Consider the following 55,944-nt stretch of genomic DNA (forward strand, 5'->3'; position numbering starts at 1 on the left):
ACGTTGTCGTCCATGGCGGCGTGATCGACCCGGCTATGCCCGGAGATCAAGGCGGCTACGCCGCTGAAGCTACACCACGCGGTGGGACACGATCCTCCCAAATATCACGACGGACCAGCGCTTGGGGCAGTCATGCCGGAGACAGCGCAGGCGGAGCGGGCCGCTGGTGTGTCTACGCGACCGTTAGCTGTCTCACCGAGCTTGGCTCGGAGGTTTGGACCACCAGGCCTGTGCATCGGATGCGGCTGAGATCCAGACAACGTCGCTATGCCCTTAAGATAAATCGCATAATAAATCTATTTTATGATACGTTAGACCATTCAGGCACCTGCGGCTTGACGATAGGAGATGGATGGTCGTCGTACTGGATACTGAGTGCTTTACCGCGACGCCTTGGAAAAGCTGCGTTCGGCTCGAAGGAGCAGGAATCACGCTGACCCTTTCCCCCGCAGCGGCCATCAAACTCGCGGATTCGCTGATAGACGCGAGCGCCGTGGCCCTAGGGCAGGTGGCGATGAAGGAAGCTGGGCTGCGACTTAAGCCTGACTGAATGTGATTACATTTGAAAGTTCACCGTATGAACTGATCGTTGAGTCTCGCGCTTCCGCTGTTGCACTGGCTGTATATGGTGCGAAGGTGTGCGTTGCAAAATGCTAGAGCGGGTCAACCACAACAGATGTCGCGCCTCTGAAGTAGGCTTGTTTAAAGCCCCGCTTTCTATTTCGCTTTGACGAAGGCACTTATTATTAATTCATCATATTCGTGTTGATTGTCACTAGGATGCCGTAGACTTCTTGATCGACTTTGCTTCGTACATAATCTTATCGGCAATGCGGATGGCCTGCTCAAAGTCGCTTCCTGTGGCAGAGCCCAAGCTACACGTTGCACGCCACTGTGAGGTTTCCAGCGCATCTATCAGCGCCTGATGGATGCTGCTAGACTTTCGCTCACCCGCGGCCTCGTCTCTAACTGTTAAGCAAAACGCAAATTCATCACCGCCAAGGCGAGCAGTGATATCGTAAGGCCGAACGGACGTGCTCAGTGCATGGGCGACGATACGCAGCACCTCATCGCCTGCGGCATGTCCATACTGGTCGTTTACCGCCTTAAATCCATCCAAGTCTATCACGCCACATAATAGGATCCTTCGATCTCGGGCAGCCGAAGACTCCTGTCGCTTGCCCTCACGTTGAAAGGACCTTCGGTTGCCCAGCCCCGTGAGTGGGTCCATCAACGCGTTCCTGCTCTCGTGGTCAAACGCTCGACGGAAGGCGCTTACAAGAAGGATTATAAAGATCACTCCGAGGACAAGCATCGAGGCATTCCAAACAGCCGCTGCGGCAGTAATAGAAGTTGCCCTAGCTGACAGTTGATCGGCAAAGCCATTTAAATGTAGCGTTGTGAAAATTGCCGAGGTGCCGGCTATGAGGCCAGCGATCCGTCCAAAGCACCAAGTTGTTAAACATAGCGGAACAAGGTACACTGAACTAAACGAGTAGAGCGGGCCCGTCACAGCGTCGAGGACAAAAAGACCCGCCCAAATCGGCGCGATCCATGCGAGAGCGGACATAGGGCTTAAGCGTGCAGACTTTCGTATTATGCTTTCTAGCAGCGTTGTTTCCGCGCTGCGGCGAGCCTTTAATGGAAAACTATCAAATCTAGCTGCTTTCCTCCGAGCTAGGCGCGCGTCCATGTCAGCGGGTATTTTCCGTTCAGCGCCGGTCACTCGATCCGTCATTGGGAATGTCCGAGTGCAGCGGCCTTCTGATCGAGTTGGAGGTAGCGACGGTTAAAGCCTGCTACGCTTTTGAGCTGGTCCCAGGCAGGAGACGAAATCAGGTGGCGGTCTTGCTCGAGAAGGCCGTCCTTTATCAGACCCTTGATCGTTCTGTTGACGTGAACCGCTGTCAATCCGACAGCATCGCCAATCTGTTGCTGCGTCAAAGGCAACCTAAATGGCTGATCTTCTGCTAGCCGGCATGGATCAAGCCTACTCGCAAGCTCGCAGAACAGATGCGCTATCCGCGCTCGGGCATTACGGCGTCCGATATTCACAATCCACTCGCGAGAAATTGAGGCTTCGATCAGAGCGCTTGCCATTATCGCATTCGAAATGATCGGGCGCTTGCAGGTCAAGTTGCGGATTAACGTCTCGTCTACCGCGGCTACCATACAGTGCGCTGTCGCCTGCACGCTGCAATCATTATACGCAAATTGCATATGCTGAATGTTAATTATGTCACCCGGTAGTCGAAAGCCGACAATCTGGCGAAATCCATCACTCGTAACTTTATATGCAATAGCAAAACCTGAAACAAGAACCTGAAATTCCGTAGACGTCGCGTCGTTCTTTATTATATGTTTTCCAGGATTGTAGAAATGTAACGAAAGGGGAAGCGCGACTATCGCCGCACAATCATCCTCTGCCAAGGCTGTGTTTAAAGCAAACTTTTCGAGCATCGGCGAAAGCGGGGCACCTAAGGTCTGCAAAAAACTGTCCCAACAGAATGCGTGCAAGACCACGCGCACCTAAATTCGACGTCTTAATTTCGCGTCTCGTTGTACCTAGCACGTACTAACGGTCTATGAACGCAGTAAATGTGCCTCAAAACGACACCATATCCTATCAGTAATTTCAGGCCGCGACGCACGCCTCGAAGCGTCATTCTGAGGCCCTGTCATGGAGACGCTGCTTAAAGTTTACGAAATACTTCGTCACGACGACTGGGCGCTCCACTGCTGCGCTGGACGCTATGAAGAACGTGTCTTGGCTCGCGGGGCGTGATGCCTTGTCTGGAGTGGGCAACCGCGCATAGGCCTAGGATGTGACTACACCGTCAGTGCATCCAGATGTCATTAAGTTCCGCGATGAGCGTAGTTCGCTAGAGGCATACGAGCAAATCGATAGGAATGACGGCGATACGATAGCGGACACGCTGACGATCGAGATTAGGCGGCGTAAGCTCGGGCTATGATGAGCACTCGAGAAGTTTGGCTTAAGGCGATGACGATCGTCGAGGCACGTAGATTATTTGTATCAGAGCCGATGGTCGATACCTTGCTGCAGATCGTGGGCCCCGAAGCCGAGATCGGCGATTGGGCGCGTGTTGCTGCCGCTGTCGACACGATTAACAACGGGCGGATGCATTAACCCGACCCGTGGAACGATCGTTCATAAAACGCTGCTGTGACAAGTGTGTCATAACGAGAATTTGCAAGGGGCGGTGGGCCTTTGCAATGCGCCACGGGGCGGGGTTAAATCCAAAGATAACCAGATCTTAGCGACCCCGACGGACGATAGCCCCATGAACACCTATCGCCGCTCGATGGCTAATGCCGGCAACAATCCGCTTGATCGGCGGTGCTCAAACCGAACGGCCATGAGTCATCCGGCCGTACTCATAACGTCTCTCGGAGATAAGCATTCGGCAATCATTCAAAACGTGTCTACCCTGGGCTTCAAGATTCGCTCAGAATACGGGGTCACTGTCGGACGGTTTCTTTCAATCGATATACCGGGGCTCGCTACGTACTCGGGCTGGGTAGCCTGGTCTTATCGCGATCAATTCGGGCTTGACGTGGCCAACGCCATTCCGGAGCCAGTTATCAAACACATCATCGCGATGGCCGTACAGGCAGGCGAAGGTCCAGCCCCAGGCTTTTCCTGATGATTGAACGGGCGTCGCCGCATCGATGAATGCGACCGCCGCTGGTCGGTGGCGTCAGAGCCCGAGGTGTATCCGCATAAACCGGGCGAAGCGTGAAGAGACACCATAGCCGACGGAAGTTGCCAGGATAATGGCGATTGGGAGGCCCCAAACGATCGCGAGTACGCCGTACAGAATCATCATGCATAAAGGATGGCAGAAATACTGCCCGCGACTAGTCTTAGTTTTACCCTTCGAGCGAATGTGTCTCGATCCTGATCAGTGCTTACGACGTTGTAGCGTTTGGAGGGCCGGTACGGGGGCATCTGGAACCTGCACATCCGCAACACGTGCATCAGGAGACTTAGTAATTAAACCGCCCAACCTGGCCAAGCAGGGCTACGATAATGTTCCATTAACCTTCTTGTTTCCGTGAAAAGCCTTGGTTAGCTTGCAGCCAAAGGGTGAGGAGAATCGGCGTGAAGATGGTGAAATCATTCGTGTGCGCTTTGTGCGCGACGTTAGCGACGGGCGTATCGGTACCTAGCGAAGCTGCTGTTATCGTTGCAAGCTTCTCTGGGAAGCTATCAGCTGCCCAGAATAACACGTATGACGATCCCTCATTTCCGTCGTCCGACTTTTTCAAGATAGGGCAGGCCTTCTCGGGTAGCTTTTCGTACGATACCGATAAGCCGGTCGAACAGTACGGTGATTTTGCATTTTTAGACCTGCAGACGTTCAATATTATTATCGGCGATGTGGACTTTTCAGACCGCTTTATCCCGCGTCAAACTGGACGTTCGGTTGATGGCGGGGTTGAATTTCTTGCTGGTGGCGCGAGCCAAGGGGGTGCCACCTCCGTCAGCCTCAATCTAAGTTCATTTTTCGGAAGCTATCCGACCGCTAACGAACTGAATGGAAAAACAGCTAGCTTTTTCTACGCTGATTACTTCCCGCTTGGGGGAGTGGTTTCGGGCGACGCTGTTATAAGCGTTGAGGGTGCCACGAGCCCGGTACCTGAACCAGCAACGTGGCTTTTTATGGTCGTTGGATTTGGGATGGTCGGGTACGCAATGCGGCGGCGCTCCATCTTGTTTGCGCCATCGATCGCCTAGCTTGGCGAGACTGCAATGAAGCAGGCAGGGTCCGCACCATTGTGATCGCCGACCCTGCCAAAGAGCGCTACCTGCCCGGTGACGGGGCGTTGCTGCTCCATTACGGGTTGTTAGCGACTTTGATTGCTGGCTCCACAAGATGAGGAGGCGCCGGTTGGGCCCAGCCAAACGCCCGCCTTACCCTAACAATGACGGCATAGGTTAACTTCGCAATCTGGGGTCTTAGCGCGTCCTGCACCGGTCGTTCGAACCAGTGGAACGCGAGTGCGGCCACGGCGAGTGACAGGCAGATTCCGATCGTGACCACGATGCTGCCTGGCAGGCGATCCGAAGCCAAGTATCTCGTTTCAGCAAGAATGGGCCCATGGAAAAGGTAAAGCGAAAAGCTGTACCTGCCGATACGTCGCATAGGTCTGTTCGCAAATATGGCGGACCCGAAGCGGTTTGGAACCGTGCTCGCCAGCAAAAATGCGCCGAAGCATACTGCGAGGCCGATGTCGCCGTAGATGACTGCGTTATCGTTCCATCCAATCGACTCGAGAAATGCCTCGTCGGGCCAAACGCGCAGCGAAACCATAAGCAGCGCGGTGATGCAGACGGCCTGAATGAACGCCGCAAGCTTCGCGCTAATCATGCCAGTGACGCCACTGCGAACCATTACAGCCAACGTGGCGCCCAAGAAAAAGATGTGAAAGTAAGAGGGGAGCGATATTCCTGGAAAGATCGGACGGAAGAGCATGGTGACGCCTGCAAGCAAGACAATCGCTGGCACTGTAAGGCCCACGTAGCCCCGCCGGACGGCATACCAAAAGACACCAAAAACCACATAGAACTGGACTTCTGGCGGTATAGACCAGAAAATGTGACTGCTCCCAGAAAATACGAGTAGTCGAAGAAAGTCATTTCCGTCTATATAGTACAGGAATTGAGGGCCGAGTGCCGCCGAAGCGATGTAGGCCAAAGTTACAGCTAAAAGGTATATTGGCATAATTCGAGCGACGCGGGCGGCGACGTAATGAGCGACGGAGGCCACATCAAGCGGCTTGTGGAGGTAAAGATACCCCATCAAAAATCCGCTCAGCATGAAAAACAGCAAGACACCGAAACCGCCGGTAAGGCTCGGAAAAGTTATTGGAAGTCCAATCTGGCCGGTATGAGAACCGACAACGATAAGAGCCGCGAATGCGCGGAGCCCATCAAGCTGTGGCAATATATTCGGCTGCTGGCTATTTGACCCGCTCGTCGTCATTTAAGGCCCCCCCCCGATGCCTTTTAAGGGCGGGAACCATTGGCGGCGAACGTTGATAGCATCTGTATTAAGCCTGATATGTATCAAAACCGTACGCTGACCCTGCGAGGGTTATGGCACGCGCCCTATATGAAACGCCCGGCTCTTTCGAACCGGGCGCCCTAATCACTTAATCGGCTTGTCAACGATCCAATAACGCATGTTCGGTCCCTTCTAGGCTGATAGAAAACGCCGACCATCTCGGCGTAACCAACGTTAAAAGGTTAATATTTCATTAATACTAATTGTTAGCAGTGTATTAACGTCCGTACGACGATCCGGTGTCCTCAAGAGGCAGGGTGAGTGATCTACAGTAGAATTCTTCATGCGTTTGCGCACCGTAGCTGCCGACAACGTCCGGTGCGGGGAGTGCGGCAAGCGCCCGAAAACCGTGCGGCCTGAGCGACTTTATCGGGGCGCGGCCGGGTCTACTACGATCCGATCAATGAACCTGACCGAAGAGCGCTACCTGCCCGGGGACGAGGCGCTGCTGGACTATTGAAGGCCGCAAGGCCATCCTTCCTCGAAAGGATAGGATACCATTATGAGCAGCGACCAAGTTTCCAACCTCGACGATACCGAAGCGCCTAGGGGCGGGATCATCGCAACGCACCTGGCGCACCCAGGGACCTTCATCGTTTTCGCAAGCAAGGGGGAGGTCGTCGAACGACATCCCGTCATTCTCTGGGGCGTAAATGAGGACGGGCTGGCGGTTCCCATGACAATGAACGGGACTTGGGACGACATCGCGGATGCGAACAGCTTCGTCCTGTTTCCTACGGGCGATTGCAGCAGGTATGAGAGAAATTGGCCTAATCTAGAGCAGGCGGTTGGCGATATATTCTTCGCTGAATAGCCGGGCTAGTTGAGCAAAACGCCCGGCCCTTTCGAACCGGGCGCCCTGATCACTTAATAGGCTTGTCGACGATCCAATAACGCATTTTCGGTCCCCTTCTCGGCTGATAGAAAACGCCGACCATCTCGGCATAGCCAACTTTAAAAGGTTAATATTTCATTAATACTAATCACCATTAATGTACTCAGGTCGGCACGACGATCCGGTATGCTTAAGAGGCAGAGTGAGCGATTTACAAAAGTAATGTTCGTGCGTTTGCGCGGCGCAGATGCCGGCCACGTTCGGTGCGGGAGTGCGTCAAGCGCCCGAAGAGCGCTACCGGCCTGGGGACGAGGCGCTACTGAACTATTGCATTGGCTGAGGAAAATGGCGCGTTGTAAGGTATGCACATTATACCGCGTAAACGCGTTATGCCGGACTGGATTTTGGAGGAGCTAAAATGTCGTTCTGCCTTATGCTTGACTATGGATCTGGATCATCGTGGATAGATGAGGTCGGTGACTCTGAATATCCTGCTATACTTGAAGACGGCGGCGGGTTTATGTTTCGCCTGCCTCCCGAGCTTGATGCTTACAGCCGCCAAGTGTTGCTTCAATCTTTGCGGCCCATAATTTTGGCAGAGTTGAATAACCCAGGTAGCCAGCATGAGAATATTAGAGAAGCATGCGAAACTGCGAGTATTTAATCCGGTAGGTCTCATGCCGTGTGGTCCCCGGAACAAAGATTGTCCCTAAACGGGTTGGTGGCGGCGAGTGAGCGATACCGCTTTTGGTTCCTTATCGCCGCTTCAGCATGGATCGAGCCTCGAAGAATAGAGGATGCGATAGCAGTCGCAGGGTCACCGCCCATAAACCGACGCCTGCTACTACCGCGATAATTACTATCAAAAGTGGCGCCGCCGGGGACCACTCGTACCAAGTCATGACGCAAAAAGCTGGGGCGACTGCCGCGATCGCTAGCACGGCACTTCGGCCATAGATTCGCATGATATCTCCCAAGCGGCTGTCCGTGATCCGCAGGATGTCCGGCATGTACAGGAAGAAAGCAAAGATCGCGTCAATCAATCGGGCAGCGGCCGCCGCCTCGATGCTGATGAAACAGGCCCCAGCAAAAACCGCTAGCCCGATGACGCTACGTATCGTCTCAAAGCGCGCCTGCCGGCCCGTTTCGTCGGCAATGATGAACAAGTCCCAAGCCATAGCGATTGCTGTGTAAAAAATGCCTACCATGCACAGGATAGACAGGCACATCGCAATCGATACCCATTTAGCACCATAGATGAGTAGGACGAACGGGCCTGATAAAACCCCAAGGCCAAGGAAAGTAGGCCACATCAGCGCAGTAAAGAGTCCCAGCGCGTGTTGATAGCGCGGGCCGATCGGTACTCCGGCGCGAGCTCCCGCGGCAAAATCCACGAACATAATACGACAGATTACGAGAAACACGCTGTCCCACAGCATACTGAAGATGTTGCCGGAGCGGGAATACAGCCCCAACGCTTCGATCCCAAGCAGGCGCCCCAACGTCATATCCTGCAGCCGGGAAGTGACCCGACCAACGCCAGTGGTCGCCAGGACGTTGATGCTGAAGCGTTGAACGGCGCGCCAATTGTCTAGACCCATGCGGAACTTTGCATGATGCGGTGCAAGCGCGATAGACATTACGGCGCTGACGGACGCCGCAATGATCTGCCCGTAAGCGAAGCTCATGTAGCTGTGGCCAGTGAACGCAAATCCAAGGGTGGCTATCGTGCCCGAAGCCGTCCCGAGCATTTTAACCAATGACACTTTTTTGAAGTTGCCATCGCGCTCCAACATCGCGAGCGGCATGAATCCAAGTGCCGCGATCAGCGGAATAATAGCCAAATAAAACAGCACCGAACGCACGGCCGGCTCGTCAAAAATCGAGGCGCTCACCATCCCAAAGGCGGCGATGATCAGTGTGAGAAAAAGTGCCACTGCAAAATTAATACTGAAGATCGTCGCGGACAGTGTCTCGGTCAGATCCTTTTCGCGGATCAAATAATTATTCAGGCCCAGCGACTGAATCACCGATATGAGGCCGCTGGCGGCGAACGCAACCGCAAAGATGCCTACCTCGTATGGCGTAAGCAGTCGCGCGAGCACGACAGAACTGACCAACTGCAAAGCAAAATAGACGAACTGTGCCCCAGCCATCCAGCCGATTGATTTTTTAATAGACATATTGAGAGCGCGTAATCCTATACAACCGATCGGGGCCGGGGCTAACTAACTAGAAAGGCGCGGCTACCGTTTTGATTGGGTTTGCGGTCAGGTTACGCAGCGCGTCTTTTTTCGGTAGGCGCTCGCCGGAACACTTTCCCCGCTACCGAAAGTGCTCGTTCGAACGTCATGATACCGAGCTCCTTCAGTTGATAATGTGCACCTGTCTTGAGATTGACATCAGCGTCGGCCAAGCGGCGTATGACAGACGCTGGGCACGTCTCGATAAAATACTCGAGTAGCCCTTGGTCCTGCATGCACCGGTGTAAGAATGACCCCTCGGGTGGCGCTAGGTCTTTCCAATACCCGGCTCGCTCTACGATGCTATTCCACAGGTGCAACGCATCGGTATTTTTACACTCGGCCACGCACCAATCGTATCTTTCGGGTAGAAACACCTGCCACCATTGGTTCCAGTGAATCGGGTAAAATCGCTCCAGGGGCTGAGCTTGGTCGACCGCGCTGTGTCCAAATATCTTGGTCACTAGCGCTGGTCCGGTTGATCCATAAATGGAGTCTTTTCCCGTGGCGAAGGCCATTGCGCCGTTAATAAGGCTTTTCAGACGAGGATCTCGGGGATCAACTCGCATGATCGCATTATTAATGCTCGACGCAGTTTCTTTACCGAAGAAATTACCGGTTTCCGGAACTTCGAACCTTCTGAGGCACAGCAAATCAGCGTCTATCCAAGCCTCCCCCGTTGCCTCAAACAGCCTATAACGAAATAGATCGCTAAAGTGCGCTAAACTAGGCTTGCCGAGCACCAGAAAACTATGAAGATATTTGGTATCAACTATCGTGCTAGCATCGCCTTCGCGCACTCCTTCCGGCAAGCGCTGAAGTTTATCATAACTGTATACAGTGACTTCATAGCCTTGCCGCACGAAACTAGCTAAACAGGCAAGTTCCAAACCGCTAAGCGGTCCGCCATGCCAGAAGCTGGCAAGCCGATTAACGCCGTCGATCATGCTCGTGCTCCGTCTGGCCTTATCGAGAGCCCTTTACACGGGTGGGAAAATATGTGGCAATCACTAATTCCATGCCCCGCAGCGGGGCTAGAGCGGCGAGGTCGTCCACAGGTGCATGCTCTTGCCTGCCAAGTGTTGGGACGCTAGCCGTTAAATAATCAACGATGGTGCTACCATGTAAACGCCTAACAGAATTCAGCGCCTCTGCCCGATGAATTTTCGGATGGTCGATAGACCCTTGATGGAACGCCCGGTTCTTTCGAACCGGGCGCCCGAGTCACATCGCGTTGTAATAGCCAGCGTAGAGTTTCGTCAGAGAAGCATTGAACGTGCCGCCATTGGCATCGGCGTCCTTCGCACGATCGCGACCGTATTCAGTGCGGCCCTTGGCCGAGAGCTTCTTGTACGCGCGGTTTTCCTTGTCACCCATGGTGAGTTCCTTTGGTAGAGTGGTCCAGGTCGACAATGGTATAGAGGCCCGCAGAGCGCTCGGCTCCGAGGATCCCTATAAGCCTCCCGATGACCTGATTATCGGGGGATGCGTGAAACGAGAGAGTCGGCTTGCCACTGCGGCGCCATAGCTTCCGGAATTTCGACAGAAGCGGCGCGAGCAGCTGGGGTTGCTCGACAAATACGAAATTGATGTACCAGCCGCGCTCATCGGCATCCCACGCGATCTGCGCGACGGGCGTCGGCCCCTGCCATGCAATCAAGCAGGAGCCGGACTGGCGAAACTCGGTGCACCCGGTCATAGGCATCCCCTCCTTTCGATTTGAATTTTTCGATACATCGAGCACGCGCGGGTATATGCAGGCGCAACACACGCGCCGGTCGACACGCTCACCTAGTGCCCGCAGACGCGTCGCGTTCGTTTCAAATGAAGGGCTTCATGTCGATCTGGGCACGTCTTTTAACATTCTACCTATCGCCCGGTAGATGGCTTAATCGATCACTAGCAAAAGACCGGGAAACTGCGCTGGCGGGCAGATGCAAATGCGGCAATGCCAAGGTCGAGGGCGAGTTACTCTGTGACGAGTGCAAGACTTGGTGAGCCCTCTCGTGTGTAGGGCTGTGACCAAGCTTAATGGGCCCAAAGAACCCTGATTGTTCTCCAGAACTCGGTGCCTTTGGTGGCGCTCCAGTTGCCCTTCTCGTACTCCTGCTTGAGGGGATACGTGTCGGCCCATCCCGAACCGCCGCCCCAAGCCAAAACGCCGGAAACGGTGTCTGAGTACTGCTTCACCAGCGCGGTAAATTGCTCCAACCAAGCCTTGCCGTTGAAGCTGGGTGTGCCGCTGCCGTTGGTCATCCATCCCCGCGCACCGCCGCCCATGCCGATTTCCGTAATCCAGATGCGAAGGTCACGACGCTTGAACTCGTCGAACATCTCCTTGAAGTTCGCGGCCACTGCCGAGCCCTTGATCTGAGGCGCCGACTTGCCCGACGAAGGCTGATCGTTGCCGGTCGTGGTCGGGTAATGGTGTGCGGAGAACTCCAGCTTGCCGAGCGGGTCGATCTTGCCAGCCCCGCCAACCGCGTCGAGCTCGGCTAGCGCGCGCGTGTAACCTCCGACCGCGTTCCAGCCGCCCCAACCAAGGATGATCGGGTAAGGGACGCCGGCCGCGCGGATGCCTTGCACCAAGGCCTTGCTGTTCGCCGCGTAGCTAGGCTCCCACCCGCCGCTGTTCGTCTCGTTCTGAAGCTCAAGGTGAATCAGGTCGTTCGAGCCGTAGGTCGCCATCAGCTTCTTGCCGAGTGCGGTCCAGAACGGCAGCAGTTCGGTATGCCCCATCGCCGAATAGCTATGATCGTCGATCACCACAGCCACGTCCTCCGCGATCGCGAAGTCGATGATCGTTTTAAGCGCGAGCCACTGCTTCGTCGAATACGGGCGGCGCCGGCCCTCAGGCTTTTGACCCCGGGGGTGGGCGCCTCAGCCAGCGCGGTTCCACGGGTGCGACGCGCTAGTCGGCCGTCCCGAACGATCCACGCCACCGATAGGCCGCGCCGCGGCGCCCTTGTCAGCAAGCGTCTTAGCGTCAGAGCATGGCCTGCAGAGCAGCTGATAATTGCTGCGTTCGCCGCTGCCGCCACGCGACAGCGGGACGATATGGTCGGCGATCGTGCCCAGCGTCTCGATGCCCTTTGCTTTGCACTCACCCTCGCAGGTGATGACAGTGGCGAGCAGGTGAGCGCGCATCTTGTCGTGCGCAGTGCCATAGCCGCGCTGATGGCGGCTGACCTTAGACCAGCTCATCAGCGCCCTCGAACGGCGGCACGGAGATCGATCGCCGCTTGCTCAGCCTGCTCAATCAAGCGCTCGCTGCGGCCCTGGTGGCGTGATCCACTCGCCATATCTTCAGCGATGCGCAGCACCCGCATGCCGATAGCCTCGACTCGGTCGGCGGTAGCGGGTCGGAACGTTGTCGCCATGCCATCTCCCGTCGCCGAGACCTTCAGCAACTTTTTTCAAATTAATCTCAACACAAGGCGAGGCTTTCAGCTCCGCCGCAAGATGAAGCGCCTTAGTTAATCTATAAGGTGTTGCTGCAGAGGACTTGACGACGCTTTAGGGAAGGCTCTCAATCAAAGAGCGACCCGACTCGAGGTCGAGCATTGGAGAGTTGAGATGCCAGGCGCCAATGAGTTTAAAAAGGATAGGCCATCTGAGCGTTGCCGAAGCGAATGTAACAGCGATCACGGCTCCGATCAATCGCCGTGGCCTGACGATCATGTCGCCGATAATGACCACGGTTTGTTCAACACCGTCAGTGATAAGACAGCCGCCAATTCAGACCACGGTACCAATACAGGGTCTTGACAAGCCCGCCACTCAGGGGATTGGAAGGCCAGTCCCCTGAGTATCAATATCCGCGACGAGAACATGCGACTGCCGCCATACCGCAGGACAATCGCTCGGAGCATGGCTTCTGCGTGAGGGGATGAAGATGGCTAGCCAACGCGCTTTCGAAGATCCTGCGCCAGTTGCTCTACATCCTCGATAAGCCGATCGCTGCGCCCTGATGGCGCGACCCGCTCGACATCTCCTCGGCGATCCGCAGTATGCGCATGCCGATAGCCTCTACATGGTCAGCGGTGGTGAAGTTGTAGGCGTCTCGCGCTGCTCCTCCCATTCCGCACCTCATCTCACAATCAGTTACTTGGCGCCGTCAACTCACCGAGCTTCTGCGCGCAAGCGCGCATGTGCGACCTGTGCCCTCGCGGCGCAGGCTTTGAAAATTCCCAGCGCGGCCGTTCCAGCGACAGCCGTCTGAGACTTGAGGGCTGCAGCAACAGTCACGGGAACTCGTCCATCCAGCCGCCCGATATAGAACGCCGTCGTCAAATTCGCGACCTTCCGCGTTGGCTCGTTCTTAGCCTGCTCGCCGACGGCACTGGTTACAACCAGACACCGGACATCGTCGTTCACCGTCTGCGCGTGCCCCGGAGCGGCAACTAAGATGGATGCTAGAACCAGACTGACAACGTTCTTCATACAAAACTTCCTGAACGTGGTGGGCCTACAAGCATAGGCCACATCAATGCACAAAGTAACGTCCGATCTGTCCATACCGTAGGACTATCGCTCGGAGCATGGCTCCTGCGTGAGGGGATGAGGGTGGCTAGCCAACGCGCTCATCGCTGCCCGCTTATGCGGCGATAGGCCCATCATGTACTTCATCCGTTCCAAGTAGCCAAGACCCGATCTTCAGGTTGATGCCAGCGAATGCGACCAGCACGAACTTGCCATCGCCATCCCTTACGACCGCACCTGAGAGACCAGCGCCTGGCCCTTCCTTGACCTTGACCGGCTGCCCTACGGTGAAGGCCTGCCGCTGCCCCATCTTGGCTGCACGTTTCCCCCGCTCTTCGATACGGCGGGCTTCAGCTATCTCCGCGTCGCCGATCGTTGGGATAGCGCCGAGGTGGCGGAACACCGAGAAGCCGGGATGCTCGGAAAAGGGTAGGGCGGCGATGCCGACTAGGTCGTGACGCCGATCGGCACGCGCGAACACGAACGTTGGCATGATCGGCGCCGCGTATTCGACCCGCTCGCGTGCAGGCCCTCGGCGGCGAGTCAGCGTCTGCACTGGGCTCCATACGTCGAAGCCGGCCGCCTCCAGAGAGGTAACCAGCGGCAGCGTGCGCGACGCTCCTGTTCGTAGGATGCACCAATCGTTTCCCCGCCCCATCGTCTCAACCCTCGTTCTTGAAATAAAAGTGAACCGCCATCAATCGCCGGTAACGTTTCGCTAACTAAATTGATTCAGTCGCTGGCAAACGTAGTCAGATAGAAGTCTGCTCTTCTCAGAGGAAACTGATGTGACTGCGACTGTTGCCAAGCTATATGACCAGCGCACAGCGCCCCGGCATTCCGTCGGCCTTGATGGCACGTTGCGAGACGATAACAATCGTCCATACGAGGTTGTTGTTTCGGACCTATCACTTACGGGATTCGTGATTCCGGGTTCAGCAAATCTTAAAATACCGTCGCGCATCGGCCTCGGGCTGACTGGCCTCGGTGGACGGTCGGCGCAAGTAGTTCGGAAAGATGGCCAAGGATGGTACGGTTGCGTATTTGACGTTCCGCTGACGGACGCGGAACTTAACAGCGTTGTCGTTGAGAAGCCAAAATCCACGGTCGTTTCGCTACCTTGGACTCCTGATCCAATTCTCGACGCTCCATCATTTCGAGACGAAAGGTTAAGTCCGCTTGTTAAGGTTCTGATCATTGCGGGCGCCACTGGTGCCCTCTGGGGTGGTTTGGCCGCTGCAGTCTGGCCAAGCTTGTAACCGAGCTACGGGCGTCGATTAATGTCCTGATCATAATCATGCTGCCATCTGCTTGGGATCGATCGCTGCATCGTCACCAGGATCGACGCCGAACATGCGCACGTAATCCTCGCGGCTTGGCATTCGCGCCCCGCGGTCAGGGTTTCCGCCCTGCGGCTTTGGGCGGCTTGGATCGGCAGCCGCTGCGAACCGACCACCTAACGCCGCGATGATTTCAGCCGCTTCATCCGGGCGGCAGCGCTCGGCAGCGGAATTATCAGCCCCGCGACGTGCGCGCGCTTCGATCAGTTGCGAGAGGCGCCACTGCCGCTGAATCCGCGGAGGGGCGGGCTGACTCATCGCGGCAGCTCGGATTTCGGAGATAGATGGGAAGAACTTCATCGTTCGTGCCGCAGCCATCGCGCCGGCCATCAGCACGTCCGCGGGAATATCGCTCAGCTGCTCGGCATAGACGTCGAGACGGGCGCTGGCCTCTTCGACCGATACCCGCGCGGCGGGATAGGCGACGACCAGCTTTGCCATGACGCGATCAACGGCGCGGGGCGAGCTCGTCCGCGGCGCGGCGCGGTATACGGCCAGAGCCTGCTCAGCGTCCGCGAGTTCGGCATCGGTCAACACGGGCAGCCGGGTCGGCAGGGCGTCAGTCCCAAGCACTAGATCGGCCAGCCTCCCGTTCAACGAGGGCTCTTGCCATCGGGGTGAGGTCGTTACCGCGGTACGCTGGTCGACGGTCGTGAGTTCGTTTGCCATTAAAGCTCTTCCAGTTTTTGACCCAGGTTCTCCACGAAGCCTGCCAATCGAGGCTCTTCGTGCCTTGCGTGGTGTGCCGGTCGATGAAGTGCTCGACCTGTTCGGCTTCGAGACCAGGCGGCCAACCTCGGAGATCGCCCGTGAACTGGACCAACATCATGCACGGTGCCGGCTGGATGACCCTCTTGGCAATCGCGCTCATCGCGGCCGTTATTTTCTTCGAAGACGTCTACCGTCGCTGGCCACAGATCATGACCGCCCTCCGCGGCAACGATCGGCCCGGCTTCGTGCCCCTCTCCCCGACTGCATCGGTCCGTCCCCTCCGGACTCGTCAACCCCGGCTGCCCGTCGTCGAGGCCGACGCCCAGCCAACCCATTCGAAGCGTGTCGCATGAAGATGCACAGTCAATGCGGCCGCAACTCAGCGGGGCCCCGCGAGAGCCAGCGCGTGCTCGACCGCGACGAGGTCCTTGGCCGCCGCGACCGCCTCATGCAGCAGACGCCATCTGCCAAGCGCAGCGCCGCTCTGACCACCATCCGCGCCCAGCTGCGCAGCATTGATTGGAGAGTTTCCCGTGGCTGATGTTGCTGAAAGAACGAACGACGTGGCCCAGGCCATGCTTGAGGGCAGCATCCGCACCGCGCACGCGCTGATCCCGAGTAGCGTCGCCAGGGAGAGCCGAGAATGCGGCGATCGAGCAGCAAATACTGGCAGCGTGGGCCCGGAGGACAAAAAACGTACTGCGAAGGCCGTTGCAGGCCGCCGTACCGTCACGCTGTTTCGAAAAGATCGCGGCACGATACTGTGGCGGAGATACTCAGCCCGGAATGCCCCAGTTGGCATCCTCGTTAGCGGCCTTGGCCGTTCGAACCAAATGCTCGACGTAGTTCTGAAAAACCGGAACTGTAAACGTGACGAGCGTCGGTTCGCCCTGGGGCTCCTTGAACGTCAGGACGACGAACCGGCTGCCTTCCTCGTCAAGTACGAGTCCGGCCTCCATCGCACCAGTGCCGCTGGGAGTAATGATCGTCGCTGCCATGGTAGTGCCTCTATGGTCGTCCAAAGAGCGGCTTTAGCGCCGCGGAACCGCCGCGTCAGCGTCCGTCGAGCTTTACGCGGCGTCGGCGGCCGTTTGCGACGCGCCGCGGTCATTGGCAGCAACAGCTGTTTTAGTCGCAGATACGACACGAGCTGTACCGCCTCGCGCCTTCGTCCTGCGATATTCCAGATAAAGTGCAATCAAAGAAAACACGGCGACCTCGAGACGAGTCCTCCTGGATGGCAGGACAGGCTCAGCACATGTGACGGCTCGCTAGGCACTTCAAATGCGTTTAATCAAATCGCCGTTGCGCCGATCGAAAACGCACATTGTCACCCCACCACGGGAATGTCGTCAATCAGGGCGGCGAGCGAACCGTCTTTAAAGGTGTGCGGTCGCACAATTCTATCGGGAAGGGAGATTTTTAGATGGCGCCGTTCAAGCGGCTTCATAGCCCGAACCTTTTGGGCCATTAATAGCAACGACCCCTCGAACAGAAGCTCGTTTCCTTCGTCGTCTTTTTGCGCTGCTGGCATCCGCACCAATGTTGCGGCCTCGGTCCACGGGAAATCCATTTATTGTATTCCTAAAAACGTCCCGCGCTTGGTCATCATACCACATCGGCGCCGCTATGCCATTGATCCTACGAAGGATCGGAGACGGCATATTTCGCCCGTGAACACTCAGCACCGTAGCACGCTGCACCTCGTGGCGTGCAGTTGACATGGTGCGCTTATCGCCCCGGAGGGCGGGCCTCGTTCATGCCACCCGAAAACCCTCACCGCTGGGTCCCGCAGCCGCTGGTCTCGCCGTGAAAGCTCACGCTACAGATCAAGAAGGACAGAACCGATGAGCGCAGCTCCGTATTGGCCGCGCATGCTCAAGCGGGCGAACGCCGCGAAATACTGCGAGCTCACGCCGCAGCAGTTCGACGCGGAGGTGTTCGCCGGCCGGCTGCCGGGGTCGGTCGCGATGTCGGGCGGGCCGCGTTGGGATCGCGCGGCACTCGACGCGAGCCTCGACGAGATGTCGGGTGGGGTCAACGACTGGCGGAAGGATCAGCCGGGCCTTGCCGCATGACCTGCCCAAATATGTAAAGCGGGTGCGGTCGAAGGGCCGCGAGTACCTGTATTTCGACACCGGCAAGGTGGTCGACGGCAAGCGGCTGATGACGCGCCTGCCGCCGCTCCGGTCAATGGAGTTCGGGGGAAGCTATGCGGCGCTGATGGGCCACCGCAATCGGAAGACGAAGGCGACCCTCGTGACGGTCCCGGTTCTCGTCGACATGTACCAGCGCGGGGCCGCCTACGGTGCCTTAGCGCCGGCATCGCGCAAGCTGTACGACATCTATCTTCGCCGCTTAGAGCGCGCGCTGCCGACCGCCCCGGTCAATGGGATCACCCGCGGCGACATGCGGACGGTGCTGGACAAGATGGCTGCGACGCCGGGTGCCGCGAACGCCTTCCTTCGCACAAGCGGCGCGCTGTTCGCCTGGGCCGTCGATCGCGAACACATCGCGAAGAACCCGTGCGATGGAATTGTGATGATGGAGGGGGGCGAGCACGAGCCTTGGCCTCAGCATGTACTGCGCGCCGTGCTTGCGGCCGAAGACCCCACCGTCCGATTGCTCGCGCATCTGCTCTACTACACCGCGCAGCGCCTCGGCGATGTGCTCAGAATGACGTGGTTGGATGTTGCTACCGATCGTGTCGAGGTCCGCCAAGACAAGACGAAGAAGCGGCTAAGCATCCCGGTCCATAGCGCGCTGAGCGCGGAGCTTGCGAAGCACGAGCGGGTTGAGGGCGCGATATGCCGGACGCCGCGCGGCGCGCCGCTGCGGGACGACAACGCCCGCAAGATGCTTAAGGCTTTCTCGGCCGCTGCCGGCGCGCCCAGCGTACCGCACGGCCTGCGCAAGAACGCCGTGATCGCGCTGCTCGAGGCCGGGTGCTCAACCGCCGAGACCGCATCGGTCAGCGGCCAATCGCTGCAGATGGTCGAGCATTACGCCCGACAGCGCAACCAATCGACGCTCGCCGATGCCGCCCTTGCACGGTGGGAGAGCAAACCGTGAACGTACAAACAGTGGAAAACTCTGCTCGCGACTCGCGCAATTCCGCCAACTCGGGTTATTTGTCAATTAACCCGACAAGATCGAGGGCCTCGAGCAAGGCACGATGCGCGACCTCAATCCGGGCGACAAGCGCCGCGTCGCCGATCGCATTCGCGTCGATCGTCTCGGGCCAGTGCTCGGTGACGAGGCCGGCGATACGGTCGAGGCTGGCGTGATCGACGAGGAAGCGGAGATCGACCGTCCGGGGGTCGGCGACGACCCGCAGGCGCAGGCAGGCGGGGCCGCCGCCATTGGCCATCGATTCGCGGACGTCGACAATTTCGAGTGCGCGGATCGGTCCGTTGCCCGCGACATGCTCGCTCAGCCAGCGCCAGACCGGTACGTTGCTCCGCGCTTCCTCGGGCAGGATCAGCGTCATGCCCGCGGCGCGCGAGACGAGCTGCGCGTTGAAGAGATAGGAGCTGACTGCATCCTCGAGGCTGACGCGGGCGCTGGGCACCTCGACGATCTCGACCGACGGCATCAGCCGTCGCAGATCCTCATAGAAGTGGTCAGCGTCGGCAAAGGCCTGCTCATGCGTGAACAGCACGGTTTCGTTCGCAACGGCGACCACGTCGTTGTGGAACGCGCCTGCCGCGATCGCCGCGTCCGACTGGCGGACGAACAGGGTCCGCGCGGGGTCGAGCCCGTGCCGGCGCGCGATCGCCTCGCTGGCCTCGCGATGCTGCCGCGCGGGAAACGGGCCGCCGGCTTCGCCATAGACGAAGATCTCGACGCCTAGTGCACCGTGTGTTTCGCACAAGCGCATATGGTTGGCCGCGCCCTCGTCGCCGAACGGCAGCGGGACGGGCGGGTGCACCGCAAAGGCCGGGTTGGCGAAGGCGATACGCAGCTGTGCGAGTGTTGCTGGCCATTCGTGGCTGCGGTGCGGCATCGTGCCGAGGTTCGCGACGCTCAGGTGGCAGCGACCGTCCGCGGTATCAGGGGCGGGCGATACGGTCGCGGCATTGGCCGCCCACATCGCCGAGGCCGACATCGCCTGCGCCTGCAGATGCCTGGGTGCATCCGCATACCGGGTCGCGAGCGCATCGAGCCAGCGATGATCGGGGCGGGGGTGGGGGAGGAGGATCCCCTGCACCAGCCCGAGGTCGAGGTTCGCGCGCATCTTCGCGATCCCCTGCAGCGCAGCGGCGCGGGGCCGTGCGACAGCACCCGCATTACGGGTCGCGGCCAGGTTGCCGGGGCTCAGCCCCGCGTAATTGTGACTGGGACCGATCAGGCCGTCGAAGTTGATCTCGACCAGGTTGGTGCCGCGCATCAGAGGCGCGCCACGTGAAGGACGGATGCGCCTTCGCTAACGTCCAGCGCCGCTGCACAGCCTTGCGAGAGGGCGATGCCATCGGCCACCGGGTGGATATCGCCGAACGCACACCGGAAGTCCGCGAGCGTACCCGTCGCGACCAGCGCTTCGGTCGTGACGTCGCTGGCGGGCGGGGTGTCGGCGATCGTCACGACCTGGGCCGTGCGCGCATCCGCGATCGACCGCACCTTGTCGGTGCGGGCAGTCATCGTCGGCCCGCCGTCGAAGATGTCGACATAATTCTCGAATGCGAACCCCTCATTCTCGAGCATCCGCATCGCCGCCCGGCCGGAGGGGTGCGGCAGGCCGATCGCCGCGCGTGCGCTCTCGGACAGCATCGCGGTGTAGATCGGATGCTTGGGCATCAGATCGGCGATGAACTGATGCCCGTTGATCGCATTGAACTGATCGGCGTCCTGGAAATTCATCCCGAAGAACCGCCCCGCCAGACCGTCCCAGAACGGCGAACCACCCGCCTCGTCGATGATCCCGCGAAGCTCGGCCAGGATCCGGTCGGCGAACCGGGCGCGATGCGCCTTGATGAAAAGATAGCGGCTGCGCGCGAGCAGCAGGCCCAGCCCGCCGGCCCGCTCGCCCGGATGCAGGAACAGCCCGCCGACCTCGCTCGACCCCTCAAGATCGGTGGCGAGGCTCAGCATGTCGGCGCGGAAGGTTCGCGAGAGCTCGCGGCTGTGCTGCGTCAACGTGCCGATCCGGTAGCTGTAGAAGGGCCAGCTCTGACCGACATGCGTGAACAGCTGACACGTGCCGCGGACCTCCCCCGTCTCGCAATTCTCGAGGACAAGGACGAACAGTTCGTCGCTGACCACGCCGTCTTCGGCGGGCGCGGTCCGGGCGAAAGCGGCGTGGCTGCGTTCGAGCTTGGCGCGCAGCGCGCGGCGATCGGGGGGCAGGTTGGTAAAGCCCCCGCCGGTCAGCTTGGCCATCTCGTACAAGGGCTGGAGGTCGCTATCGACCGCCGCGCGGATCCGGAAACTCACAGGTGCGTCCTCATAAGCCGTTCTCGCAGATTCGCAGGATGGTGACCGCGGACAGCGCCGCCCGCTCGGTCAGACTCTCGGGGATCATGAATTCGTCCGGTGAATGGATCGCGCCGCCGCGGACTCCCATGGTGTCGACGACCGGCACGCCGGCGGCCGCGATGTTGTTGCCGTCGCACACGCCCCCGGTCGCTTTCCAGGCGATGTCCAGGCCAAGGTCCGCGCCGCTCGCCTTGACCAGCGTGAACAAGTCCGCGGCCCCCGTATCGATCGGCTTGGGCGGACGATTGAACCCGCCATGGACTGCAATCTGGACGTCATGCTCGGCCGAAACCGCCGCAACGACGGCGTCGATATGCGCCTGGGCCTGGGTGATGTCCTCGCGCGTCGCCGGGCGGAAGTTGATGCGAAGGACGGCGACGTCGGGAACGACGTTGTTGGGACCACCGCCATCGATCCTTGCGGGATTGACGGACAGCCCGGGCCTACGGACCTTTGACAGCCGGACCGCGATGTCGGCGGCGGCGACCAGCGCGTTGCGGCCCTGTTCAGGATCGCGGCCGGCGTGTGCGCTCCGGCCGCGGACGGTGATCGAAAAATTGCCCGTGCCACCGCGTGCGCCGGCCAGCGTGCCGTCAGCAAGCGCCGGCTCGTAGGTCAGGGCCGCGATCTTCCCTTGCGCCGCGCGAGCGAGCAGGGCGGCAGACGAGAAGGAGCCGGTCTCCTCATCCGAGTTAATCACCACGTCATACCCGATCCGCCGACCCAGCGGGCTGGCCTCGATCGTCTTGAGCGCGGCCAGCATCACCGCAAGCCCGCCCTTCATGTCGGCGACGCCGGGTCCGTTGATCGTGCCATCCGGCAGTTTCCGCGATGTCTGGAACATGTGGTCGCGCGGATAGACCGTGTCCATGTGACCGGTGAACAGCATCCGCATCGCGGCATCCGGGCGAACGCGAAGATGGAGATGCCGACCGTGGTCCAGTGGGTTGATGGTTCCATCGGTCGCTACGCTATCGGCCGGTTCGGGCTCGACGAGTGTGATATCGCCGGGAAGACACGAAAACGCGTCGGCGAGCAGCCCCGCCATCGTCGCCAGCCCCTCAAGGTTGCGCGTGCCGCTGTTGACCGCGGCCCAGCTTTCCACCTGCTGCAGCATCGCGGCCGCATCAAGCCTGGCGACCGCGCCTGTTTCGTCGTGCGAAAGTCCTCTCATCCCCCGACCCTAGCCTCGTGCGGCGCGGGGGGAAACCGTCAGAAGCTGTAAACCAGCGCGGCACGGCTCGTCGTGTCGGTCGTCATCGATCCCGCCGGCGGTTCGCTTTCATATTGAACGGCATAGGACAGCGAAGCCGATAGCGGACCGATCAGTTTCGCGGTCAGTGAGGTGGTCCCGCCAAGCGTGCTGTTGAACCGCTGGACATAGGCAGACGCAACCTGTGTAACCGACAGGCCGTTGGTAATTCGCCAGCTGAAATTCAGCGTCCCGCGCCCGGCGATCGCGCTCTGGTTCGTGTTGTCCGTGAAGTCGGTGTTCCGATATGCCGGCCCCAATTCGAGATCGAGCTTGGTCCTCGCCGATTTCAGCACGCTGTACCCGCCGCCGACCGAGACCGAATAGCGGTTGTTATAGCCGAGGAACCGATCCCCTTCATACTGCGCAGCACCATAGATATAGGCGCGGTCGTCGATCTTGTAGTTGGGCTCGTAGGACGCGAGATAATGCTCTCGCACGGCGACATTCTGGTTTTCCTGGTAATCCGCCTGGGCGTGGAACTTCTGTCGCCACCGCAGGCCTTCGCGGGTCAGGTCGACAACCGCGGTACCGCCGGCCGTGTCGGAATTGCCAGTGGTGAGATAGCCGCCGACTTCCGCCCGGCCGCTCCAGAGGTCGAGGAAGCTCGCCTGACGGATGACCTGCGTGCGTTGGGCGGCGCGATCGGCCTTCCATTTTTCCGCGATTGCCAGGACCGCGTCGCCGCTAAGCGGATCGGCCGCGCGCGCATATTTGACGATCGTCGAGACATCGCTCTCGTTACCCGCATCGAGTGCGGCATCGAGCATCGCCCGGATATTTTCCGGAATCATCACGGTCTGGGCGATGGCGGGCGCGGGGGACAATGCCGTCACCAGGAGGCCGGCGAAAAGCGGGAGACGGAAACAGCGCATAATCGGGTCAAAATCGCGACAGGAGGAGGGGCTGGATCGGCACACAGGGTTCCGTAGCGTCACCACGCCGCGTTGGGAACGGTTCAGCGCGGTCCGCTTGCGCCGAGATGTGGCGCGAAGGCGGCAAGTACCTCCTCGTAGAGGCGCTTCTTGAACGGAACGATCACTGCCGGGAGCTCTGCGGGGTCGATCCAGCGCCAAGCGTCGAATTCCGCATGCTCGGTGTCGATCGCGATATCCCCGTCACCGCCCTTGAAGCGGTAGAGGAACCAGCGCTGCCGCTGGCCGCGCCATCGGCCCTTCCATACCTTGCCGAGAAGTTCGGGGGGAAGATCGTAGACGAACTCGCCCGGGGCCTGCGCGATCAGCGTGACCTTGTCGGGTGAAACGCCGGTTTCCTCGCCGAGTTCGCGAAGGGCCGCGGTCTCAGGGTCCTCGCCGGGGTCGATCCCGCCCTGCGGCATCTGCCACGCGTCGAGCGTCGAGTCGCTGCGGCGGCCCACGAACACCCGGCCCGCTCCGTTGATCAGCATGATGCCCGCGCAGGGACGATAGGGCAGGGTGGTCGGATCGGTCATCCCTGCCCATTCGAGTGTTTCCTGATCGTCCGCAAGCCCGAAGACGGTCGAGCCGCGCCACGCGATCATGCATCCTCCGAAAGGACTCCGCGTTGAGCGAAGGACATGGTGGTGGCGTATGATAGGAGCAGGGGGATGAGGCGGACCTTGGTGAAGTGGCGGGGTTTGTCCGCGCCGTCGGCGATCGGCGCGGATCAATCGTACGGTCGGTCGCGATGATCCATGTCGTCCACCATCCCGATTATGTGACTCCGGCGCCGGCGCGGTCGACTTATCGCTGGAACAAGAACGGGCTCATCCGCGATCTGCTGCGCGCGCATGGCAGCGCGGTAGCCTGGCACGAGCCGCGCGCGACGCCGCGTGAATGGCTCGAGGCGGTCCATGAGCCGGGCTATGTCGCCGAGGTTCTCGAAGCCCGCGTTCCGCCCTTGAAGGAGCGCAGGATCGGCTTTCCGGTCAGCGCCGCCGTTGCCCGCCGCGCCGCGATCGTTCCCGACGGCACCTGGGTCGCCGCTGTCCTCGCGCTGCGCCACGGCTTTGCCGCCAATACCGCGGGCGGCAGTCATCATGCGCTCGCCGATACGGGCGCGGGCTACTGCGTGTTCAACGATCTCGCCGTCGCTGCGGTCCGCCTGGTCGAGGAGGGCAGCGTCGAGCGGGTCTTGGTGGTCGATTGCGACGTCCATCAGGGCGATGGCACCGCCGCCCTGCTCGCGGGCCGGCCGGGGATCGCCACCTATTCGATCCATGCCGACAAGAATTTCCCAGTTCGGAAGGCGCAGTCGACGCTCGACGTGCCGCTGCCTGACGGCGTCGACGATGACCAGTATCTGGCGACGCTGCAAGAGACGCTCGTCCCGCTGCTCGACTCCTTCGGCGCCGACCTGATCCTCTATCAGGCGGGGGTGGATCCCTTTGCAGGAGACCGGCTCGGCCGGCTGTCGCTGACGCTCGACGGACTGGTACGACGCGAACGCCTGATCGCACGGCTGGCGATCGAACGCGGCATCCCGCTCGCGAGCACCGTCGGCGGCGGCTATGGCAACGATGCGCTCGCCATTGCCGAGCGCCATGTCACTGCGATCATGACACTTGGTGCGGCATTCGAGGATGCCAAGGGAACCGCAACGGCCTCCAAAGTGTAGCAGCAGGCGATGACAACACCCGTACTTCTCTGGCTTCGCCAGGACCTTCGCCTGCATGATCACCCGGCGCTCGTCGCCGCTACGCAGGAAGGGCCGGTGATCCCCGTCTATATCCTCGATGACGACGCGCCCGGCGACTGGGCGATCGGTGGTGCCCAGCGCTGGTGGCTCCATCACAGCCTCGAGGCGTTCGCCAAGTCGCTCGACAAGAAGGGCTCCCGCCTCGTTCTGCGGCGCGGCGATGCGGTTTCGACGCTGCGATCGCTGATGACGGAGACGGGCGCGGAGCGGGTGTACGCGACACGCCAGTACGAGCCATGGTGGCGCAAGGCCGAGGATGCGCTCGGCGACGCGATCTGCCTCCATGATGGCAACCAGCTTGCCCGGGTCGAGAGCGTGACGACCGGGGCAGGCGGGCAGTTCCGCGTCTATTCGTCGTTCTGGAAAGCACTGTCGCAGATGATGCCGCCACCGGAACCGGTCGCGATGCCGCGCAAGATCGACGCGCCGGAGACGTGGCCGGAATCGGACACACTGGACAGCTGGAAGCTGTTGCCGACCAAGCCCGACTGGTCGGGTGGCTTTTCCGACTGGCGTCCCGGCGAGGATGCCGCGCGGAAGGCGGTGGCGCGGTTCGCGGACGTCGCCGACGATTACGACCACGACCGCAACATACCCTCGACCGAGGGGACCTCCCGGCTGTCGCCGCATCTTCATTTCGGCGAGATCAGTCCCCGCCAGGTCTGGCATGCCGTCTCGGGACACGGCGACGGCGTCACGACGTTCCGCAAAGAGGTGGCGTGGCGGGATTTCACGCAAGGCGTGGTGCTGGCGCCCCCCGATTATGCCCGCCGCAACGGAAGGCCGGCGTTCGATGCGCTGCCATGGCGCACCGGCAAGGCGGCGGCGTCCGATCTGAAAGCCTGGCAGACCGGTCGGACGGGCTATCCGATCGTCGATGCAGGGATGCGGCAGCTCTGGGCGACGGGCTGGATGCACAATCGCGTCCGGATGATCACCGCGAGCTTCCTCGTCAAACATCTGCTGCTCGACTGGCGCGAGGGCGAACGCTGGTTCTGGGATTGCCTGGTCGACGCGGACTACGGCAATAATTCAGTCAACTGGCAATGGGTCGCGGGCACGGGGGTCGATTCAAACATGTTCGGCCGGATCATGGCACCGCTGTCGCAATCGGAAAAATTCGATGCGGGCGACTATATCCGACAATGGGTGCCGGAACTCGCCAAGGTTACGGGCGACGCGATCCACGACCCGGACGAGTCCGGGTGCCGGCCGCGCGACTATCCGGCCAAGATCATCGGTCACCGCGAGGCACGCGAGCGCGCGCTCGAGGCCGGGCGGCACGCGCGCTGACGCCTTTTGGCACGCGCCTCTTTCCTAGGTGGCGACGCTGTTGCATGGAGCGCCGCGATGACCGCTGCCCATGCCTTTGACGACGCCGCTACAGGGCGTGCAACCAGTGCCGCACGCCTGACCGCGCCGATATTCCACCGCCTGCTCGACCGGATCGATGCAGGACTCGAGAGCGGCGGTATCGACGCAAGCTTGCCTGACGGCACCCGCCGTTTGCTGGGAGGGCGTGCACCCGGGCCGATGCCGATCGTCACCGTCCATCGCTGGCGGGCGCTGGTGCGGTTGGCGACGGCCGGATCGGTCGGCTGGTATGAAGGCTGGACCGCGGGCGACTGGTCCAGTCCCGATCCGGTCCCGCTGTTCGACCTGTTCATGCGCAACCGTATCTCCCTGGGCCGGACGGCGCGATCGGGTGGGGTTGCGCGACTCTCGGCCCGCGCTTGGCACTGGATGCGACGCAATCACCGCACGGGATCACGGCGCAATATCGCCGCCCACTATGATCTCGGCAACGACTTTTACGAGACCTGGCTCGATCCCAGCCTGACCTATTCGAGCGCGCTGTTTGTCGAGCCGATCAGCGAGGCCGAACCGCTCGAGCATGCCCAGACGACGAAGCTCCAGGCGATTTTCGACAGGACGGGTACGCAACCCGGTGACCGGATCCTCGAGATCGGCTGCGGCTGGGGCTCCTTCGCGGCACTCGCCGCGAAGGCCGGTGTCGACGTGCACGGTCTCACCCTGTCGACCGAGCAGAAGCGACAGGTCGACGCGCGGATGGCCGAGGCAGGGCTGACCGGAGTGACCGTTTCGCTGACCGACTACCGCGACGTCGTCGGCACCTATGACGCGGTGGCCAGTATCGAGATGGTCGAGGCCGTGGGTGAGGCCTATTGGCCGGCCTATCTCGACGCGGTCGCGCGGGCGCTAAAACCCGGCGGCCGTGCCGCGCTTCAATATATCACGATCGACGATGCGATCTTCGATGCCTATTCGACGAGCGTCGACTTCATCCAGCGCTACGTGTTTCCCGGCGGCATGCTGCTGTCCGAGCCGCGGTTCCGCGCTTTGGCGGAGGCACGCGGTTTGACGTGGGAGGATCAAAGCAGTTTCGGGCTGCACTATGCCGAGACATGCCGGCGTTGGCGGATCGCGTTCGACGCCGCCGTCGCGCAGGGGCGCTTGCCGGCACGGCTCGACGCGAAGTTCGTCGCGTTGTGGCGCTATTACCTGATGTATTGCGAGGGCGGGTTCCGCGGTGGCGGCATCGACGTCGCACAGGTGACGCTGGTGAAGCGACGCTGATCGTCCGCCCCGCAAGGGAAGGATTTAGGCGACGCGCTCGAAATGGCCGGGTTCGAACCCGTCGACAGCCAGCGCGACGATACGGTCAGCGACGACCTGCGGATCCTTGACCGAGTTCGGATCCTCGCCCGGATAGGCACGCGCGCGCATCTTGGTGCGGGTCGCGCCGGGATCGACGATCGCGGTGCGGATGCCGCTGATCTCGGCCATCTCGTCCCCGTAAGCGCCGAGCAGCGTCTCGAACGCCGCTTTCGAGGCACCGTAGAGCCCCCAATAAGCGCGCGGCTTGCGGCCGACGCTCGACGTGACACCGATCACGCGCGCCGACTTCGCCTTTTTCAGCATCGGATCGAACGCGGCGATCATCGCCGCCTGCGCGCTGACGTTGAGCGTGAGGACCTGCGCCATTTCCTTCGGATCGATCGCCGGGACCGACGACAGCGATCCCAGCATGCCCGCATTCAGCACGAGGATGTCGAGCGCATCCCAGCGATCCCCGATCGCGCTGGCGAGCCGGCCGATCGCTTCGCTCTCGGCGAGGTCGAGCGGCGCGATCGTCGCGGAGCCGCCGGCGTCATGGATCGCCGTCTCGACCTCTTCGAGGCCGCCCGGCGTGCGCGCGGTAAGGACCACGTGCGCCCCCTTTGCAGCGAGCGCGATCGCGGTGGCGGCGCCGATGCCGCGGCTTGCACCGGTGACCAGCGCAAGCCGGCCTTCGAGAGGCTTGTCGGTCATTCTAGCTCCAGGACTTGTCAGATGACGCGTTCGGCGAGCATCGCGAACTGATCGACCTCGGCGCCCTCGTCATGATCGGTCAGCGTGGTCGGGTAATCGCCGGTGAAGCAGGCGTCACAATATTTCGGTCGGATATCCGCGCGCTTGGCCTCGCCGAGCGCCTTGTAGAGCCCGTCGATCGAGATGAAGTTGAGGCTGTCCGCGTGGATGAAGCCCGTCATCCCGCCGAGATCGAGCTTGGCCGCGAGCAGCTTGGCGCGCTCGGGCGTGTCGACGCCGTAGAAGCACGAGTGTCGCGTCGGCGGGCTGGCGATGCGCATATGGACTTCGGCCGCGCCCGCCTCGCGCATCATCTGCACAATCTTGAGCGAGGTCGTGCCGCGGACGATCGAATCATCGACGAGGATGACGCGCTTGCCCTTGATCAGCGCACGGTTGGCGTTGTGCTTCAGCTTCACGCCGAGATGGCGGACCTTGTCGCCCGGCGAGATGAAGGTGCGGCCGACATAATGCGAGCGGATGATCCCGAGCTCGAACGGAATCCCCGATTGCTGCGCATAGCCGATCGCCGCGGGGGTGCCCGAATCGGGGACCGGGATGACGAGATCGGCATCGACCGGCGATTCGATCGCGAGCTGTGCCCCGATCGCTTTGCGCACCGAATAGACCGAATGGTCGTCGACGATCGAATCGGGGCGCGAGAAATAGACCCATTCGAAGATGCACGGACGCGCCGCCATCGGCGCGAACGGGCGGATCGAGCGGATTTCGGACCCCTGGACGATCACAAGTTCGCCCGGCTCGACCGCGCGGACGAAGGTTGCGCCAACGACGTCGAGCGCGACCGTTTCGGACGCAAAGATCACCGCGTCGCCAAGCTTGCCCATGACCAGCGGCCGGATGCCCAGCGGATCGCGGCAGGCGATCATGCCCTCGGGCGTCATCACGATGAGCGAATAGGCACCCTCGACCTGCTTTAGCGCGTCGATGAAGCGATCGAGCAGCGTGCGATAGTTCGAGGTCGCGACAAGGTGGATGATCGTCTCGGTATCGCTGGTCGACTGGAAGATCGAGCCGCGACGAACGAGTTCACGACGCAGCCGCATCGCGTTTGAAATATTGCCGTTATGCGCGATCGCGAAACCACCCGTCGACAGCTCGGCGTACAGCGGCTGGACGTTGCGGAGTGCGGTTTCGCCGGTCGTCGAATAGCGGACATGCCCGCAGGCGACCGTGCCCGGCAGCGCGCGAATCACGTCGTCACGATCGAAGTTCCCTGCGACATGGCCCATCGCGCGGTGCGTATGGAAATGCGCCCCATCGAACGTCGTTATGCCGGCGGCTTCCTGGCCGCGATGCTGCAGCGCATGGAGGCCCAGGGCGACAAGCGCCGCCGCGCCGTCGGTGGCCGAGACGCCAAACACCCCGCATTCTTCACGGAGTTTGTCGTCATCATAAGGGTTTGTGGTCAGCATGCCGGGTCTCACGTCGTGCGGAGCATGCCCTATAGTCGCGGTTCACACGTTTGTCGCCTCCTTGTAATAACATTGCGCAATGGGTTTGATCTCTCGCGTCGCTTCGCGCCCGCTTTCTGGTATGTCGCAGGGCATGACACACAGCCGCGACACGGGCCTGACGCTCGATCCGAAATTCGATTCCTCCGGCCTGCTGACGGCGGTCGTCACCGACCGCGTGTCGGGCGATGTCTTGATGGTGGCGCACATGAATGCCGACGCGCTGGCGCAAACCCAGGCGACCGGCGAAGCGCATTTCTGGTCGCGGAGCCGGCAGGCCTTGTGGCGCAAGGGGGAGACGTCGGGCAATGTGCTGCGCGTCGCCGAACTCCGGATCGACTGCGACCAGGACGCGATATGGGTGATCGCCGATGCCGCGGGGCCGGCCTGTCACACCGGCGAACGTACCTGTTTTTTCCGGCGTATAGAGGGTGATGGCCTGGTGACCGCCGAATGAGCCACAGGCGTGGCGGGCTTATGCTCCTGCTGTGGCTGCTGGCCGGATGCGACGGTGCGTCGACGAGCATCACCAATACCGAGAGCACGCCCGGTTCGCGGCTCGAGGCGGCGGCGCGGAGCGCGGGTATCGTTGGTGATCCCGGTGCCGCGCTTCAGGGCTCCTGGGCGCGCGATACCGACCGGATCTGCATCATTGGGACCGAGCGGGTCAGCCGGATCGGCGTCAGCGTCGATTATGGCGAAGCTCAGAGCTGCGCTGCATCGGGGACAGTCGAGCGCTCCGGCGAGCGGCTGCAGATGACGTTCGGCAAATGCGCATTCGATGCGCGGTTCGACGGGGATCGCATCACGTTCCCCGCCGACATGCCCGAAGCGTGCGAAGCGCTGTGTGCGGGACGTGCCTCGCTTGCCGCGGTGACGGTCGATCGGTTGAGCGAGTCGCGGTCCGAGGCGGCCACGCTGCGCTCGAAGGCGGGCAAATTTCTCTGCCGAGATTGACGTTGACGTAAACGAGAGCTAAATGCTCCGGCATGGCGACCAGAGCATCCCCGGCAGAACGGGCATCTCCCGAATCCTATGCGGTGATCGAACCGCGGCATGATCGCGACCATTTCACGATATCGGATCTGTCGAGCGAGTTCGACGTGACCGCGCGCGCACTTCGCTTCTACGAAGACGAAGGGCTGATCGCGCCCGAGCGACGGGGCACGCAGCGTATCTACTCGCACCGCGACCGCGCACGGCTCGCATGGATCCTGCGCGGCAAGCGTGTCGGCTTCAGCCTCGGCGAGATCCGCGAGATGATCGACCTTTACGACGTCGGCGACGGGCGTCGTGCGCAGCGTCAGGTCGTGATCGAGCGCAGCCAGTCGCGGATCGCGCTCCTGACCGCGCAGAAGCGGGATATCGACGCCGCCATCGATGAGCTTACCAATTTCGTGGCCCTTCTCGAAGTCGGCCGCGCCAACGACCAGCAAGGATAGACCATGCCCCAATACACGCCCCCCGTCCGCGACACGCGCTTCGTCCTCGAACAGGTCGTCGGCCTCGACCGCTACAGCAACCTGCCGGGCTTCGATGCGGCGTCCCCCGACGTCGTCGATGCGGTGCTGGAAGAGGGCGGCAAGTTCGTCGCCGAAGTCCTGTTCCCGCTCAACCTGTCGGGTGATCAGCAGGGCTGCACCCGCCACGAGGACGGCTCGGTCACGACTCCCGACGGTTTCAAGGAGGCGTACAAGCAATATGTCGAGAGCGGCTGGGCGACGCTTGGCAACCAGCCCGAATATGGCGGGCAGGGGATGCCGCACGTCGTCTCGACGGCCTTCCAGGAATACATGATCTCGTCGAACATGGCGTTCGCGATGTATCCCGGCCTGACGCATGGCGCGATCGCCGCGCTGGTCGCCAAGGGATCGGACGCGCAGAAGGCGATGTACGTGCCGAAGATGGTGTCGGGCGAATGGGGCGGGACGATGAACCTGACCGAGCCGCAGTGCGGCACCGATCTGGGCCTGATCCGCACCAAGGCCGAGCCGCAGGCGGACGGCTCCTATGCGATCACCGGCACGAAGATCTTCATCTCGAGCGGCGAGCATGACCTGACCGAGAACATCATCCACCTCGTCCTCGCCAAGACGCCGGGCGCACCTGACAGCTCGAAGGGCATCTCGCTGTTCGTGGTGCCGAAGTTCCTCGTCAACGAAGACGGTTCGCTCGGCGATCGCAACGGCGTCACCTGCGGGTCGATCGAGCACAAGATGGGGATCCACGCCAACTCGACCTGCGTGATGAACTATGACTCGGCGACCGGCTGGCTCGTCGGCGAGGAGATGAAGGGCCTTGCCGCGATGTTCATCATGATGAACGCGGCGCGTCTGGGAGTCGGCCTGCAGGGGCTGGGCGTTGCCGAGGTCGCGTACCAGAATGCGGTGCAATATGCGCAGGACCGTCGCCAGGGCCGCGCGCTGACCGGGCCGAAAGAGCCGCAGGAAAAGGCGGACTCGCTGTTCGTCCATCCCGACGTTCGCCGCATGCTGATGGAGGGGAAGGCGATGACCGAGGGGCTGCGCGCGCTGATCCTGTGGACCGCGCTGCAGGGCGATCTCGAACATAACGCCGCGACCGAGGAAGAGCGTCAGCTGGCGGGCGACATGATCAGCCTGTTGACCCCGGTCATCAAGGGCTATGGCACCGACAAGGGCTATGAGATCGCGACCAACGCGCAGCAGGTCTATGGCGGTCATGGCTACATCGCCGAATGGGGCATGGAGCAATATGTGCGCGATGCGCGGATCGCGATGATCTACGAGGGCACCAACGGCGTGCAGGCGATGGATCTGGTCGGTCGCAAGCTGGCGCAGAACGGCGGTCGCGGGATCCAGGCGTTCTTCAAGCTGGTCGCGGACGACGTCGCTGCCGCGAAGGGGGATACGGCCACCGCGGGCTTTGCCGAGGCGCTGGAAAAGGCGAACGGCCAGCTTCAGGCGGCGACGATGTGGTTCATGGCGAACGGCATGAAGAACCCCGAGAATGTCGGCGCCGGTGCGGTCAGCTACATGCATCTGATGGGCATCGTCGCGGTCGGCGCGATGTGGCTGCGGATGGCGGTTGCCGCGACGAAGCTGAAGGCGGCCGGGGAGGGCGAGGCGGCGTTCCTCGACGCCAAGCTGATCACCGCGCGTTTCTATGCCGAGCGGATCCTGCCCGACGCGGGCGCGCTGCGTCGCAAGATCGAGGGCGGCGCGGAGTCGCTGATGGCGCTGCCGCCGGAAATGTTCATGGCGGCGTGATCGCCATCCTCAAGGCGTGAAGGGCGCGGGCATCCGGATATCCTCCCGCTGCCCGCGCCCTTTTTTGTCCATGTCGCTCGGACAAAAAAGGGGAGCCGTTGCCGGCTCCCCTCCTGAGGTACGATGTGTCCGGGGATCAGAAGTTGATCCGGACACCTGCATAATAGCGGCGGCCGAGCGGATCATAAGTGCCCGCATCGGTATCCTGGCCGGCCGACGCGCCGATATCGGCGAGATAGGGCGGCTTGTTATTGAGCAGGTTCGACCCGCCGATGTAGAATTCGAAGCCGTCGTTCGTCTGGAAGCGGATCTGCGAGTCCAGGTAGAATTGCGGACGGACGCGGTACAGCGGATTGGTACCCGGGCGGGCGCCGGTCAACTGGTCGTCAAGGCTTGCCTGGCTCATCCAGGTGCCCGTCGTCGTAAAGCCGACACCATCGATGTCATAGGACAGGTTCGTCGTAAACCGGTCGCGCGACGCACCGATCTCACCCGCGAAATAGTCACGATCCGCATCGGGCAGGGGCACCGTGTAGCCCGAGATCAGATGCGTGTATGAGCCTCGCAGGCCCAGCATGCCCGCAAGACCGATATCGGCCAGATCCTGGCGATAGGTGATGACCGTATCGATGCCCTGGGTCTTGACGCCACCGCTGTTGAGGAAGCTGGTCGTCAGCTGGTCGAGCGACCCGGCGCTGTTCGGCCCGAGCGCGGCCGCACGGCGCGTGATCTGGCTGCAATAATCCGAATTGCCCTGCTGGTAGCACTGGTTGACGATATACTGCAGCGGCGTCTGGACGATCGCATCCTTGATGCGGATGTTGAAGTAGTCGACCGTGACGACGAGGTTGCGCAGTGCACGGATCGAGCGCGGGTTGATCACCACGCCCGCCGTGAAGGAATCGCCCTTCTCTTCCTGCAGGTTGCGGTTGCCCGCCTCGAAGCTGGTGACGCCCTGGATATCGGCCTGGTTCGCGGCGAACGCGCCGCCGTTCGCCGCGATGTTGGCGAGCACGCCCGACGCGGCACGGCAGGTCGTGCCGAGCGTTCCGGCCGTCGCCGCGGTCACGCCGATGCAGGGATCGTTGACGCTTGGGAAATTCTGCTGCGGAGCCTGGAACAGCTCGTTGATGTTCGGTGCACGCACCGACCGCGCCTGCATGACGCGGAAGCGGATATCCTCGACCGGTGCCCATTCACCGCCGAAATTGTAGCTGTAGGTGGTGCCGACGGTCGAATAATCGGACACGCGGATCGCGCCGCGGACGCTCAGCGACTGGAAGAACGGCTTGTCCTGGATGATCGGTGCGACGACCTCGCTGAACCCTTCCCAAAGATGGAAGCGTCCCGCGGTCGATGGCAGCGCGTTGTTGCCGTTCAGGCCCTGCTGGGTGAGCAGATCGAAGTCGTTGCGGCTGCTCTCGCGGCGATATTCGGTACCGACGCTGAAGCCGATCGGGTCGGCGCCGAACAGCGAGAAGAGCTTGCCCGATACGTTGCCGCCGGCAACGGTCTGCGTGACCTTCGTGCTGAGCGTCGTCGGCACGGCGAGATAGCCGGCCGCCGGTGCGAGCGCGCCCGCGCCGTAGATGTTGGCGGGGACGCAACCGGCCGCGCGCGCAGCGGGGTCGGCGCAGACGATCTGGCCGGTCGCCGGATCGCGATAGGAATTGAGCGCCTGGAAGAAGTTCGCGGTGTTGAACTGGCCGGTCCCGACCTGGTCTTCCTTGGTCTGGCCGTAAACGCCGTACACTTCATAGTTGAAGCGGTCGTCGAGGAACTTGCCATTGGCCCCGCCCGCGATGCGGAACAGGTCGCGGCTGACACGGCTCGTGCGCGGGCCGAAATCGGCGAGGCGGCGGTCGAAATAGATGTCCTTCAGACCGTCACCCTGACCCGTGTTACCAATCGGGGTGTCAATCGCGCTATTGTAGATAGCGTCGGGGACAAACGGATTACGGTAAAGGACACCCCCGACAATTGTCTCAATCGGGATCTGGCCCGAATTGCGCGGGTTGCTGAAGGTCGAGTCAAGCGGGAACGCCTCGCTGACCGTGCTCACCTTGGTCTTGGCATAGTTGCCCTCGACGAACAGGTTGAGTGCGGGCGACACTTCGAAATTCGCGCGGCCGGCGGCAACGTAGCGCTCGACCGGTACCGCGAGGTAGCGGAAGTCGGACCGGTTGAAACCGTCCGGGCCTGCGACAGTGCCATCGGCGTTGACGCAGCCAGCGGTGCCATTGGCCGACGCGCAATTGCGCAGCGCGCCGTCCTGCCCATAGGTGAAGGTGCTGCCGCCGGCATAGTAACGACCCTGCGGTGCGAAGCCCGAGAGATATGGCCGCTCTGGGGTGAACAGATCAGCGTTGTTATCCGTCACATAGGCGCCGCGGCTGGTCGAATCGACCGCGCTCGAGCCCGCTTCGGTGTAGCGGTCGCGCTTCAGCACGGTGCCCTGCTTCGAATAACCACCGAACAGCATGATGTTGCCGCGGCCATCGGCAAAGTTCTTGCCGACCAGCGCGTTGACCTGGCGGTCAAAGCCATCGCCATATTGCGACATGCCGACCTGGCCGTCGAGCTGGATGCCGTCGAACTTCGTCTTGTAGATCATGTTGACGACACCCGCGACCGCGTCGGACCCGTAGACGGCCGACGCGCCGCCGGTCAGGACGTCAACGCGCTCGAGGAACTGCGTCGGAATCACGTTGAGATCGACCGCGCTGCTGCCCGGAAGGCCCGAGACGAAGCGGCGGCCGTTGACGAGGACCAGCGTGCGGTCCTCGCCAAGGTTGCGCAGATTGACCGTCGCTACGCCCGCGCCCTGCGTCGCAAAGCTCGAATTGGTGCGGCTGACGCCCGGGGTGCCGAATGCAGGATTCTGGAGCAGGACGTCCTGGACGTTGATCGCGCCGGCCTGCTGGATCTGCGCGATGCCGACGCTCTGGAGCGGCGAGGCGGCGGTGGCCGACGGCGATGCGATGCGCGAGCCGGTCACGACGATCTCGCCTGCCGGCGCTTCTGCAGCACCCTGCGGGTTCTGATCCGTCGCGGTCTGGGTCGGGGTTGCCGGCTCCAAAGCCTCTGCCTGAGCGGCTGCCTCGGGCGTGGCCGCAGGCGTCGCCGGCGCGGTTTGCGCGGCAGCGGGGAGCGTGGAAACCGCAACGAGGAGGCTCGTGGCGAGCAGACTGCGACGATAGGCTGGGGTCATTTAATACTCTCGACTGAAACATTCCGCCGAAGGGGCAAAGCCGCTGACCTTCGTCGGTGCGCCGCCGTTAGGCCGCGCGGCGCGGCCCGATCCACTCGATTGAGACGAATAGGATCGTTTTTTTACAATGTGTTTCATCCTTGCAACAGTCTGGAGGGATTGGGTTTCCAGCGCCTCGGACTGACGCGCCGGAGCCGCCAAGCGCGCAGGCGAGGCACCCGATCGGCCGCATGCGATTTCCCGATCGCCGTCTTCCCCCGGGGGGCGCTGTTGGCGTAGACGGAGCCATGGCGGTTACCGTGTTTCCCGATCCCGTTGCGAAGAGTGTCTCCGGGACATGACGGTCCCCGGAACATGGGCGACCGTTCTGGCCGGCGTTGCGACGCTGCTGCTGCTCGGGCTTGGCGGGCTGCTGCTGTTCCTGGGATTGCGCGCGCGCGCCGGTGTCGCGACGACCCTCGCTGAGAATGCGACGATGCGCGCGTTGCTCGATGGGTCGCCGGCCGTCGCGACGGTCGTCCGCGCGGATGGACGAGTGGAGATGCCGCAGCGGATGGCGGACTGGCTGGGTATTCCGGCGCCACGCTATCTGATGGATCTGGCGGGTGAGGAATCCGGGCTCTCACCCGAGGATGCTGCCGCGCTGACTGCCGATGTGACCGCTGCACAGCGTTCGGGCCGGCCGTTCGTCCGTGCCGTCCGCCCCGTCGGTTCGACGCGGGCCATCACGCTGCGCGGCGCGCGTGCGCCTGGTGCGATGGGGGCAACCGGCAGCATCCTGATCTGGGCGTTCGATGCAACGGACAGCGAATCCGAGATCAAGCGCCTCGGCACCGAGACGGCGCGGCTTGGTGCCGCCTATGAGGCGCTGACCGGGCTAATCGAAGCAGCGCCGCTGCCGATGTGGTACCGGGCGCGCGATCTCAGGCTGTCGATGGTCAATTCCGCCTATGTTGCGGCCGTCGAGGGCCAGGATGCGCAGGACGTGGTCGCGCGCGGCCTCGAACTCGTCGAGGGATCGGGGCGCGGCGGGCCGCTGGCGGGTGCCGCCGCCGCGCGCGAGCAGGGGCGGCCGCACCAGCAGGTCCTGCCCGCGACGATCGACGGGGCCCGTCGGTCGCTCCAGATCTATGACGTCCCGCTCCCGACCGGTGGCGTAGCGGGCTTTGCGATCGACATCGAGGATCTCGAGCAGGCGCGCTCGGGTGCCAAGCGTTTCGCCGAGGCGCAGCGGGCGATGCTCGACCGACTGTCGGCGGGGGTCGCGCAGTTCGGTGGTGACCGCGGCCTGGTCTTCTGCAACCAGCCGTTCCGGCGCATGTTCGCGATGCGGGCGGAGTGGCTCGCCGACCGTCCCGAATTCGACCGCGTGCTCGAACGGATGCGCGAAGCGGACCGGCTCCCCGAGGTCCGCGACTTTCCGGCATGGAAGGCCGAGCGTCGCGCATGGTTCATGCAGACCGGGACCATGCCGAACGGCGGCGCGAGCGAGGAGATCTGGCACCTGCGCGGCGGCACGCATTTGCGCGTTGTCGCCCAGCCCTTGCCCGATGGCGGGCTGTTGCTGATCTTCGAGGACCGCACCGAGCATGTCCAGCTCGCCAGCGCGCGCGACACGCTGCTCCGCGTCCGTACCGCCACCTTCGACAATCTGTTCGAGGCACTTGGCGTGTTCGCCGCCGACGGCCGGCTGCAATTGTGGAACAACCGGTTCAGGGTACTGTGGGGCCTCGAGGAGGAATTCCTTGCCGGCCATCCGCGTGTCGACGTCTTTGCCGATGCCGCGGCGGGCAAGTTGATGACGCCCAACCGGTCGGCGCTGATCCCCGATCTCGTGCGATCGGCAACCGCCGGACGGCAGCAGCGCGGGGGCCGCGTGGCCTTCGCCGACGGCCGGCATTTCGAGTTTGCAGGTGTCCCGCTGCCCGACGGCAACGCGCTGTTCACGATGCTTGACATCACCGACAGCCGGCGTGCGGAGCAGGCCTTGCGCGAACGCGCGAACGCGCTCGAGGCGGCGGACAAGGTGAAGACGGCGTTCGTCGCGAACATGAGCTATGAGCTCAAGACGCCGCTGACGTCGATCAGTGGTTTCGCCGAGATGCTGCACGGTGGCTATGCCGGGCCGATGAGCGAACAGGCCGGGGGGTATCTCGAGGCCATTCTCGAATCGGTCGAGCGGCTCGGGCTGCTGGTCGACGACGTGCTCGACCTGACCCGGACCGAGAGCGAGAGCACCGAGATGGTGCGCACCGATGTCGAGCTGGCGGTGGTCGCCCGCGCCGCGGCAGGCTCGATCCAGGCCACTGCGCGGCGCCGCAAGCTCGACTTCGCGATCGAGATCGGGCGCTCGACCGGGCGTATCTGCGGCGATCCCAAGCGATTGCGCGAGATCGTCGAGCATCTGCTGCGTCACGCGGTCGCCGGTACGCCCGAGGGGGGGCGGATCCTCCTGCACGCCGACGGCAATGCAACGCATGCGCGGATCGTCGTGTCGGATGACGGCGCGGGGATGAGCGCGGAAGGCGTCGCGCATGCGTTCGACCGGTTCGCCGAATCCAAGACGATCGGCGATCGTGCGCTGGGGCTCGGCCTGCCGCTCGCCAAGCAGTTCGTCGAGGCGCATAACGGCACGATCGATCTCGTATCCGAACCCGGAAACGGCACGCTGATCACGGTCGAACTGCCGCGGAGATGATCATCGTTTTGAAGAGACATGCACGCTGCCCGGGTTCGGTCGCATGACGGCGCTGCGGTTAGAGGATCCCGCCGCGACCGAGGCGTTCGGCGCGAAACTGGCAGCGCACGTCAAGGCGGGTGACGTGATTGCGCTGACGGGGACGCTCGGCGCGGGGAAGACGAGCCTGGCACGCGGGCTGCTGGCCGCGCTCGGTCTGGTCGGCGAGGCGCCATCGCCGAGTTTCGCGATCGTCCAGCCCTATGCACCACCCGAGGTGCGTCTGCCGGTGCTCCACGTCGATCTGTACCGGATCGACGATCCGGACGAGATCGTCGAACTCGCGCTTGACGACGCGCGCTATGATTCCGTGCTGATCGTCGAATGGCCAGAGCGGGCGGGGCCAGACTATTGGCCGGACGCGCTTCGGCTCGACCTCACGATCGAACCGGACGGCACGCGCGGCTTGACAGCCGGAGTGCCGGAGGGTTGGACGCGGCGATGGCCGATATGACACCCCCGGCGGGCGCCGCCGCATTTCTCGACGCGCAGGGCTGGGCGGGGGCGACGCTCCTGCCTGTAGCGGGCGACGCGTCGTTCCGTCGCTATTTCCGCGTCGTCGCCGGGACACGCCACGCGATGCTGATGGACGCGCCGCCGCCACATGAAGACCCGCGCCCGTTCATCGCGGTCGCACAGTGGCTGGTCGAGCGGACGTTCCGGGCACCCGCGATCCTCGCGAGCGACCTGACGCAGGGACTCGTGCTGATCGAGGATTTTGGCGATGATCGGTTGCGCGAGGCGATCGACGCATCGTCCGACAAGGGCATGGCGCTCTACGCGCCCGCGATCGACCTGCTCGGACGTCTTCACGCGCACCCGGCCGGACCATTCGCACCCTATGACCGTGCCGTCCTGGCGCGCGAGGCCGCGCTGTTCGTCGACTGGTATTGCCCGGCCATCGGGATCGTCCCGGACCGGGCGGGCTGGGATGCGGCATGGGACGCCGTGTTCGATCACGGGATCGCGACCGACCCCGTCACCGTACTGCGCGATTATCATGCGGAGAATCTGATGCTGCTCGCACCGGACGGAGCGCTCGGCCTGCTCGATTTCCAGGACGCGCTCGCCGGGCACCCGGCCTATGACCTCGTGTCGCTGTTGCAAGACGCACGGCGCGACGTCGACCCTATGGTCGAGGTGGCGATGCTCGCGCGCTACCGCGAAGCGACGGGCGTTGGTGACGATTTCCTGGACGCCTATCATGTGCTCGGCGCGCAGCGGAACGCCAAGATTCTTGGTATCTTCACGCGGCTGTGGAAGCGTGACGGCAAGCCGCGCTATCCAACCTTGTGTCCCCGGGTCTGGACGTATCTCGAGCGTGACCTGGCCCAGCCGGTGATGGCGCCGGTCGCGGCCTGGTTCGACGCCAATGTGCCGGCCGCTCGGCGCGGCGACCCGCTGGCGTTGGCGGCATGAGCGGCCAGCGCATGATCCGTCCGATCCCGCGCGGGACAGTGCCCGAGACGGCGATGGTGATGGCGGCCGGGCTCGGCAAGCGGATGCGGCCGTTGACCGCGACGCGCCCCAAGCCGCTGGTCGAAGTGGCCGGCAAGGCGCTGATCGACCATGTCTTCGATCGGCTGCAGCGTGCCGGGATCGCGCGCGCGGTGGTCAATGTTCACTATCTTGCCGATACGTTGCAGGCGCATGTCACCGATCGTTACCCCGATATCGAGGTCGTGATTTCGGACGAGCGTCGCCGGTTGATGGAGACGGGCGGCGGGCTGGTTCAGGCACGTCCGCTGCTCGGCGATGCGCCGGTTCTGGTGGTCAACAGCGACAATCTCTGGATCGACGGACCGGTCGACGCGATCCGGCTGCTCGCGTCGCGCTGGGACGATGCGACGATGGATGCGCTGCTGCTGATGGTGCCGCTCGCTCGCGCGCACAATCATGGCGGTCCGGGCGACTTCCATCTCGCAGCGGACGGGCGGATCACCGGACGCCGCAAGCCGGGGCGGGTCGCACCCTTCGCCTTTACGGGCATTCAGATTCTCCACCCGCGCGTCATCGCGGATTGGCCCGAGGGACCGTTTTCGACGAACCTGTTCTGGGACCGTGCGATCGCCGCGGGTCGTGCATTTGGCCAGGTCCACCAGGGTCTGTGGTTCGACGTGGGCACCCCGGGCGCGATTCCGAAGACCGAGGCGATCCTGGCCGGTGGCTGAACGGACGGGGCCGACCCTCTACACCATCCCCGCCCATCGGGCCTTTGCCGATGCGCTGGTCGCGGGGTTGCTCCGGCGGGCAGGGCAGGATCCGCTGGCGCTCGCCCGCGCGCTGATCCTGTTGCCGAACAACCGCGCGATCCGGGCGGTGACCGATGCGTTCGTGCGGGCGAGCGGCGGGGGGCTGGTGTTGCCGCGGATGATCGCGCTGGGCGACACTGGGCTGGGCGAAGCGGTCGGCGCGGCGCTCGATCCTGCGGACGATGTCGATCCGCCGCTGCCAGCGGTGCCGCCCTATCAGCGGCGGATGATCCTTGCGCGGCTGGTGTCGGAAGAACGCCGGCGTGGGGGGCATCCGATCGATGCCGCCGAGGCGGTCCGACTTGCCGGCGAACTCGCCAAGACGCTCGACCAGCTGCTCGTCGAGGAGGTTGCGCCGACGCGCCTGCATGAGATCGAACTCGGTCCCGAACTGACCGAACACTGGCAGCGCGCATTGTCGACGTTCGACGTCGTGCTGCAGCGATGGCCGGGCGAACTGGCCCGCCTGGGGCGGATCGACGCGGCGACCCGGCGCGCCGCGCTGCTCGACCGATTGGTGACGCGATGGCGTGCGGCGCCGCCCACCGGGCTGGTCTGCGCCGCAGGCGTCACCGACTCTGCGCCGGCGGTCGCGCGCGCCCTGCGTTGCGTCGCAGACCTGCCAGGCGGCATGGTGGTGTTCGCGGATCTGGATCTGCACCTGCCCGACGAGGAGTGGGATGCGCTGGGACCCCACCCGCGAAACCCGGATACCGGGCTGACGCGGCGGTCGATCGAAACGCATCCGCAATTTCATCTAAAGCTCCTGCTCGAACGCATGGGCGTCGGGCGCGCCGAGGTTGCGACTTGGCGCGAGGGCGGTGGCCATGACGCCGACACGACCCGAAGCCGCGCTATCGCCAATGCACTGGCCCCCGCCGACTTCACGGGAAAGTGGACCCGGCTGGGCGCGGAGGACCGCCGCCTGAAGGGGGTGACGGTCGCCGAACTGGCAACCCCCGCCGAGGAGGCGCAGGCGATCGCACTGGCCCTGCGCGGCGTACTGGAGGAGCCGGGACGGACAGCGGCGCTCGTCACGCCCGATCGCGCACTGGCGCGGCGTGTCGCGGCGCATCTTGGACGCTGGCAGATCCTGATCGACGACAGCGCGGGCCGGCCCTTGTCGATCCTCCCGCCCGGGACCCTCATCCTCGCGCTGGTCGAGGCTGCGGCACAGCGTTTCGCACCGCTCGCCTTGCTTGCGTTGCTGAAGCACCCGCTGGTCCGCAGTGGCGATACCCGGCTGGGGTGGCTCGACGGCGTTCGTGCGCTCGATCGCGCGTTGCGCGGACCGCGGCCCGCCGCGGGGCTCGATGCTGTCGATGCGCATCTGCGCGCCGGAACGGCGAAGCGCTGGTGGCCGGAGGCGCAAGCGCTGCTCACGCCGATCGCCACGGTATTCGAACGCGGCGCCCAGCCGCTCGGCCCGTTGCTGGCGACCGTTCGCGAGACGGCCGCGGCGCTGTGCGGCGATGAACTCTGGGCCGGCCCCGCGGGGCGGGCCGCGGCGCAATGCCTTGCCGATCTCGAAATCGAGGCTGATGCCGGCCCGCCGCTTGTCGACCCAAGCGAACTTGCGCAGCTCTTACGGACCTTGCTCGACGAGGTTGCGGTGCGGCCATTGCAGGGCGCGCATCCGCGTCTGGCGATCTATGGTCTGCTCGAGGCGCGATTGCAGACCGCCGACCTGATGGTCCTGGGCGGACTGAACGAAGGCATGTGGCCGGGGCGTCCCGCGCCGGATCCGTGGCTCGCGCCGCGGATCCGCGCCGAACTCGGGCTGCCGGGCCTGGAGCGGCAGGTGGGGACGTCGGCGCATGATTTCGCCCAGGCGCTCGGCGCGCCGCGGGCGATCGTCACGCGCGCGCGCCGCGACGCCAAGTCGCCAGCATTGGCGTCGCGGCTCTGGCTGCGTCTGCAGGCGCTTGCGGGGGATAGGTTCGAACGCGCCGAGGCGCTCGAGTCGTGGACACGCGATCTCGACGATCCGCGGGCGCACCGGCCCTCCGACCGTCCGGCACCTTCGCCGATCGCTGCGCTGCGGCCAAGGCTGATTTCGGTGACCGAGGTCGACCGGCTGAAGGCCGACCCCTACGCCTTCTATGCCCGCAGGGTGCTCGGTCTGATGCCGCTCGACCCGGTCGATGCGGATCCGAGCGCGGCGTGGCGTGGCACCGCGGTCCACGACATTCTCGAGCAATGGTGGAAGCACGACGCCTGCGCGATTGATGCTCTGCGGCTGCGTGCCGAGGCGATGCTGCGCGACGAGCGGACGCACCCGATGATGCGCGCGCTCTGGCAGCCGCGGCTGCTCGAGGCGATCGACTGGATCGCGGGCACGATCGCGGCGCAGGCCGTCGATGGCCGGGTCGTCGCCAGCGCGGAAGGCAAGGGCGAGATCGCGATTGCGGGGGTGACGCTGCGCGGACGGTACGACCGTGTCGACCGGCTGCCCGGCGGCGAGCTGGCGATCATCGACTACAAGACCGGCAAGCCCCCCTCGGCGACCGCGGTGCGCGCCGGCTATAGTCTGCAGCTGGGGCTGCTCGGCCTGATCGCCGAGCGCGGCGGCTTTGCCGATGTCGCGGGCAAGGCGGGTGCGTTCGAATATTGGTCGCTTGGCAAGAAGCGCGATGCGTTTGGCTATGTCGAGAGTCCGGTTGATCCCGAGGGCAAGCGCGACAAGATCCCGACCGCGGAATTCACCGCGACGGCGGCGCACAACTTCACCGAGGTCGCGGGAAACTGGCTGACCGGCAGCGCCGCCTTCACCGCCAAGCTGGTACCGGAATATGCGCCTTATGCCGAATATGACCAGCTGATGCGCCGGGATGAATGGTATGGCCGTGAATAGCGGCGAGCTCCGCACCTTACCCCGGCTCAAGGGCGCACAGGCCGCAGCTAGTGACCCCCGCGCCCATGTCTGGCTGTCCGCATCGGCGGGAACCGGCAAGACCCAGGTTCTCGCGGCGCGTGTTTTTCGCCTGTTGCTGCGCGGCGTCGATCCGGGTGCGATCTTGTGCCTGACCTTCACTAAGGCGGGTGCGGCCGAAATGGCGCAGCGGATCAACGGGCGGCTCGCCGCCTGGGTGCGGATGCCCGGCCCCGCGCTGGGTGCCGACCTGATTGCCCTGGGGGAGGTCCCGGACCAGGCGTTGCAGGATCGTGCGCGGACGCTGTTTGCCAAGGTGCTCGACGCGCCGGGGGGCGGGTTGCGGATCCAGACGATCCACGGTTTCTGCCAGGGCCTGCTGGCGGCGTTTCCGGTCGAAGCGGGGCTGACCCCGGGTTTTCGCCCCCTGGAGGCCCGCGAGGAAGCCGGGCTTGCGCGTGAGGCGCTGGCGGGGATGCTCGCGGACGCCGAGCGTGAGGGGCGGGAGCGTCCCGTCGAGATCGTCGGCCGCTTGTCCCTGCGGATGGGGGAGGGCGGTGCCGAGGGGTTCCTGATGGCCTGCGCACGGGCGCTGCCCGCGCTCGAGGTGTTGCCGTCGGGTATCCGCCCCTGGTTGCGCCGGACGCTCGAGCTGCCCGCGGGCGATATCGACGAGGCGGTCGCGGACTGGTGCGAGGCGCTGGATATCGACGCGATCATGCGGATCGGCGCGGCCAACCGCGCGTGGGGAACCGCGACCGGCCTTAAGCAGGCGGCCATGGTCGAGGCGTGGCTCGCGTCGCCGGACCGTGCGGCGATTCTTCCCGATCTCGCAGGCGTCGTGCTGACGGCCAAGGGCGAGCCGCGCAAGGCGCAGAAGAAGCTTGTCGATCTCGAACCTGACTATGAGATCCTGGCACAGGATGTCGGCGCGGCCTGCGCCGATATCGCATCGATGATCCAGCGCGTCGCCTATGCCGATCTTCTCGCCGACGGGCTGGAGATCGGGCGCGATTATGCGCGCGCTTATGCACTGGCGAAACGGCGTGTCGGCGGGGTCGATTTCGACGATCTGATCGCGACGACCGTGGCCTTGCTCGACCAGCCCGGCATTGGCGAATGGGTCCGCTACAAGCTTGATCAGGCGACCGAGCATGTCCTGATCGACGAAGCGCAGGACACCAATGCCGACCAGTGGCGGATCGTCCGCGCGCTAGCCGACGAATTCTTCGTGGGGCGCGGCATCTATGCCCCGTCGACGCGCACGCTGTTCACGGTCGGCGACTGGAAGCAGGCGATCTTCGGCTTCCAGGGAACCGACCCGTTCAACTTCGCCGCCGCAGAGCTGCATTTCGGGCGACGCGCGCGCGAGGTCGCGGGCGACGACGAGTGGCCGGAGGCGGAGCGGGGCCTGCCGCTCGAGCGGCTGTCGCTGACCCACTCGTTCCGGTCGACCCGGCCGATCCTCGCGTTCGTCGATGCCGCGGTCGCCGCGGCGGGCGAGCCGGGGCTTGGCGCGATCGGCGAGCTTGAGGTCCATGCGAGCGAGGTCAAGGGCCCCGGCAGCGTGACGCTATGGCCACCGGTCATCGCAGGGGGAAGCGAGGACGACGAGGAGGGCTGGGTCGACGATGCGGTCCGCAAGCTCGCGGGCGATATTGCCAAGGCGGTCCGGCGCTGGCTCGCGCCCGACGGGCTGATGCTCGAGAGCAAGGGGCGACGGCTGCGCCCCGAGGACGTGATGATCCTCGTGAAGCGGCGCGGCGATCTCGCGTCGCTGATCGTCGCGCGGCTCTATGCCGAGGGCGTGCCCGTCGCGGGCGTCGATCGGCTACGTCTGAACGCGCCGCTCGCCGTGCAGGACCTGCTCGCGACGATCCGCTTCGTGTTGCAGCCGGAAGACGATCTGAGCCTGGCATCGCTGCTCGTCTCGCCGCTGATCGGCTGGACGCAGGACGAACTTATGGCGGCGGCGCCGCGCGAGGCCGGGCCGTTGTGGCGGCATCTTCAGCGGACGCAGTCCGCCGAGCGCCTCGCGCCGCTGCTCGCGATGCTCGCACGTGCGGACATCGCAACGCCATATCAGTTTCTGGAGGAGCTCCTGTCCGGGCCACTCGACGGACGGCGCAAGCTGATCCTGCGGCTGGGGACCGAAGCGCGCGATCCGATCGAGGAACTGCTCAACGCAGCACTGACGTTCGAGAGCAATACGACACAGTCGCTGCAGCGCTTTCTCGACTGGTTCGATCGCGGCGATGTCGACATCGTCCGTGATCCGTCGGCGCCGCTTGATGCGGTGCGCGTGATGACCGCACACGGCGCCAAGGGCCTGCAGGCACCGCTGGTGATCCTTGCCGATGCGACCGCCGACCCCGCCGCCGCACCGCGATCGATCCTGAAATGGACTCCCGAGGACATGGTCGCCCCGTTGCCGGTGTTCCGCCCGCGCAACAGCGAGCGGGGTGGCCCCCTCGATGCCGTGGTGACGGCAGCCGAGCGGCGCGAACTGGAGGAGCATTGGCGGCTCTTCTATGTCGCGGCTACCCGCGCCGAGGAGCGTCTGGTCATCGCGGGCGCGCTCGGTACGCGGGCGCAGGGCGTTGCGCCGGTGACGAGCTGGTATGGTGCTGCGGATCGCGCGCTGACAGCGTTGGGCGTGGCGGATGCCGAGGGCGAGCGGGTCTTCGTCGGCGACGGGACGGAATTCCCGGTACCGGTCAAGCCCGCGGCGAACGACGTGGCCGTGCCGTCCCAGACTATACCCGACTGGGCCCGGCACGCGGCACCGAAGGAGTCGCGCCCGTCGCGCCCGCTGTCGCCGTCCGCGCTCGGCGAGGATGCGGTGTCCGACCCGCCGCCGACCCCGGAGATGCGGCTTGCGGCCGAACGCGGCGCGTTGATCCACAAGCTGCTCGAGCGCCTTCCCGCGGTCGACGGCGGTTCGCGGGCGGCGGCGGCGGATCGCTGGCTCGGCCAGGCCGGCGGTGTTTCCGATCCCGCCGCGCGTGCGGAAATTGCAGCGAGCGCGATCGGCGTGATCGAGGATCCGCGCTTCGCTGACCTGTTCGGTATCGACTCGCTTCCCGAAGCGCCGATCGCGGCCACGCTGGCGGACGGCATCGTGGTATCGGGAACGGTCGACAGGCTGCTGATCGGCGCGGAGATCATCCGGGTGATCGATTTCAAGACCGGACGGCGTGCGCCGCGCGGACTCGACGAGGTGCCGGACTATCATCTCAAGCAGATGGCGGCCTATGCGGCGGCGTTGCGGGTGATCTTTCCGGGGCGGACGATCGAGTCGGCGTTGCTCTACACCGCGGCACCCCGATTGATCGGGATATCGGCCGATATGCTCGATAGGCACAAGCCGCGCTATGCGATGACGGAGCAAAGCTAGGCTGTCGACGGTTGAGACGCGTGCAGCCGGACCCTAGATTACGGTATAACGAAGGAGATATTTCAGTGGCGACCAAGCAGATCACCGATGCGAGCTTCAATGCCGACGTGCTGAACGCCGACGGCCCCGTGCTCGTCGATTTCTGGGCCGAATGGTGCGGGCCGTGCAAGATGATCGGGCCGAGCCTTGAGGAGCTGTCCGAGGAACTGGGCGAGAAGGTGACGATCGCCAAGCTCAACATCGACGAGAACCCCGATGCGCCAGGCCAGTATGGCGTGCGCGGGATCCCGACGATGATCCTGTTCAAGGGCGGCGCCCCGGCAGCAACCAAGGTTGGTGCGGCACCCAAGGGCCAGCTCAAGGCGTGGCTTGAAGGCGAGCTCGCCTAAGACGGTACGCGCCGCTACCGCCACCTCAGATCTTTTGAGGTGGTGGTTAGAGGCGAGCTCAGCTTCGATAGTCGGCGTTGATCGAGATATAGCCGTGCGTCAGGTCGCAGGTCCACACCGTGGCCGCACCGTCGCCCAAGGCGAGATCGACGCCGATCTCGATGTCCTGCCCCTTAAGATGGTCCGCAACGGGCGCCTCGTCATAGCCGCTGAGCGCGAGACCGCCCTCGGCCACTTGCGTGTTGCCGAACCGGATCGACAATGTGTCGCGGTCGGCAGGCTCTCCTGCCTTGCCAACGGCCATAACGACACGACCCCAATTGGCGTCCTCGCCAGCGACCGCCGTCTTGACCAGAGGCGAGTTGGCGATGCTCATAGCAACTCGGTGTGCGCTGCGGTCGCTCTCTGCGCCGGTCACCTGGATCTCGATCAGCTTCTGCGCCCCTTCGCCGTCGCGGACGACCAGCAGGGCAAGCTGATGGCATAGATCGGCCAGTGCCGCGCGGAACGCGTCCGCGCCGATGCTGTCGTCGTCGCTGAGCGGGGCGTTGCCGGCCTTCCCCGTTGCGAATGCGAGCACCGTGTCGCTGGTCGAAGTGTCGCTGTCGACGGTGATGCACGAGAAGCTCGGCGCATTGGCCTTGGACAGTGCGGCCTGGAGAAACGCGGGCTCGACCGCGGCATCCGTGAAGATGAAGCCGAGCATCGTCGCCATGTCCGGCGCGATCATCCCCGAACCCTTGATGATGCCGATCAAAGTGACGGTCCGATCGCCGATCACCGCGGTAGTCACCGCGCCCTTGGTAAATGTATCGGTGGTCATGATCGTCGCGGCGGCGTCCTCCCAGCCGCACGGTGCGGCGGCGAACGCGGCGTCGAGTCCTGCTTCGGCCTTGTCGATCGGCAACGGCACACCGATCACGCCAGTCGAGGCGACGAACACGTCCGAAGGCTGACAGCCAAGATGCGCTGCCGTGCGTGCGGCGATCGCCTCGACCGCTGCACGGCCACGCGCACCAGTAAAGGCGTTCGAATTGCCCGCATTGACGACCAGCGCGCGCGCCTGCCCAAGCGTCAGCGCCGCACGGCACCACTCGACCTCGGGCGACGGACATTTGCTCTGCGTAAGGACGCCCGCAACGACCGTCCCCGGATCGAGCGTTACGAACGTCAGGTCGCACCGGTCCCAGGCCTTGTAGCCGGCACGCGCGACATGCGGCACGACCCCGTCGATCAAAGGGGCGGCGGGGAAGGGCAAGGCGAGCGGCGAGATCTGCATCCGGCCTTCATAGTCGCTGCGGTCCGGCCCGCAAGATCGCGGGTCGCGTCTGACAGCCGCCCGTCGACCGGTGTCCCGTGCGGTTGGGGGCTATCGCATGACATCTGCGCGCGTCGACGGTCGACGAGCGTCCGTCGGGGTCGTCGTTCCTACGCACCACGCCGTCCCCTTACGGATCGAGCGTCCGCGCGTTCGCCGGGTGCTTCCGTCCGACGAATGGTAGATTTTACGCGCAAGCTCGCATACAGCCGGTCTCGCATGAACCTGCTGCTTCTCCTTTCTGCCCTCCTGTCCGCGCTGACCGGCGCGGTGCCGGGTGTGCGTGGGCAGTCCGCACAGGCAGTGGCGCAGGGCAGCATTTGCGCGCAGACCGCGGCGGTGGCGGTGGCAAAGGTCGCGGTACGACCGGTCGCCGCGCTCGCCTCGCTCGACGACGTTGCCACCTCGGCGACGCTGCCCGTCGTCGCGATCATCACGGCCCCTATCTGGGTAGACCGTCGGCGCGAATAGCGCCGCGCGCCTGATCTCTCGGCCTGCGGGCCACTTCTCCTCTTTGCGCGTGCGTGCCTCCGCGTGCCGTCGCGCCCTATAATCAGGAAATCAGCCCATGTTCGGTGGCTTTGCCAAATCGCTGTTCGGGTCGTCCAACGACCGCTACGTCAAGTCGCTCAACCCGATCCTCGCGAAGATCGCCTCGTTCGAGCCTTCGCTCGTCGCGATGTCGGACGAGGAATTGTCCGGGCAGACCGCGAAGTTCCGTGCCCGACTCGCTAACGGCGAGAAGCTCGACGACTTGCTTCCAGAGGCATTTGCCACGGTGCGCGAGGCGGCCAAGCGCGTGCTTGGCCAGCGGCATTACGACGTGCAGATGGTCGGCGGCATCGTCCTTCACCGCGGCGAGATCGCCGAGATGCGTACCGGCGAGGGCAAGACGCTCGTCGCGACGCTCGCGACCTATTTGAACGCGCTGCCGGGTGACGGCGTCCACGTCGTCACGGTCAACGACTATCTCGCCGCGCGCGACGCGGAGTGGATGGGGCAGGTCTATACTTTCCTCGGCATGACGATCGGCGTGATCGTGCCGAACCTGTCGGACGAGGAGCGTCGCGCCGCCTATGCCGCCGACATCACCTACGGCACGAACAACGAGTTCGGCTTCGACTATCTGCGCGACAACATGAAGTACGAGCGCAGTTCGATGGTGCAGCGCCGCTTCAACTTCGCGGTGGTCGACGAGGTCGATTCGGTCCTGATCGACGAAGCGCGGACGCCGCTGATCATCTCGGGGCCGACCGACGACAAGTCCGAGCTGTATATCCAGGTCGATGCGGTCGTGAAGCAGCTCGTCCCCGGTGACTATGACAAGGACGAGAAGCAGAAGACGATCATCCTCACCGAGGACGGCACCGAGAAGGTCGAGCGGATGCTCGAGGCCGCGGGGCTGCTCGAAGGCGCCAACCTATACGACTTCGAGAACACGCAGGTCGTCCATCACCTCAACCAGGCGCTGCGCGCGATCGTGATGTTCAAGTCGGACATCGACTACATCGTCAAGGACGGCAAGGTCATCATCATCGACGAGTTCACCGGTCGCATGATGGACGGCCGGCGCTGGTCGGACGGCCTTCACCAGGCGGTCGAGGCCAAGGAAGGCGTTCAGATCGAGCCCGAGAACCAGACGATGGCCTCGATCACGTTCCAGAACTATTTCCGCATGTACCCCAAGATCGGCGGCATGACCGGTACGGCTGCGACCGAGGCGGCCGAGTTCTACGACATCTACAAGATCAACGTCGTCAGCATCCCGACCAACGTCACGGTCAAGCGCGTCGACGAGGAAGATGAGTTCTACAAGGACACCAAGGACAAGTTCGCGGCGATCGCCAAGAAGATCAAGCATCACGCCGATCTCGGCCAGCCGGTGCTCGTCGGCACGGTATCGATCGAGAAATCCGAGCTGCTCAGCGAGTTCCTCGTCGGCGAGGCGGTCGAACACAAGGTGCTGAACGCGCGCTTCCACGAGATGGAGGCGCACATCGTCGCGCAGGCCGGGCGCAAGTCCGCGGTGACGATCGCGACCAACATGGCGGGCCGCGGCACCGACATCAAACTGGGCGGCAACCTCGAATTCCGCATGCTCGACGAGCATCCCGATCTGGTCGAGGGCACGCCCGAATATGCCGCCGAGGCTGCGCGGATCGAGACCGAGATCGAGGCCGAGAAGCAGGCAGTGCTCGCCGCGGGCGGCCTGTTTGTGCTCGGTACCGAGCGCCACGAGAGCCGGCGCATCGACAACCAGCTGCGCGGGCGTTCGGGTCGTCAGGGCGATCCCGGCCTGTCACGCTTCTATCTGAGCCTCGACGACGATCTGCTGCGGATCTTCGGGCCGGACACGCTGTTCGCCAAGATGATGCGCAACAATATCGAGGATGGCGAGGCGATCGGGAGCAAGTGGCTGTCGAAGGCGATCGAGACCGCGCAGAAGAAGGTCGAGGCGCGCAACTACGACATCCGCAAGCAGGTCGTCGAATATGACGACGTGATGAACGAGCAGCGCAAGGTCATCTACGAACAGCGCGCGGACATCATGGATGCCGATACCGTCGGCGACGTGGTGACGGACATGCGTGCGGAGACGGTCAACGTCATCGTCGGTGAAGCGTGCCCGCCCAATTCCTATCCGGAACAGTGGGACATTGCGGGGATGAAGACGCGGCTTGCCGAGGTGCTCAACCTCGAGCCGCAGATCGAGGCATGGTTGCTCGAAGAGGCGATCGATCCCGAGATCGTCGAGGAACGTATCCGTGCGATGGCGGACGAGGCGATCGCGACGAAATCCGCGGACCTCGACACCGAGACGTGGACGTCGGTCGAGAAGTCGATCCTGCTGCAGAATCTCGACCATCACTGGAAGGAGCATCTGGCGACGCTCGACGCGCTGCGCCAGGTCGTCCATCTGCGCGCCTATGCGCAGAAGACGCCGATCAACGAGTATAAGCAGGAGGCGTTCTCGCTATTCCAGCGGATGCTCGAGACGATCCGCGAGGACGTGACCAAGACGATCGCCCACGCGCAGTTCCAGATCCAGGCGCCGGTCGGCCTGCCCGAGCTACCCGATTTCATCACGACGCATTTCGACCCGTTCACCGGCGAGAATGACAGCCTCGACCAGGCACGCGGCATGTCGGGCCACATCACGTCGCAACTCCCGCCGATGCAGATCCCGCAGCCCCAGGCCGCGGATATCGGCGAGGATCCGGCGAACTGGGAAGGCGTGGTCAGCCGCAACGCGCCATGCCCGTGCGGGTCGGGGCGCAAATACAAGCAGTGCCACGGCGCGGTCTGACCGCTGCTGTCACGGGCCGGCCGTTTATCGGCTGCGCCCGGTTGGCAGCATAGCAGGCAATAAAAAGCCGGGCCGTCCCACATGGACGGTCCGGCTTTTGCTTGTAAGCTTGGTTGCGGCAGTGCGGCCGCGACGCTGCTTACTTTGGCAGGATGACGCTCGGCCCGATATTGTCGACGACCTGCTTGGCATTGAACGCACGGATGTTGTCGCGCGGGATCGGCCCCTTGCGCATCACGATCTCGGCCGTCGCTTCGTAGCGGTCGATCGTGCGGACGTCGAAATCATTGCCCCATGGGCCGCCGAAACCGCCGCCGCCAAAGCCACCGAAGCCGCCACCGATATAAGGATCCCAGCTCCGCCAGCCGAAGCCGCGGCCGCGATAGCGCCACGACGGGCCCCAATAGCCACCAAAGCCGCCATAACCGAACCCGCCACCGATTCCCGGGGTAGAATAGGTGCGCGACTGAAGATTTGTATCGCGGTCCGCCATCAGGAAATAATCATATCCCTGCTGAAGCGTGAGTTCGGCCGCGCGGAAGAAGAGGTAGCGTTCGACGGTGTCGCGCGAGGTGACGCTGTTGCCCGCGAAGCTGACGAGGAAGCGGTTATCTTCGATCCGGCGATCGCTATAGCCGGTTCGGTTGAACCCCTGGCCAGTGGCCGGGCGGTAGGTGGTTTCGGTCGCACAACCCGCGACCAGCAACGTGCTCGTGGCGAGAGCTGCCAGCAGGACCTTGCGACCAGGCATGATGAACATGATTGTCGTCTCCGTTCGCGGCGAATGCGGCGAAACGCCTTACATTAGCCTTCAGTGGTGGAACGGTTGATGAACGGGATTGGTCCACGGGTCCATGACGGTGATTGAATAAACCACCTCGGCGCCGTCATAGGCCGTCGTCCGCGACGCAGGATCAGTCCCCGATCAGATGAAGCGCCAGCGAGCGACCATGGGGACGACGGCGATGCTCGAACAAGTAGATTCCCTGCCACGTGCCGAGCGCGAGCGTGGCGTCGATCACTGGGATCGACAATTGTACCTGCGTGAGAGCGGCGCGCAGATGCGCGGGCATGTCGTCGGGCCCTTCGTCGTCGTGCAGATACGAACTTGATTCCGGTGCGATGCGCTCGAAATAAGCCTCGATATCCGTTCGGACCTCGGGCGCGGCATTTTCCTGGATGAGCAGCGATGCGGAGGTATGGCGACAAAACACCGTCAATAACCCGGACTGCATCGCCTGCGCATCGACCCAGCGCCGGATCGGGGCGGTAATGTCGACCAGCCCCTGCCGGCGGGTATCGATCGTGATCTGGGTCGTGGACTGCCGCATCGCTGCGCTCCTATGTGACTGCCTAGCCGGTCAGGTCCGTGACGATGCTCAACGCCTGTCGTCACGGCCTTGGTCGCTATCGGCATCCGCCGGGACGTCGCGACCCAAATTGATCTCGTCATAGAGTTTGAGAAGATCGCTGACCTCCGCGATGACGGTTTCCTGCTCGGCGCGCCAGCGTGCCGTCGCGTCGTGCGTCGGCGTGCCGCACTTGCCATCGTGAAGCGTGAAACCTTGATCGATCAACCAGATGGTATCCGCCGCACGGGCCCGCTGCCGCCGCAGATGGAATACCCATTGTTCGATGACGCCGGAAGGAACGAGTCTGTCGATTTCACCCATGGTCGGCGCCTACCCGACCTGCGTCGTGATTGTACAGCAGACGTTGCCGATGGTCCCGAATGCCGGAATCTCGACCCGGGAAACGGGTCTTGTGGAAGGCTGGAAAGTTCCGCCGGTTTTCGCCAAAACGCCTCGATTCAGCACGCTTTCGGGAACCGCTCACGACCAAGCGTGTTGAAAAGGTGGTAAAAAGCGTGTGTATTTTGACTGCCATCCTGTCACCGGAACCCGATCAATGCCTGTTATGTCCCACCGACCCGAGCGCGACCAGCCCTCGTTTCACCGCGTCGATCAGTCTCCGCCACGCCTGTCGGACCGCTATGGTGCGGACAGGCTTGACGCCCTTTACCGGCGTGCCGCAGCCGATCGTGACCGGTTTCGCCAGCAGCAGTTGATCGCGATGCAGCCAAGCCTGCTCGAACGACTGCTCGGAAAGTTCCGCCGCTAGGAAGGGGTCAACTGACTGCTACACGCCGACCGGGAAGGTCGTCGCATGGCGCAGTCCCTGTATTTCCGCCCAAGTGATGGGCCGGTCACGACCGACGCATTCTATGATCAATGCGTCGGCATCCTCGGCGGCAAGTTCGTCCGCCGCCTTGATCATGTCTTCCAGCGAGCCCGTAGCGAGCTGCTCATCCGCGATCGGCACCGCGTCCTCGCCGTCGACAGGGCTTTCGGTAACCGCGCGTCGGAGCAGTTTTGCCGGCATTTTCCACATTGTCTTGAACACGTTTACGCTCCAGCCCCCTGGCACGACCGCGATGCCGCAGGTTGCGCCAATGGTCCAGACCATCGCTGCATGCCTGCGCCGATCGCAGCATCCCACGCGACGAATCGCACGATCCGTCCGATACGGGCGAGTTTGGCGTTGTCGTTGCAGACTGGGGTCGAACAGCACGTCTCGAACGGCACCCGCGGTAGAGCCCAAGGCCGATGGGGTTATGTTGCCAATGGGCCGTCGATCGCGCCTGGACGCAGGGCAGGGGCGGACCCGGTCCTTACACTCAGGGCGTTTCTGGCGAAGATCTGCGCTCCGTCTTCTTCGAAGCGCAGATCGATTTTCAAGGGCTGGGCTTTTGAGTGCCTCCGATCAGGCCGGCGGGTTGCCCGTCCCGCCATTAAGTGAAGCGGAATGTTTGTGGGCATCGTTGGAGGAGGCTCGGGCAGGCGCCGCATCCGCGCTGCTCCCGGCGAGCATGCCGTTCAACGAACTGCCGGTCATGCCGAGTTCCGCCATCAGGCCATCGATGAGCGGGCCGCCGACGCGGTAGCGCATAGCGGCTGCGACCGCAGCGTCGGCAAGGTTGCCTTGGCCGCCCCCGGAGGCGCCATCGCTGCCACTGTCACCGTGCAGGCCCCGCGCGTCCAGGATGCTGATTTTGTCGATGTTCTCCATCGGCTTGCTCGCCGCAGCGATAATCGCGGGCAACGCTTCTAGCATTGCGCGGCGGATCAGCAGTGCGGTTTGCGAGTCACTCAGCAAGTTGGTCGCCTCGTTCAGCGATGCCTGACCTGCCGCGTCGACCTTGAAGGCCGCCTCGCGGCCTTCCGCGCGCGCCTTCTCTGCATCTGCTTCGGCGGTTG

At 63.3% G+C, this 55,944-nt stretch carries 56 protein-coding genes (1 of these 56 only partly in view); 27 read left to right on the forward strand and 29 right to left on the reverse strand.

What is annotated here, in order from left to right; genetic code table 11:
* Positions 1-352: 352 nt before the first annotated feature.
* The gene (locus tag FHY04_RS19705; protein ID WP_056676630.1) at positions 353-550 is read left to right on the forward strand and encodes a hypothetical protein; all 198 of its coding nucleotides are present in this window, start codon (positions 353-355) and stop codon (positions 548-550) included.
* A gap of 225 nt (positions 551-775) precedes the next feature.
* Here FHY04_RS19705 and FHY04_RS19710 read toward each other — a convergent pair whose 3' ends face one another.
* Positions 776-1,570 (reverse strand): GGDEF domain-containing protein, encoded by a 795-nt coding sequence (locus tag FHY04_RS19710; protein ID WP_221211899.1) that lies wholly within the window; start codon positions 1,568-1,570, stop codon positions 776-778.
* A 164-nt stretch (positions 1,571-1,734) separates the two neighbouring features.
* On the reverse strand, positions 1,735-2,529 hold the full coding sequence (locus FHY04_RS22985; RefSeq protein ID WP_183937558.1) for a Crp/Fnr family transcriptional regulator: 795 nt from the start codon (positions 2,527-2,529) through the stop codon (positions 1,735-1,737).
* A gap of 475 nt (positions 2,530-3,004) precedes the next feature.
* On the opposite strand from FHY04_RS22985, the gene FHY04_RS19720 reads away from it, so the two are divergent.
* The 3 genes from FHY04_RS19720 (at position 3,005) to FHY04_RS19730 (ending at position 4,762) form a co-directional block, all read left to right on the forward strand.
* Positions 3,005-3,151, forward strand: coding sequence for a hypothetical protein (locus FHY04_RS19720; protein WP_167396771.1), 147 nt, complete (start codon positions 3,005-3,007; stop codon positions 3,149-3,151).
* A 154-nt stretch (positions 3,152-3,305) separates the two neighbouring features.
* Positions 3,306-3,668, forward strand: coding sequence for a hypothetical protein (locus FHY04_RS19725; protein ID WP_183937559.1), 363 nt, complete (start codon positions 3,306-3,308; stop codon positions 3,666-3,668).
* A 464-nt stretch (positions 3,669-4,132) separates the two neighbouring features.
* Positions 4,133-4,762 (forward strand): PEPxxWA-CTERM sorting domain-containing protein, encoded by a 630-nt coding sequence (locus FHY04_RS19730; RefSeq protein ID WP_260171670.1) that lies wholly within the window; start codon positions 4,133-4,135, stop codon positions 4,760-4,762.
* Between the two features lie 100 nt (positions 4,763-4,862).
* Here FHY04_RS19730 and FHY04_RS19735 read toward each other — a convergent pair whose 3' ends face one another.
* Positions 4,863-6,011, reverse strand: coding sequence for an acyltransferase (locus tag FHY04_RS19735; RefSeq protein WP_183937561.1), 1,149 nt, complete (start codon positions 6,009-6,011; stop codon positions 4,863-4,865).
* A gap of 583 nt (positions 6,012-6,594) precedes the next feature.
* Between FHY04_RS19735 and FHY04_RS19740 the strand changes: the two genes are divergently transcribed.
* Positions 6,595-6,906, forward strand: coding sequence for a hypothetical protein (locus tag FHY04_RS19740; RefSeq protein WP_183937562.1), 312 nt, complete (start codon positions 6,595-6,597; stop codon positions 6,904-6,906).
* A gap of 776 nt (positions 6,907-7,682) precedes the next feature.
* Here the strand turns inward: FHY04_RS19740 and FHY04_RS19745 are convergent.
* The 9 genes from FHY04_RS19745 to FHY04_RS19785 form a co-directional block, all read right to left on the reverse strand.
* Entirely contained in the window at positions 7,683-9,110 is a 1,428-nt protein-coding gene (locus FHY04_RS19745; protein WP_183937563.1) for an oligosaccharide flippase family protein, read from the reverse strand.
* Between the two features lie 92 nt (positions 9,111-9,202).
* Complete coding sequence (locus FHY04_RS19750) at positions 9,203-10,117, reverse strand: hypothetical protein (protein WP_183937564.1); 915 nt, start codon at positions 10,115-10,117, stop codon at positions 9,203-9,205.
* A 277-nt stretch (positions 10,118-10,394) separates the two neighbouring features.
* The gene (locus FHY04_RS19755) at positions 10,395-10,547 is read right to left on the reverse strand and encodes a hypothetical protein (protein ID WP_183937565.1); all 153 of its coding nucleotides are present in this window, start codon (positions 10,545-10,547) and stop codon (positions 10,395-10,397) included.
* Complete coding sequence (locus tag FHY04_RS19760; RefSeq protein WP_183937566.1) at positions 10,540-10,869, reverse strand: hypothetical protein; 330 nt, start codon at positions 10,867-10,869, stop codon at positions 10,540-10,542. Before FHY04_RS19760 ends, FHY04_RS19755 begins: the two co-directional genes overlap by 8 nt.
* Before the next feature lie 329 nt (positions 10,870-11,198).
* Entirely contained in the window at positions 11,199-11,972 is a 774-nt protein-coding gene (locus FHY04_RS19765) for a cellulase family glycosylhydrolase (protein WP_183937598.1), read from the reverse strand.
* Positions 11,973-12,050: 78 nt separating this feature from the next.
* Positions 12,051-12,374, reverse strand: a complete 324-nt coding sequence (locus FHY04_RS19770; protein ID WP_183937567.1) for an HNH endonuclease — start codon at positions 12,372-12,374, stop codon at positions 12,051-12,053.
* Positions 12,374-12,550, reverse strand: coding sequence for a hypothetical protein (locus FHY04_RS19775; RefSeq protein WP_167396774.1), 177 nt, complete (start codon positions 12,548-12,550; stop codon positions 12,374-12,376). Before FHY04_RS19775 ends, FHY04_RS19770 begins: the two co-directional genes overlap by 1 nt.
* 742 nt (positions 12,551-13,292) lie before the next feature.
* Complete coding sequence (locus FHY04_RS19780; protein ID WP_183937568.1) at positions 13,293-13,613, reverse strand: hypothetical protein; 321 nt, start codon at positions 13,611-13,613, stop codon at positions 13,293-13,295.
* A gap of 154 nt (positions 13,614-13,767) precedes the next feature.
* Entirely contained in the window at positions 13,768-14,208 is a 441-nt protein-coding gene (locus FHY04_RS19785; RefSeq protein ID WP_183937569.1) for a hypothetical protein, read from the reverse strand.
* A 232-nt stretch (positions 14,209-14,440) separates the two neighbouring features.
* On the opposite strand from FHY04_RS19785, the gene FHY04_RS23085 reads away from it, so the two are divergent.
* Entirely contained in the window at positions 14,441-14,911 is a 471-nt protein-coding gene (locus FHY04_RS23085; protein WP_409349181.1) for a PilZ domain-containing protein, read from the forward strand.
* A gap of 36 nt (positions 14,912-14,947) precedes the next feature.
* Here FHY04_RS23085 and FHY04_RS19790 read toward each other — a convergent pair whose 3' ends face one another.
* The gene (locus tag FHY04_RS19790; RefSeq protein WP_183937570.1) at positions 14,948-15,661 is read right to left on the reverse strand and encodes a hypothetical protein; all 714 of its coding nucleotides are present in this window, start codon (positions 15,659-15,661) and stop codon (positions 14,948-14,950) included.
* 140 nt (positions 15,662-15,801) lie between these two features.
* Between FHY04_RS19790 and FHY04_RS19795 the strand changes: the two genes are divergently transcribed.
* Both FHY04_RS19795 and FHY04_RS19800 read left to right on the forward strand, forming a co-directional pair.
* Positions 15,802-16,056, forward strand: a complete 255-nt coding sequence (locus FHY04_RS19795) for a hypothetical protein (protein ID WP_183937571.1) — start codon at positions 15,802-15,804, stop codon at positions 16,054-16,056.
* Complete coding sequence (locus FHY04_RS19800; protein ID WP_183937572.1) at positions 16,053-16,244, forward strand: hypothetical protein; 192 nt, start codon at positions 16,053-16,055, stop codon at positions 16,242-16,244. The genes FHY04_RS19795 and FHY04_RS19800 overlap by 4 nt, the downstream gene beginning before the upstream one ends.
* Before the next feature lie 235 nt (positions 16,245-16,479).
* Here the strand turns inward: FHY04_RS19800 and FHY04_RS19805 are convergent, their stop codons facing one another.
* Both FHY04_RS19805 and FHY04_RS19810 read right to left on the reverse strand, forming a co-directional pair.
* Positions 16,480-16,701, reverse strand: a complete 222-nt coding sequence (locus tag FHY04_RS19805; protein ID WP_146163707.1) for a hypothetical protein — start codon at positions 16,699-16,701, stop codon at positions 16,480-16,482.
* A 332-nt stretch (positions 16,702-17,033) separates the two neighbouring features.
* Complete coding sequence (locus tag FHY04_RS19810) at positions 17,034-17,276, reverse strand: hypothetical protein (RefSeq protein WP_183937573.1); 243 nt, start codon at positions 17,274-17,276, stop codon at positions 17,034-17,036.
* Positions 17,277-17,550: 274 nt separating this feature from the next.
* Here FHY04_RS19810 and FHY04_RS19815 point away from each other — a divergent pair, with 274 nt between their 5' ends.
* Both FHY04_RS19815 and FHY04_RS19820 read left to right on the forward strand, forming a co-directional pair.
* Positions 17,551-17,781, forward strand: a complete 231-nt coding sequence (locus FHY04_RS19815) for a hypothetical protein (protein ID WP_146163708.1) — start codon at positions 17,551-17,553, stop codon at positions 17,779-17,781.
* A complete protein-coding gene (locus FHY04_RS19820) occupies positions 17,771-18,775 on the forward strand; it encodes a tyrosine-type recombinase/integrase (protein ID WP_183937574.1) in 1,005 nt (334 codons plus the stop codon). The genes FHY04_RS19815 and FHY04_RS19820 overlap by 11 nt, the downstream gene beginning before the upstream one ends.
* Positions 18,776-18,830: 55 nt before the next feature.
* On the opposite strand, the gene FHY04_RS19825 is transcribed toward FHY04_RS19820, so the two are convergent.
* From FHY04_RS19825 to FHY04_RS19845, 5 genes are all read right to left on the reverse strand, one after another.
* Positions 18,831-20,093, reverse strand: coding sequence for an N-succinylarginine dihydrolase (locus FHY04_RS19825; RefSeq protein ID WP_183937575.1), 1,263 nt, complete (start codon positions 20,091-20,093; stop codon positions 18,831-18,833).
* Positions 20,093-21,136 carry an arginine N-succinyltransferase gene (locus FHY04_RS19830; protein WP_183937576.1) on the reverse strand — a complete coding sequence of 348 codons (1,044 nt, stop codon included), beginning with the start codon at positions 21,134-21,136 and terminating at the stop codon, positions 20,093-20,095. Before FHY04_RS19830 ends, FHY04_RS19825 begins: the two co-directional genes overlap by 1 nt.
* Before the next feature lie 10 nt (positions 21,137-21,146).
* Positions 21,147-22,352 carry a hydrolase gene (locus FHY04_RS19835; protein ID WP_183937577.1) on the reverse strand — a complete coding sequence of 402 codons (1,206 nt, stop codon included), beginning with the start codon at positions 22,350-22,352 and terminating at the stop codon, positions 21,147-21,149.
* A gap of 38 nt (positions 22,353-22,390) precedes the next feature.
* A complete protein-coding gene (locus tag FHY04_RS19840) occupies positions 22,391-23,224 on the reverse strand; it encodes a YdiY family protein (protein ID WP_235516489.1) in 834 nt (277 codons plus the stop codon).
* A 164-nt stretch (positions 23,225-23,388) separates the two neighbouring features.
* Complete coding sequence (locus FHY04_RS19845; protein ID WP_183937600.1) at positions 23,389-23,883, reverse strand: RNA pyrophosphohydrolase; 495 nt, start codon at positions 23,881-23,883, stop codon at positions 23,389-23,391.
* 215 nt (positions 23,884-24,098) lie between these two features.
* On the opposite strand from FHY04_RS19845, the gene FHY04_RS19850 reads away from it, so the two are divergent.
* From FHY04_RS19850 to FHY04_RS19860, 3 genes are read left to right on the forward strand one after another with little or no spacing between them, the layout of a single operon-like run.
* Positions 24,099-25,028, forward strand: a complete 930-nt coding sequence (locus FHY04_RS19850) for a histone deacetylase (protein WP_183937602.1) — start codon at positions 24,099-24,101, stop codon at positions 25,026-25,028.
* A gap of 9 nt (positions 25,029-25,037) precedes the next feature.
* Positions 25,038-26,402: a deoxyribodipyrimidine photo-lyase gene (locus FHY04_RS19855; protein WP_183937579.1), complete on the forward strand. Its 1,365-nt coding sequence runs from the start codon at positions 25,038-25,040 to the stop codon at positions 26,400-26,402.
* A gap of 57 nt (positions 26,403-26,459) precedes the next feature.
* The gene (locus FHY04_RS19860; protein ID WP_183937580.1) at positions 26,460-27,707 is read left to right on the forward strand and encodes a cyclopropane-fatty-acyl-phospholipid synthase family protein; all 1,248 of its coding nucleotides are present in this window, start codon (positions 26,460-26,462) and stop codon (positions 27,705-27,707) included.
* A gap of 24 nt (positions 27,708-27,731) precedes the next feature.
* Here FHY04_RS19860 and FHY04_RS19865 read toward each other — a convergent pair whose 3' ends face one another.
* Positions 27,732-28,442, reverse strand: a complete 711-nt coding sequence (locus tag FHY04_RS19865; protein WP_056675647.1) for an SDR family NAD(P)-dependent oxidoreductase — start codon at positions 28,440-28,442, stop codon at positions 27,732-27,734.
* 17 nt (positions 28,443-28,459) lie between these two features.
* Positions 28,460-29,917, reverse strand: coding sequence for an amidophosphoribosyltransferase (purF, locus tag FHY04_RS19870; protein WP_037527979.1), 1,458 nt, complete (start codon positions 29,915-29,917; stop codon positions 28,460-28,462).
* A gap of 133 nt (positions 29,918-30,050) precedes the next feature.
* Here purF and hisI point away from each other — a divergent pair, with 133 nt between their 5' ends.
* Genes hisI through FHY04_RS19890 form a run of 4 tightly spaced genes read left to right on the forward strand, consistent with a single transcriptional unit; the run spans position 30,051 to position 33,204 of the window.
* A complete protein-coding gene (hisI, locus tag FHY04_RS19875; RefSeq protein ID WP_031396541.1) occupies positions 30,051-30,413 on the forward strand; it encodes a phosphoribosyl-AMP cyclohydrolase in 363 nt (120 codons plus the stop codon).
* Positions 30,410-30,913: a hypothetical protein gene (locus FHY04_RS19880; protein ID WP_244649800.1), complete on the forward strand. Its 504-nt coding sequence runs from the start codon at positions 30,410-30,412 to the stop codon at positions 30,911-30,913. The genes hisI and FHY04_RS19880 overlap by 4 nt, the downstream gene beginning before the upstream one ends.
* A 32-nt stretch (positions 30,914-30,945) precedes the next feature.
* Positions 30,946-31,398, forward strand: a complete 453-nt coding sequence (locus FHY04_RS19885) for a MerR family DNA-binding transcriptional regulator (RefSeq protein WP_031396539.1) — start codon at positions 30,946-30,948, stop codon at positions 31,396-31,398.
* A gap of 3 nt (positions 31,399-31,401) precedes the next feature.
* Positions 31,402-33,204, forward strand: a complete 1,803-nt coding sequence (locus tag FHY04_RS19890) for an acyl-CoA dehydrogenase C-terminal domain-containing protein (protein WP_183937581.1) — start codon at positions 31,402-31,404, stop codon at positions 33,202-33,204.
* A 136-nt stretch (positions 33,205-33,340) separates the two neighbouring features.
* Here FHY04_RS19890 and FHY04_RS19895 read toward each other — a convergent pair whose 3' ends face one another.
* Positions 33,341-36,415: a TonB-dependent siderophore receptor gene (locus tag FHY04_RS19895; protein ID WP_183937582.1), complete on the reverse strand. Its 3,075-nt coding sequence runs from the start codon at positions 36,413-36,415 to the stop codon at positions 33,341-33,343.
* A 337-nt stretch (positions 36,416-36,752) separates the two neighbouring features.
* On the opposite strand from FHY04_RS19895, the gene FHY04_RS19900 reads away from it, so the two are divergent.
* The 7 genes from FHY04_RS19900 to trxA all read left to right on the forward strand — a co-directional run bounded on the left by FHY04_RS19900 (position 36,753) and on the right by trxA (position 48,062).
* A complete protein-coding gene (locus FHY04_RS19900; protein WP_183937583.1) occupies positions 36,753-39,113 on the forward strand; it encodes a PAS domain-containing sensor histidine kinase in 2,361 nt (786 codons plus the stop codon).
* Positions 39,114-39,156: 43 nt separating this feature from the next.
* On the forward strand, positions 39,157-39,606 hold the full coding sequence (gene tsaE / locus FHY04_RS19905; protein ID WP_107045840.1) for a tRNA (adenosine(37)-N6)-threonylcarbamoyltransferase complex ATPase subunit type 1 TsaE: 450 nt from the start codon (positions 39,157-39,159) through the stop codon (positions 39,604-39,606).
* On the forward strand, positions 39,603-40,571 hold the full coding sequence (locus FHY04_RS19910; protein WP_183937604.1) for an aminoglycoside phosphotransferase family protein: 969 nt from the start codon (positions 39,603-39,605) through the stop codon (positions 40,569-40,571). The genes tsaE and FHY04_RS19910 overlap by 4 nt, the downstream gene beginning before the upstream one ends.
* Positions 40,568-41,323, forward strand: a complete 756-nt coding sequence (locus FHY04_RS19915) for a nucleotidyltransferase family protein (protein ID WP_183937584.1) — start codon at positions 40,568-40,570, stop codon at positions 41,321-41,323. The genes FHY04_RS19910 and FHY04_RS19915 overlap by 4 nt, the downstream gene beginning before the upstream one ends.
* Complete coding sequence (gene addB, locus FHY04_RS19920; RefSeq protein ID WP_183937585.1) at positions 41,316-44,258, forward strand: double-strand break repair protein AddB; 2,943 nt, start codon at positions 41,316-41,318, stop codon at positions 44,256-44,258. The genes FHY04_RS19915 and addB overlap by 8 nt, the downstream gene beginning before the upstream one ends.
* A complete protein-coding gene (gene addA, locus FHY04_RS19925; RefSeq protein WP_183937586.1) occupies positions 44,245-47,673 on the forward strand; it encodes a double-strand break repair helicase AddA in 3,429 nt (1,142 codons plus the stop codon). Before addB ends, addA begins: the two co-directional genes overlap by 14 nt.
* 65 nt (positions 47,674-47,738) lie before the next feature.
* On the forward strand, positions 47,739-48,062 hold the full coding sequence (gene trxA, locus FHY04_RS19930; protein WP_031393340.1) for a thioredoxin TrxA: 324 nt from the start codon (positions 47,739-47,741) through the stop codon (positions 48,060-48,062).
* Between the two features lie 58 nt (positions 48,063-48,120).
* On the opposite strand, the gene argJ is transcribed toward trxA, so the two are convergent.
* On the reverse strand, positions 48,121-49,341 hold the full coding sequence (gene argJ, locus FHY04_RS19935) for a bifunctional glutamate N-acetyltransferase/amino-acid acetyltransferase ArgJ (protein WP_183937587.1): 1,221 nt from the start codon (positions 49,339-49,341) through the stop codon (positions 48,121-48,123).
* A gap of 258 nt (positions 49,342-49,599) precedes the next feature.
* Here argJ and FHY04_RS19940 point away from each other — a divergent pair, with 258 nt between their 5' ends.
* Positions 49,600-49,851 carry a hypothetical protein gene (locus tag FHY04_RS19940; RefSeq protein ID WP_037528446.1) on the forward strand — a complete coding sequence of 84 codons (252 nt, stop codon included), beginning with the start codon at positions 49,600-49,602 and terminating at the stop codon, positions 49,849-49,851.
* 97 nt (positions 49,852-49,948) lie between these two features.
* Positions 49,949-52,687 (forward strand): preprotein translocase subunit SecA, encoded by a 2,739-nt coding sequence (gene secA / locus FHY04_RS19945; protein WP_107933656.1) that lies wholly within the window; start codon positions 49,949-49,951, stop codon positions 52,685-52,687.
* Positions 52,688-52,826: 139 nt separating this feature from the next.
* On the opposite strand, the gene FHY04_RS19950 is transcribed toward secA, so the two are convergent.
* The 3 genes from FHY04_RS19950 to FHY04_RS19960 all read right to left on the reverse strand — a co-directional run bounded on the left by FHY04_RS19950 (position 52,827) and on the right by FHY04_RS19960 (position 54,360).
* Positions 52,827-53,447 (reverse strand): CC0125/CC1285 family lipoprotein, encoded by a 621-nt coding sequence (locus tag FHY04_RS19950; RefSeq protein ID WP_183937588.1) that lies wholly within the window; start codon positions 53,445-53,447, stop codon positions 52,827-52,829.
* A gap of 154 nt (positions 53,448-53,601) precedes the next feature.
* Positions 53,602-54,018 (reverse strand): secondary thiamine-phosphate synthase enzyme YjbQ, encoded by a 417-nt coding sequence (locus FHY04_RS19955; RefSeq protein WP_166747438.1) that lies wholly within the window; start codon positions 54,016-54,018, stop codon positions 53,602-53,604.
* A 48-nt stretch (positions 54,019-54,066) separates the two neighbouring features.
* Positions 54,067-54,360, reverse strand: a complete 294-nt coding sequence (locus FHY04_RS19960) for a hypothetical protein (RefSeq protein ID WP_051916268.1) — start codon at positions 54,358-54,360, stop codon at positions 54,067-54,069.
* A gap of 244 nt (positions 54,361-54,604) precedes the next feature.
* Here FHY04_RS19960 and FHY04_RS19965 point away from each other — a divergent pair, with 244 nt between their 5' ends.
* Complete coding sequence (locus tag FHY04_RS19965) at positions 54,605-54,808, forward strand: hypothetical protein (RefSeq protein ID WP_031439040.1); 204 nt, start codon at positions 54,605-54,607, stop codon at positions 54,806-54,808.
* Positions 54,809-54,826: 18 nt separating this feature from the next.
* Here FHY04_RS19965 and FHY04_RS19970 read toward each other — a convergent pair whose 3' ends face one another.
* Positions 54,827-55,153: a hypothetical protein gene (locus FHY04_RS19970; RefSeq protein ID WP_183937590.1), complete on the reverse strand. Its 327-nt coding sequence runs from the start codon at positions 55,151-55,153 to the stop codon at positions 54,827-54,829.
* Positions 55,154-55,450: 297 nt separating this feature from the next.
* On the reverse strand, positions 55,451-55,944 hold the final stretch of the coding sequence (locus FHY04_RS19975; protein WP_244180761.1) for a flotillin family protein. Its footprint extends 1,243 nt past the window's final position; only the last 494 of its 1,737 coding nucleotides appear in the window; its start codon lies beyond the right edge, outside the window; it ends in the stop codon at positions 55,451-55,453.

The sequence above is a fragment of the Sphingomonas sp. BK481 genome (genome assembly GCF_014194875.1).
GTDB classification, from domain to species: Bacteria; Pseudomonadota; Alphaproteobacteria; order Sphingomonadales; family Sphingomonadaceae; genus Sphingomonas; species Sphingomonas aerolata.

What these genes read in the sequence shown, in the direction of transcription:
- FHY04_RS19705 (WP_056676630.1), top strand. Translation starts at nt 353, where the DNA reads ATGGTCGTCGTACTGGATACTGAGTGCTTTACCGCGACGCCTTGGAAA.
- FHY04_RS19710 (WP_221211899.1), bottom strand. Translation starts at nt 1,570, where the DNA reads ATGTCCGCTCTCGCATGGATCGCGCCGATTTGGGCGGGTCTTTTTGTC.
- FHY04_RS19720 (WP_167396771.1), top strand. Translation starts at nt 3,005, where the DNA reads ATGACGATCGTCGAGGCACGTAGATTATTTGTATCAGAGCCGATGGTC.
- FHY04_RS19725 (WP_183937559.1), top strand. Translation starts at nt 3,306, where the DNA reads ATGAACACCTATCGCCGCTCGATGGCTAATGCCGGCAACAATCCGCTT.
- FHY04_RS19730 (WP_260171670.1), top strand. Translation starts at nt 4,133, where the DNA reads ATGGTGAAATCATTCGTGTGCGCTTTGTGCGCGACGTTAGCGACGGGC.
- FHY04_RS19735 (WP_183937561.1), bottom strand. Translation starts at nt 6,011, where the DNA reads ATGACGACGAGCGGGTCAAATAGCCAGCAGCCGAATATATTGCCACAG.
- FHY04_RS19740 (WP_183937562.1), top strand. Translation starts at nt 6,595, where the DNA reads ATGAGCAGCGACCAAGTTTCCAACCTCGACGATACCGAAGCGCCTAGG.
- FHY04_RS19745 (WP_183937563.1), bottom strand. Translation starts at nt 9,110, where the DNA reads ATGTCTATTAAAAAATCAATCGGCTGGATGGCTGGGGCACAGTTCGTC.
- FHY04_RS19750 (WP_183937564.1), bottom strand. Translation starts at nt 10,117, where the DNA reads ATGATCGACGGCGTTAATCGGCTTGCCAGCTTCTGGCATGGCGGACCG.
- FHY04_RS19755 (WP_183937565.1), bottom strand. Translation starts at nt 10,547, where the DNA reads ATGGGTGACAAGGAAAACCGCGCGTACAAGAAGCTCTCGGCCAAGGGC.
- FHY04_RS19760 (WP_183937566.1), bottom strand. Translation starts at nt 10,869, where the DNA reads ATGACCGGGTGCACCGAGTTTCGCCAGTCCGGCTCCTGCTTGATTGCA.
- FHY04_RS19770 (WP_183937567.1), bottom strand. Translation starts at nt 12,374, where the DNA reads ATGAGCTGGTCTAAGGTCAGCCGCCATCAGCGCGGCTATGGCACTGCG.
- FHY04_RS19775 (WP_167396774.1), bottom strand. Translation starts at nt 12,550, where the DNA reads ATGGCGACAACGTTCCGACCCGCTACCGCCGACCGAGTCGAGGCTATC.
- FHY04_RS19780 (WP_183937568.1), bottom strand. Translation starts at nt 13,613, where the DNA reads ATGAAGAACGTTGTCAGTCTGGTTCTAGCATCCATCTTAGTTGCCGCT.
- FHY04_RS19790 (WP_183937570.1), bottom strand. Translation starts at nt 15,661, where the DNA reads ATGGCAAACGAACTCACGACCGTCGACCAGCGTACCGCGGTAACGACC.
- FHY04_RS19800 (WP_183937572.1), top strand. Translation starts at nt 16,053, where the DNA reads ATGAAGATGCACAGTCAATGCGGCCGCAACTCAGCGGGGCCCCGCGAG.
- FHY04_RS19805 (WP_146163707.1), bottom strand. Translation starts at nt 16,701, where the DNA reads ATGGCAGCGACGATCATTACTCCCAGCGGCACTGGTGCGATGGAGGCC.
- FHY04_RS19810 (WP_183937573.1), bottom strand. Translation starts at nt 17,276, where the DNA reads ATGGATTTCCCGTGGACCGAGGCCGCAACATTGGTGCGGATGCCAGCA.
- FHY04_RS19815 (WP_146163708.1), top strand. Translation starts at nt 17,551, where the DNA reads ATGAGCGCAGCTCCGTATTGGCCGCGCATGCTCAAGCGGGCGAACGCC.
- FHY04_RS19825 (WP_183937575.1), bottom strand. Translation starts at nt 20,093, where the DNA reads ATGCGCGGCACCAACCTGGTCGAGATCAACTTCGACGGCCTGATCGGT.
- FHY04_RS19835 (WP_183937577.1), bottom strand. Translation starts at nt 22,352, where the DNA reads ATGAGAGGACTTTCGCACGACGAAACAGGCGCGGTCGCCAGGCTTGAT.
- FHY04_RS19840 (WP_235516489.1), bottom strand. Translation starts at nt 23,224, where the DNA reads ATGATTCCGGAAAATATCCGGGCGATGCTCGATGCCGCACTCGATGCG.
- FHY04_RS19845 (WP_183937600.1), bottom strand. Translation starts at nt 23,883, where the DNA reads ATGACCGATCCGACCACCCTGCCCTATCGTCCCTGCGCGGGCATCATG.
- FHY04_RS19850 (WP_183937602.1), top strand. Translation starts at nt 24,099, where the DNA reads ATGATCCATGTCGTCCACCATCCCGATTATGTGACTCCGGCGCCGGCG.
- FHY04_RS19855 (WP_183937579.1), top strand. Translation starts at nt 25,038, where the DNA reads ATGACAACACCCGTACTTCTCTGGCTTCGCCAGGACCTTCGCCTGCAT.
- FHY04_RS19860 (WP_183937580.1), top strand. Translation starts at nt 26,460, where the DNA reads ATGACCGCTGCCCATGCCTTTGACGACGCCGCTACAGGGCGTGCAACC.
- FHY04_RS19865 (WP_056675647.1), bottom strand. Translation starts at nt 28,442, where the DNA reads ATGACCGACAAGCCTCTCGAAGGCCGGCTTGCGCTGGTCACCGGTGCA.
- purF (WP_037527979.1), bottom strand. Translation starts at nt 29,917, where the DNA reads ATGCTGACCACAAACCCTTATGATGACGACAAACTCCGTGAAGAATGC.
- hisI (WP_031396541.1), top strand. Translation starts at nt 30,051, where the DNA reads ATGACACACAGCCGCGACACGGGCCTGACGCTCGATCCGAAATTCGAT.
- FHY04_RS19880 (WP_244649800.1), top strand. Translation starts at nt 30,410, where the DNA reads ATGAGCCACAGGCGTGGCGGGCTTATGCTCCTGCTGTGGCTGCTGGCC.
- FHY04_RS19885 (WP_031396539.1), top strand. Translation starts at nt 30,946, where the DNA reads ATGGCGACCAGAGCATCCCCGGCAGAACGGGCATCTCCCGAATCCTAT.
- FHY04_RS19890 (WP_183937581.1), top strand. Translation starts at nt 31,402, where the DNA reads ATGCCCCAATACACGCCCCCCGTCCGCGACACGCGCTTCGTCCTCGAA.
- FHY04_RS19895 (WP_183937582.1), bottom strand. Translation starts at nt 36,415, where the DNA reads ATGACCCCAGCCTATCGTCGCAGTCTGCTCGCCACGAGCCTCCTCGTT.
- FHY04_RS19900 (WP_183937583.1), top strand. Translation starts at nt 36,753, where the DNA reads ATGACGGTCCCCGGAACATGGGCGACCGTTCTGGCCGGCGTTGCGACG.
- tsaE (WP_107045840.1), top strand. Translation starts at nt 39,157, where the DNA reads ATGACGGCGCTGCGGTTAGAGGATCCCGCCGCGACCGAGGCGTTCGGC.
- FHY04_RS19910 (WP_183937604.1), top strand. Translation starts at nt 39,603, where the DNA reads ATGACACCCCCGGCGGGCGCCGCCGCATTTCTCGACGCGCAGGGCTGG.
- FHY04_RS19915 (WP_183937584.1), top strand. Translation starts at nt 40,568, where the DNA reads ATGAGCGGCCAGCGCATGATCCGTCCGATCCCGCGCGGGACAGTGCCC.
- addA (WP_183937586.1), top strand. Translation starts at nt 44,245, where the DNA reads ATGGCCGTGAATAGCGGCGAGCTCCGCACCTTACCCCGGCTCAAGGGC.
- argJ (WP_183937587.1), bottom strand. Translation starts at nt 49,341, where the DNA reads ATGCAGATCTCGCCGCTCGCCTTGCCCTTCCCCGCCGCCCCTTTGATC.
- FHY04_RS19940 (WP_037528446.1), top strand. Translation starts at nt 49,600, where the DNA reads ATGAACCTGCTGCTTCTCCTTTCTGCCCTCCTGTCCGCGCTGACCGGC.
- secA (WP_107933656.1), top strand. Translation starts at nt 49,949, where the DNA reads ATGTTCGGTGGCTTTGCCAAATCGCTGTTCGGGTCGTCCAACGACCGC.
- FHY04_RS19950 (WP_183937588.1), bottom strand. Translation starts at nt 53,447, where the DNA reads ATGTTCATCATGCCTGGTCGCAAGGTCCTGCTGGCAGCTCTCGCCACG.
- FHY04_RS19955 (WP_166747438.1), bottom strand. Translation starts at nt 54,018, where the DNA reads ATGCGGCAGTCCACGACCCAGATCACGATCGATACCCGCCGGCAGGGG.
- FHY04_RS19960 (WP_051916268.1), bottom strand. Translation starts at nt 54,360, where the DNA reads ATGGGTGAAATCGACAGACTCGTTCCTTCCGGCGTCATCGAACAATGG.
- FHY04_RS19965 (WP_031439040.1), top strand. Translation starts at nt 54,605, where the DNA reads ATGTCCCACCGACCCGAGCGCGACCAGCCCTCGTTTCACCGCGTCGAT.
- FHY04_RS19970 (WP_183937590.1), bottom strand. Translation starts at nt 55,153, where the DNA reads ATGGTCTGGACCATTGGCGCAACCTGCGGCATCGCGGTCGTGCCAGGG.